Below are 55,030 nucleotides of genomic sequence, written 5' to 3'. Positions count from 1 at the left end.
TCCCACGGCCTGGTGCCGATCCGCGCCCTGGTCGAGGGCACCGGGTGGAGCCGTCGCCGGCTGGAGCTGCGCTTCCGCGAGCACCTCGGGCTTGCACCCAAGCAGGCCGCCGGCATCCTGCGGCTGCAGCGGACGCTGCGTCTGCTCACCACACCGGACGGTCACCCGGCCGGCGCCGACCTGGCCGCGCTCTGCGGCTACTACGACCAGTCACACCTGGACCGCACCTTCCGCGGCATGGTCGGCTGCTCACCACGCGAGTTCCTGGCCTCCCGGCGCTCGGCCGCCGAGCTGCCCGAGCCCACCGACCGGGTCGTCGGTCGGGTCACCAGCGCGGTGCTGAACGCCGGTTGAGCTCCGCTGCGCATTTGTACAAGACGCGCGACCGCCCCGCCCGGCACCCTCGGAAGGCCCGGCCGGTACGAGGGGACCGGCCGGTCACGGGCGCACGAGCGGGGCTCGCTCCGCACCGGCACCAGCGGCAGTGGTGCCGGCAGGGTCAGCGCTTCATGTAGACGCTGTCCATGAAGTCGATGATCTGCTGATCCGTCAGCCGGTGGCCTTTGCGGTGGCCCATCGCCAGGTCGGCCTCGCTGATCATGCCGACCAGCCGTTCGCCGTCGATCACCGGGATACGGCGGATCTGGTGCTGCTCCATCTTCTTCAGCACCGTGTCCATGCTGTCGTCGGCGCGCACGCAGTGCAGGTGCCCGGCCAGCTCCATCGCCGTCATGGTGGCCGGGTCCTTGCCCTCGGCGAGACAGCGCACCACGATGTCACGGTCGGTGATGATTCCGTGCAGCTTCTGGTCGTCGCCGCAGATCGGCAGCGCGCCCACGTTCTTGTCGCGCATCATCCGCGCGGCCTCGTCCAGCGTCTGGTGGGCGCCGATGCACTGGGCGCCGGTGTGCATGATGTCTCGGGCAGTGGTCACGGGGACTCCTTCGTCGGTACTACCCCCCGACAGCAGGTCGACACCGTGATCGCGGTGTGACCGTGCCATCACCATAGGCAACACTCCGCCCACCCGCGACCGCGAGAACCGATGCAGCAGCCCCGATACTGAAAGCGTGACGACGGAAACCACCGGAACCGTCGACGAGGCCGTGCGCGCCCGGCCCGCGACCGCGCTGCGCCCGTACGTGGGCTGGTACTCCGGCTACCGGCAGCGCGGCCTCGCCCCCGCCGTGCACCGCGGACTGCCCTCCCCGTACCTGACCTTCATCCTCACTCTGGACGAACCGCTGGTGATCGCCGGGCACCCCGATCCCGCGCAGCCGCCCGGCAGTTACCCGACCCTGCTCGGCGGACTGCACACCTCCCCCGCGCTGATCACCCACGAGGGCGCCCAGTCCGGCGTTCAGGTCGCCGTGCACCCGCTGGCCGCCCGGGCGCTGTTCGGGCTGCCCGCCGGGGAGTTGGCCGGGATCGACCTCCCCGCCGAGGAGGTGCTCGGGCGGCTCGGACCGCGACTGCGGGAGCAGGTGCAGGCCGCGGGCAGCTGGGGGGAGCGGTTCGCCGTGCTGGACCGGGCGCTGCTGCGGGCCGCCCGGCCGTCCGGGCGGGTGCCGCCGGAGGTGGGCTGGGCCTGGCGGGCGCTGCGGCGCAGCGGCGGCGCGCTGCCGGTGGCGGAGCTGGCCCGGGAGACCGGCTGGAGTGCCCGGCACCTGCAGGAGCGGTTCCGCCGGGAGACCGGGCTCACCCCCAAGGCCGCCGCCCGGGTGATCCGCTTCGACCGGGCCCGGCACCTGCTCGCCGCCGGCTCCCCGCCGCCCCGGCTGGTGGAACTGGCCGTCCGCTGCGGCTACTTCGACCAGGCACACCTGGCGCGCGAGTTCCGCGCGCTGGGCGGGACGGCGCCGAGCACCTGGCTGGCGACGGAAGGGCCGGAGGGGTCGTGTCGTCAAATTCAGTGAGATGGTGGAGGTGCCCGGCTCCAACTCGGCGGCAGGACCTAGGCCGGGTCTTAAGCCTTCAGCCTGTTACGCGATCATGGCGCCCCGCCTACCGTCCTCATCATGGATACGACAGGCACGCTCGACGAGGCGCTCCAGCGTTTGCACAGCTTCGGGCCTGAGCGGCTCGGGCGACTCACCAATCACGCGCCGATGGCCGTCGAAGCCCTCACCGCTCACGGACAGGCGAGTTCGGTGCACCGCTGGCTGGATTTGTACGCACGAAAGCTTGAGGAGTATCCGTCCCATGTCGAGCCGGTCACGGCCGCCAACTGGCGTTTCGCTCTTGGTGATCCGCGCCGCATCGCCGACTGGATCGGCTACTTCGAGCGAGAGATCACCAAACGTCCCTGGCGCGAGGTGCTCACACAGTGGTGGCCCTGTCTTCTGCCCGGCATGTACGGCGGCTCGACGCACCCGGTGATACGGGTAGGCCACGCCACGCGCACTCTTTTGGCCGGCGAGAGCACCGAACCCCGTCTGGCCGAACTCGCCCACGGACTCGGCTACTGGGCCGCCCGCCACCGCCCCGTCACGGATCCGGTCCCGCTGCCAGGCGCCGACAGTGCTGCTGCCGCTCTCGGCGCGGCAAAGCCCATCACCCCACGAGGCGGCGACTTCCCAGCCCGGCTCGGCCGCGTTACGGGTTTGCCGGTGTGGGCGGCCACGGTCACAGACCCGAGCGAGGCTTACTCCCGCCTCGCCGAGCTGGTGCAGGCGGCCACCCACCGGTATGCCACCCACGGCCACGGCGAGGCGACGATGCTGGTCCACGCGGCCACGGCTCCCAACGCCGTCCTGCGCACCCTGCCCGCCCTTCCGCAGACCCTATGGGTACCGAGCCTGCGGGCCGCCTGGACGGCTTCCGCCGCGGTAACGGCGATGTACGCGCCCGACGCCCCGGTCGCCTACACCCCGCCGGGCAAGTTCACCCCCGAAGAGGTCTTTGAGCGGGCCCAGGCACACGGCGACGAACATGTCATCAAGCTGACCGACACGGCCCTCGATATCGGCGATGAGCGGGCCCTGGCGGCGGCTCTGCGCTCCATCGAGCTGAGCGAACCGTTGGGATAGACGGCAGTCATCGGATCTCATGCCCACATCAGCAGTGATGCGAGGGTTACGGCTGCCCGGTAGGACATGGTCGTCTTGTCGTACCTGGTGGCGAGGCCGCGCCACTGCTTCAGGCGGTTGAAGCAGCGTTCGACGACGTTGCGTTGCTTGTAGAGCTGCTTATCGAAGACGGGTGGGCGGCCCCCCTTACAGCCTCGCCGTTGCCGGTTGGCGACCTGGTCAGCGCGCTCAGGGATGGTGTGGGTGATGCGACGCTGCCGGAGCCAGCTGCGGATAGCCTTCGAACTGTAGCCCTTGTCCCCAAGGAGGTGGTCGGGCCGAATGCGCGGTCGGCCCGGTCCGATCCGAGGCACTCGGATAGCGTCCATCACGGTAGTGAGTTGCGTGCAGTCATTGATGTTTCCGGCGGTGACGACGAAGGCGAGTGGACGGCCGAATCCGTCCACGACGAGGTGAATCTTGCTGGCTAGCCCGCCACGGGACCGTCCAAGGGCCTGGTCGGCTGCCCCTTTTTTCGCGCCCCGGCAGCATGCTGGTGGGCGCGGACGACGGTGGAGTCAACCGAGACGAGCCAGTCAATGGAGCCTGCCGCGTCCGCTTTTGCCTGTGCTGCCCGCAGCATCCGCTCGAACGTCCCGTCACCGGCCCAGCGTCGGAAACGGGTGTACACGGTGGCCCACGATCCGTACCGCTCGGGCACATCACGCCAGGCCACCCCCGTCCGGAACTTCCATACAATCCCGTTCAGGACTGTCCGGTCATCCAACCGCGGCCGCCCCATTGTCGGCCTGGGCAGCAGTGGCTGCACCAGCTCCCACTCGGCATCAGTCAGCTCGTGGCGACGTATCACCACACCATGATCCAGTAGCCAAGATCACTTTGACGACATCTCCGAGGGGGCGAAGTTCCGAAACGTCCAAGGCGGGACGGTCGGGGCTGCCACAGAGTGGGAGGCGTGAGCGCCCCACCGGGTGAGCGCCCCTACCGGAGGAGAGAGCCGTGGACCCCAAGAGCCCCGCCCCGCAGGTCTGGCCCACCCTGCGCGCCACCGACGCCCGGCGGCTGATCCGCTTCCTCGCGGACGCCTTCGGCTTCCAGGAGGTGGTCAGCTACGGCAAGGACGATCTCGTCTCCCACGCCGAGCTGGCCTGGCCGGAGGGCGGCGGCGTGATGCTCGGCTCCGACCACGGGACCCCCGAGGCCGGCCAGGACTGGCCCGCCCGCCCGGGCACCTTCACCGCGTACGTGGTCACCGCCGACCCGGACCGCGTGCACGCCCGTGCCGCGGCCGCCGGCGCCCGGATCACCACCGCGCTGCACGAGACCGACCACGGCTCGCGTGACTTCGCCGCCGCCGACCCGGAGGGCAACCACTGGTACTTCGGCACCTATCCGGGCGCACCGCGGCCCGCCGCCCCGCAGGGTGTTCGTGATGCAGGCCCCGGGCGGTGACGGCCACGAGCGGTAGGTCCCACGGCGGGGCAGACTGGCTGCGGGGGCCACCCGCAGGACGCTTCGGAGACGGCCCATGCCGCAGATGACGGTGGACGGGCGCACCCTCGCCCTCTCCCACCTCGACAAGGTGTACTACCCACGCACCGGCACCCTCAAGGGCGAGGTGCTGCGCTACTACGCCGCCGTGCACACCGCCCTGCTCCCCCACCTGCGAGACCGCCCGGTCTCCTTCCTGCGCTGCCCGGACGGCGTCGAGGCGGAGCTGTTCGTCGCCAAGAACCCGCCACCCGGCACCCCGGACTGGGTGCGCACCGTGGAGGTGCCCAGCAGCAGCGGCGCCCTGCGCCAGGTGGTGCTGGAGGACGGCGCGGCGCTGCTGTCGGTCGCCAACCTGGGCTGCCTGGAGCTGCACGTCCCGCAGTGGCACGCGGCCGCGCCCGGCCTGGCCGACCGGCTGGTCCTGGACCTCGACCCCGGTGAGGGCGCGGACGTGCTGACCTGCCGGGCGGTCGCGCTGCTGCTGCGCGAACGGCTGGCGGCGGACGGCCTGACGGCCTGGGTGAAGACCTCCGGCTCCAAGGGCCTGCACCTGCTGGTCCCGATCGAGCCCACCCCGAGCGCCAGGGTCTCCGCGTACGCGAAGGCACTGGCCGCCACCCTGGAGGCCGAGCACCCGGAGCTGGTGGTGCACACCATGGCCAAGGCGCGGCGCCGGGGCCGGGTGCTGGTCGACTGGTCGCAGAACAACGCCAAGAAGACCACCGCCGCGCCGTACACCCTGCGGGCCCGGCCGCTGCCGACGGTCTCCGCCCCGGTCTCCTGGGCCGAGCTGGAGCGGGCGCGCGGCGTGGACGACCTGACCTTCACCCTCGCCGCGGTCCCCGGGCGGCTGGCGGACCGGGGCGACCTGTTCGCGCCGTTGCTGGACCCGGAGGAGGCCCGGCCGCTACCCGTCGCGCCGGTGTCACCGCCGGAGCGGTCCGAACCCGCGCAGCCGCTGCCCGCGCAGTCGAAACCGTCCGAACAGCCCCGCCAGGTGCTGCACCCGCCCGTCGAGGTGATGCGCCCCGCCGCCGTCACCGCCGTCCCGCTCACCGACGCGCTGGGCGGGGGTGGGGTGCAGTACGAACTGAAGCTGGACGGCTTCCGCTGCGTCGCCTTCGCCCGCGGCGACCGCCCCGCCTTCCTCCAGTCCCGCTCCGGTCGCGACCTCGCACCGGAGTTCCCGCCGATCGCCGCCGCCGTCGCGCGACTGCCCGAGGGGCTGGTGCTGGACGCCGAACTGGTCGCCTGGCGGTCGGGCCGGTTCGCCTTCGAGGAGCTGCTGCACACCCGCCAGGCCCGGGCCGCCGCCCCGGACGTCGCCCTCGGGCTGATCGCCTTCGACCTGCTCGCCCTGCCCGGCCGCGACGTCCGCCGCCTCCCGCTAACCGACCGGCGCCGCCTGCTGCTCGCCGCCTTGGCCGACGTCCCGCCGCCGATCCAGCCGGTGATGGCCACCACCGACCGGACGGAGGCACTGGAGTGGATGACCCAGCTCGCCGACATCGGTGTGGAGGGCCTGGTCTGCAAGGCCTCCGGCTCCCCCTACCGCCCGCGCGGCGCGGGCCGCGCCTGGGTCAAGTACCGCCGCAGCGACACCGTGGACGCCACCGTCCGCGCCCTCACCGGCCCGGCCGGCCGCCCACACGCGCTGGTGGTCCGGCTCGACGACGACAGAGTCCTTTTGACCACACCCCGGCTCACCCCCGTGCAGGCCCGCGAGATCGCCCAGGCCACCACCGCGTCCCTCGGCCCGCCCTCGACCGACCCCGACCACGGCCCGGTCCACCCCCTCACCATCCCGCTGCGTGCCGAGATCACCCTCACCGGCCGCCCGCCCACCGCCACCTTCGTCCGCCTGCGCGGGGACTAGGGCCTGTGTGACGATAAGGGCACCTCATGGGCCGCTCGGGGTCTGGCTGCTCGGGGTCTGGCTGCTCGGGGCCTGGCCGCTCGGGGCCTGGCCGCTCGGGGCCTGGTCGCTCGGGGACGTCGTGGAAGCACACGAGCCGCAGGACGGCGTCCCTGAGTTGGTCTGGCTGCTCGGGGTGTGGCCGGACGGGGTCCGGTTGCTCGGGGCGTGGCCGGACGGGGTCTGGTTGCTCGGGGCCTCATCGTCCGGAGCCGGGCTAACGCTCCATCCAGCCTTTTCGCGCAAGAGCTTGGCTATTTCTGTGGTGTACCCGTCGCTGGTGCCTCGCAACACCCCAAGTTGATAGGCGTAGCTGGGATCATTGCCTGGCACCGTGGGATGCGTAGGGAATGCGCGGCTCATCTGGCCGTGCTTGAAGTCGGTATCGGCTGTCTGCTTGCCGAGATTCAAGCCAGCCTCGATGCCGGCGTCGTAGCCACCCGGCTGGGGCGGGTTTGGTTGCCTGACGTAGTAGGGCGTATTCGCTGCGGTCGGAACGGTGTCCGCCAGGGCTGTGCCGCCGCCTCCCAGAAGTATGACGGCACCTAGCAAGGTGGCGGCGCTGAGACCGCTCGCCCGCCTCATTCCTCGGGATTGCATGCCTCTGCTGATCATTTCAAATACCCGTAACAGTTGACGCTTCTATCTCCTTTTATTCCCTCTTTCATTCCCTCCCTCATGCAACAAAGCTAGCTCTACGCATCGACGCCCGCGGTGTCTCACGTCCGGTGGTGCTTCGCCGTCGCATGGGCGAATTCGGTGACCAGCGCGTCGTTGAAGACCGGCAGGTCCCCCGGCTTGCGGCTGGTCACCAGCACCCCGGGACCGTCGTGGCAGACGTGCACCTCCTCGTCCACCCAGTGGGCGCCCGCGTTCACCAGGTCGGTGCGCAGGCTGGGCCAGGAGGTGAGGGTGCGGCCGCGGACCGCGTCGGCCTCGATCAGGGTCCAGGCCGCGTGGCAGATCGCCGCGACCGGGCGGCCGGACGCGCAGCAGCCGTGCACGAAGGCGACCGCCGCCCGGTCCAGCCGGAGCCGGTCCGGGTTGGCGACGCCGCCGGGCAGGACCAGCCCGTCGTAGTCGGCCGAGTCCGCATCGGCGACGAGGGCGTCCACCCCGAAGGTGTCACCGAGGGCGCGGTGCCGGACGGCCTGGACCCGCCCCGTGGCGGTGGAGAGCAGCCGCGGGGTGCCGCCGGACTCGGCGACCGCCTGCCAGGGCGAGGTCAGTTCGTCCTGCTCGGCGCCGTACGGGGCGACCAGGAAGGCGATCGTCCGGCCGGTCAGGGTGGTGGACGGCCAGCCCATGGTTCAGCGCGGACAGGGGGCGGTCAGGTCCTCGGCGGCAGGCGGGACGGAACTGAGCCGGGCCCGCGGGCAGGCGAGGTGGACGGCGAGGTCCAGGTGGTCGATCCGGGCGACCAGCCCGGCCGGGACCAGCACCCGGGTGCCCGGCACCCAGGACGAGGCGTCGACCAGCAGATGGTCCCCGGCGTCCTGCTCGATCCGGCCGAGCGGGCCGTCGGTGGCGTGCACCTCGTACCCGACCAGGCTGAGGTCGGCGGCGGGATGGGATCCCGGGCGGTACTCCCACAGGTCAGTGCCCATCACTCAGCCGCCCGCCTCCGGCCGGTCCCACGGACGGCGTTCGCGCCGCTCCTCCCGATCCGGCCGGTCCGGGAACACGGACTCGGGCCGGCGCGTGCCGTGGCGGCGCCGCAGCAGCTCCGAGGTGGCGACCGCGGCCGCGACCGAAGCCGCCCAGACCACCCCGAGGGCGGTCAGCACGGCGGTGGTCGGGGTGCGTACACCGATGCTGAGGCAGATCGCCGTCATCACCAGCGCGGTCAGCACCACCGCGGCCGAGACACGGTGCCCGGCGCTGCGCAGCGCGCCCAGCACGCGGCTCGGCCGTTTGGCACCCATGGTGCTCAGCTTCCGGTCGAGGCGCGTGTCCTGACGCAGATCGGACTCGATCTCCTCGAGGAGCCGCCGCTCCCGTCCGCTCAACGCGGGTCCGTCCATATCGGTCACCTCCGACACTCCCGGTGACGTGCTCGCACCCGGGCGGTTGCCCGGTACGGGCTGGCGCTAACCGTTCCGGGGACCACCTGTTCCCACGCCCACGCGGCCGAAGGCCCGGGGACGGGCGAGCAGGCTGTCGTCCAGGACACGCAGCAGGGCGGCGGCGTCACGGTGGACCTCGACCGCGCCGGCCGCCCTCAGCTCGGGACCGGCGTCCCCGCCGGTCTCCAGGGCGATGCACGGCACCCCGACCCGCCGCGCCGCCAACACCTCGCGCACGCTCCCGGCGACGGCCACGGCGTGCGAGGGCGGGCCGTCCACCAGCTCCAGCGCCGCCCGTAGGGGATCGCTGCCGGGAGCGGCCACGGTCAGGGCGGGCGTTCCGGCCGGCCCGGGCCCGGTCAGCACGACCGTCCAGCCTCGGGCGGCGCACTCGCGCAGCAACTCGGCGCCACCGGGCAGCCGGGGCCGCCAGTCGGTACCGAAGAGAGCCGCCGAGATCACCGTCATGGCCACCGCTTCCGTGCTTCCGTTCCGCAGGCCACGCGCCGTGTGCGCCCTTCCAGGTTAGGCCGCCGCACGGCCGGGCGCGCTGCCTGCCGGGGAGGGGTTCGCGGGCCTGCGAAAACCGCTTGGCCAGCGGTCGGCGGGCCGGGATACTCCGGTTGTTCGCGAGCGGGGTGTCCGCGGGCAGGGGGAGGTCGCGTGGCGGTGTTCGCGTGTGCGGGGTGCGGTGCGGAGCTGACCGGGCCGGTGACGGAGGTGGCGCTGCCACCGCACGCACACCGGGAGGGCGGGCGCCGCTACCTGCCTGCGCTGATGGAGCCTGGGACGTTCGCGGTCGATCCGGAGCCGCCCGAACCGCCGTGGCGGCCGTGGCAGGAGCTCGGAGTGGACGAGGCCGCCGCCCGGGGCGTGTACGCGCCGATCGGCGGCCTGTGGTGCGGCCCCGGCGGCGCGGTGCTGCTGGCACCAGGTGACACCCGCGGCACCGTCCTGATCCCCGAGCAGTGCAACGGCTGCTGCGCAGCGGGCGGGTGGCCGAATCTGGCCTGCGAGCGGTGCGGGCGGACGGTGGGCGCCCGGATCGACGACTGCTACCACTGGCAGGCGGTCTGGCTCCACCCGGGGGCCGTCCGCCGCCTCCCCGTCCCGGGACCAGCCCGTCCGGCCGGGGACGGCTGGACGGTGGCACCGCTGCCTCCGGTCGAGCCGGACGGCTGGTGGAGCGACCGGTGGAGCGCTGCGGTCGCCGTCGCCCTGGCCGAGGTCCTGGCGGCCTCCGGCGGTCGGCCGGTGGCAGTGCCCGACGGCCTGCTCGCCGAGACCTTCGGCCGCACCCTGGACCGACTGCTCCCCGCCGACGGCCCGGCCCGCACGCTGGGCCTGGCCGGGCCCGGGCTCACCCCCGACCCGGCTCCGGACATCGCCCTGGTGCCCCGGCACCCCTGGACGGGTGCCACCTGGCAGCCCGCCGACGGCACCGTGCCCGCCGCGCTGGACGCCGAGGTGTGGGCGTACCTGGCCGTCCCGCCCCTGCGCCCCACGACCCGCCTGCCCGCGGGTGAGGAGCGCGACGACCCGCTGCCGCTGCGCCCGTACCGGCTCTTCGAGCCTGACCGGTACCTGCTGCTGCACCGGCTCGCCCGGCTGCCCGCCGTCCGGCAGCCCTGGCTGCGCGCGATCTACGATCGGCTCGGCGACGGCCGCCAGTACTAGCGCACACCGGAGGGCAGCTCATGCGGATCAACCTGACCAGCGTCTTCGTCGACGACCAGGACAAGGCCCTGCGCTTCTACACCGAGATGCTGGGCTTCGTGAAGAAGGAGAAGGTCCCGCTCGGCGAGCACCGCTGGCTGACGGTGGTCTCCCCCGAACAGCCCGAGGGCACCGAACTGCTGCTGGAGCCCGACGCCCACCCCGCCGTCAAGCCGTACAAGGCGGCCCTGGTCGCCGACGGCATCCCGGCCGCCTCCTTCGCCGTCGACAACGTGCACGCCGAGTACGAGCGCCTGCACCGGCTCGGGGTGCGGTTCACCAAGGAGCCGCTGGCGACGGGCCCGGTCACCGTCGCCGTCCTGGACGACACCTGCGGCAACCTCATCCAGCTCGCCCAGTACCACTGACGGGTCGCGCCTACAGCAGCTTCGCCGGGAACTCGGTGACGAGGCGGGCGAGTTCGGCGGGGCGCCCGGTCAGCCGCGGTCCGGGTCGGTGGCGAGGCGGGCGTGCAGGTGCTCGTTCGTGTAGGGGCCGTCGCCGTAGCGGTAGGAGGCGCGCAGGGTGCCCTCGTACGGGAAGCCGGCGCGGGTGGCGACCCGGCAGGAGGCCTGGTTGTCGACGTCGTGGTAGAGCTCGATCCGGCGGACGCCGGCCGTGCGCACGCCCCAGCGGGTGACGGCGGTGGTGGCGCGGGTGGCCAGGCCGCGGCCGCGGGCGGTGGCGAGCAGCCAGTAGCCGACCATGGCGACGCCGTCGGCCCGGTCGGTCCAGCGCAGGGCGACGTTGCCGCACAGGGTGCCGTCGGCGGTGTCGGTGATGGCGAAGGAGGCGGTGCTGCCCTCGGCCCAGCGGGTGTCGGAGCGGTCGAGGAAGGCCTCTGCGCCGGCCGGGTCGGCGGCGTCGCGCAGCGGGTTCCAGCGGACGATCTCCGGGTCGACCGCGGCGGCCGTCACGGCGGCGACGGTGCCGCCGGCCAGGTCGAGGGCCCGGCCCCACGGGCGCAGCTGGATGTCGCCCAGGTCGACGACGGCGGGGCGGAAGAGGCGCTGGTCGGTCGCGCCGGCACTGAGGGTCACCCGGCCTTCCTATCCCCTGCCCGCCCTCGCCCGCCAGCGAATATTCCGGTTCCCGGTGGGCCGGCCGGGTGCGGATCGGGCTGTGGACGAGCTGCTGACGGCCCGTGCGGCCGATGTCGAACCCGCGGTGCTGGCCGAGGTGTTCGAGGGCGACATGGTCGGGCGCGACGGCGACGTCTGGTGACCGCCCGCCGAGCCGGTCACCGGACGCCGCGCGGCGCCGGGTCAGATCCGGGCCAGGTAGCCGTTCTCCACCAGCCACAGCACGTTCAACTTGGCCGGGCCGCCGGGCAGCAGGGAGGCGTCGAGCTGGTACTGCAGACCCCAGCCGGGCTGGTTGAACCAGGGCGCTATCGGGCCGGCGTGCACCTTGAACGCCTTGACCACCTTGTAGTCGTGGTAGTTGCAGTCGGCCGCCGGGGTGCCGTCGAGGCTCTGCGGCGGGATCGCGCGGTTGGCGTAGGGCAGGCCCTCGGGGGCGAGGAAGGAGCCGTACTCGCCGCCGTAGCGGTCGATGTTCTGGTTCGGGTAGAGCGTGATGTCGAATTCGACCCGGGTGCCGTCGGGCAGGGTGACGTAGCCGTCGGCGGGCGGGTAGTTCCAGCCGCCCTTGCCGCCGTTGGCGGCCGGGGCGTAGTACTCGGCCAGGAAGTCCTGGTCGCTCGCGCCGCCGGTGCGCTGGTAGCCGAGGAGTTGGCGGCCCACCGGGCCGGCACTGGGGAGGTCCTCGGGGCCGAGGCGCGCGTCGCTCTGCTGGAAGGTGGCGGAGCACTGGTCGGGCGGGGTGGCCGTACCGGTGTCGGCGGCGGCAGCGGGGATGCTCACGGCGGTCACGGCGGCGGCCGCTGCGAGGGGCGCGACGATCAGGCGAAGGCGAAGGCGCACGGTGTCTCCGTCGAACGGGGAATCGGTCGAAAAGCAGCCACGGAGGGGCGTGGTGCTCACCCTCCGTGGCTGGATCGGCACCAGGCAATCGGGTCGCCTGATCATTCGTCAACATGCCCTGACTGACGGCTCGCTGAACTCCCGGGTTTCGGCCAAACCCCGAACCTCGGCGTCACCGCCCCGGGACGACCCGCCCGATCAGGTGGAGCAGCCGGTCCAGGGCGTCCTTGGAGTTGGGCTCGGTCAGGTTGACCATCAGCCGGAACACCACCTTCAGCAGCGCCTGGTTGCCGAGCCCGGCCGCACCGGCGGCGCCGAGCAGCTTGGGGCGGCCGAGCAGGTCGGCGGCCAGCCGGCCGACCGCGAAGTAGCCCGCGTAGGCGGAGTGCAGCGCCTGCGGGTAGGCGCGCAGGGCGAGTTCGCGGCCGCGGTCGGTGCGGCGGGCGTGGGCCTGGACGATGGTCTCGGCGGCGTAGCGGCCGGACTCCATCGCGTAGGCGATGCCCTCGCCGGTACCGGGGCTGACCGTGCCGCCCGCGTCGCCGATCAGCAGGAGGCCGTCGGCGTAGTGGGGTTGCCGGTTGAGGCCCATCGGGAGGGCGGAGCCGCGGATGGGATCGGTGACGGCGTCGGGGGTGTAGCCGTAGCCGGGCGGGAGGTCGGCGCACCAGCGGCGCAGCAGATCGCGCCAGTCGAGGTCGGTCTTCGACGTGTCGAGGACACCGAGGCCGACGTTGGCGGTGCCGTCGCCCATGCCGAACACCCAGGCGTAGCCGGGCAGGACGCGGCGGGCGGGGTCGGTGGGGTCGCGCAGGTCGAGCCAGGCCTCCAGGTAGCGGTCGTCGTGGCGCGGGGTGGTGAAGTAGGTGCGGTAGGCCACGCCCATGGCACGGTCGGTGCGCCGGTGGCGCTTCATCGCGACGGAGAGCCGGGTGGAGTTGCCGTCGGCGGCGACCACGATCGGGGCCCGGTACTCGACGGGCTTGCGGTCCTCGCCCAGCTTGGCGCTGACGCCGATGATCCGGCCGGTCCGCTCGTCCGTCAACGGGCCCGCCACGTTCGCGCGTTCGACCAGCCGGGCGCCGGCCGAGGCGGCCTTGCGGGCGAGCAGTTCGTCGAAGTCGGCGCGGCGCCGGACCAGTCCGTAGCCGGGGAAGGCGGAGAGCTCGGGCCAGTCGAACTCCAGCGAGCGCCGTCCGGAGATCAGCCGCAGGCCGCGGTTGTGCAGCCAGCCGGCCTCCTCGGAGACGTCGATGCCCATGTCGACCAGTTGCTTGACGGTGCGCGGGGTGAGGCCGTCCCCGCAGACCTTCTCGCGCGGGAAGGCGGACTTCTCCAACAGCAGGACGTCCAGGCCGGTGCGGGCGAGGTGGTAGGCGGCGGTGGAGCCGGCCGGTCCGGCGCCGACCACGATGACGTCGGCGCTGCCATTGGTCGGGCCGGCGGCGTGTCGGTCCGGTCGCACCTGCTGCTCTGGGCCAGGCATCGAAACATTCCCCCTGGGTCGGATCGGCTGCACATGACAACGGAACACACGCCGGATCACCCAACGGACCGAGCGGACCGGGTGGTTCCAGACGGACGATAGAGAACCGCGGCGCCGGCCCGCCGCCCCGACACGCGACCCCACCGCCCCGAGCGGCCGAAACCGGCCACCCGCGCGGCCTGTCGGTTCACCCGCCGACGCGGAACCCGCCGTTGACCGGCACCTCAACCACCTGCGATGCGCACGAGTTACGCACAATCGGGTGATCGGATTGTTGTAACGGACTAATCGGATCTATCGCTCCCAGCGATGCATTTCGGCCAAACCTCCCTTGCGTCGCGTTTCTGACTGCGGAACTTTTGTCCCCTCCCGCTCGTACGGCACCGGCCTCTGGTCCGGCCGCCGACCCGAGGGCTCCCTCCCACTGCGCAGGTCCGTCCCGACCTGCCGTACCCGATGGATCACGCATGCACATCCGCTCCACCGCCGCGCGCACCCTGGTGGCCGTCCCGACCGCCGCCGCCCTGATGCTGCTCGCCCCCGCCGCGCACGCCGCCGCCGGCGGCAACGGCAACGGCAAGGGCGCCCCCGGCAACAACGGCACCGTGAAGATCCACGACGCCGCCACCGGCCAGGAGGACGTGCGTAACGAGCCCAAGGTCTGCACCTTCTACCTGGACTCCTTCGGCTTCGACCCGAACCAGGACGTGCTCTGGGCGATCTTCGACATGAACGACATGTCCGAGCCGGTCGTCTACGGCGACATCCCCGTCGACGACCACGGCCACGTCCGCACCGAGGACATCAACCTGCCGGACGGCCACTACAAGCTGTTCTGGAAGGCCGTCCCGCTGGTCAACGGTGAGCTGCCGGAGCACCCGGACGTCAGCAACCCCAAGCACAAGGTCTTCAAGGTCGACTGCGGCGGCCAGACCCCGGCCCCGACCGGCAAGCCCTCGCCGACCGCCACCCCGACCAAGGCCCCGTCGGCCAGCCCGACCGCCGTGCCGAGCACCACCCCCTCGCACACCGCCACGCCGACGGCGTCGCAGACCCCGGCGCCGACCCACACCCCCGAGCCGAGCCACACCCCGGCTCCGACCCGCACCCCCGAGCCGACCCACTCGGCCACCCCGACCACCACCCCGGCGCCCGTCCCGCCCACCACCCCGGCCCCCCAGCCGTCGGCGACGACCCCGGCCGCCGGCGTCCCGACCGACGCACCGAGCGACGCGCCCAGCACCGCCCCGAGCGCCGGCCCGTCCACCGCGCCGACCGCCACCGTGCCGGTGCACCCCGGGACCGGCACCAAGGTCAGCCCGGACCAGCCGCTGGTCGTTCCCGCCAAGGTCAGCGTCCCGACCCCGATCCCGGGCGCCGCCTCGGACGGCAAGAAGCTGGCCACCACCGGTAGCGACGGCACCCTGCTGTACGCGGGCGCCGGCACCGTCCTGCTGGCCGCCGGCGCGGGCGCGGTGGTCTACACCCGCCGTCGCCGCACCTCCTCCTGAGGTACCCCGACGCCACCTCCGGGGGTCTGAGCCCTCCGGAGGCCCCAGGCCGCGTCTGAGCCGCGGTACCACCGAGCCCCTGGCCCGCCGGCAGCTGCGGGACCAGGGGCTCCCCGGTCGCGACCAGGCCTGGTCACGACCGGAGACGACGGAAGCCCCTGACCGCACGGGGGACGTGCCAGGGGCTTCCGTTCTCCACTACGGCCACAGTGGCCTCAGGGTTCACCGTTCGCACGGATTCACTTCTCGCGGATTCGCCGCTCACGGATTCACCGCCAGCACCACGAACTCCGCCAGCACCGTTCCTTCGGGCTGATCAGGAGTGACTCCGGATGAGCCGCACGCCCCGGGGTTCGGGCAGTCACCCACCGTAGTCGGCAAGGTACCTGAGCACTCTGTCGACATGCGGTCGGACCCGCTCCGGGACGCCCCCGGCGGCCGCCACCGACTTGTCGCTGGTGCGGTAGGCGGCGGCGACCAGGGCCGGCAGGTCGCGGGTGAAGCCGCGCCGCTTGAGCTGCTGGTCGAGCCAGCAGACGTAGTTGCCCATCGCGGCGATCGCGTCGCCCGGATCCAGGTACGACTTGGGGCCGGGGCGGCTGGCGGCCTTGGACCAGGCCTCGAAGACCGCGGGCGTCCACATCGCGATGCCGTACTCGCCGGTCTCCGGGCGGGCCGCGTTCGGGTCGAAGCCGCTCTCGGCCTTGAGCATCGCGGCCAGCAGGATCGGGGTGATCTCCGACTCGGGGCAGCGCCGGGCGGCGTCCTCGATCATGCCCCGGTAGACCGTCGGGACGTCCGAGCCGGCCGGGATCGCCCCGGGCAGCGGCGGCGCGGCCCGGTGGGCGGCCGACCCGACCGGCTCCGGGCCGCCGGCCAGCGCGAGCACCACGGCGGCGCAGGTCAGCAGGCCGAGGCCGGCCTGTACGGCGGGCCGACGGCGCCCGGCCGCTCGGACGGTGGCGCGGGCGACCAGGGCGGCGAGGTCAGTACGGGCGCGCTGGTCCCGGTCGGCGGCCAGGCAGGTGGCCACCACGGCCCGCCAGGGCGCGGGCAGCGCCTGGTCCGGCCGCAGCGGGGCCGCGCCGCGGGCGTACGCCTGGGCGGCCAGCGAGCGGGCCCGGGCGGTGACGCCGAGAAAAGGGTGCAGCCCGCCGGTGAGCAGCTGGTGGGCGATCACCCCGAAGGCCCAGATGTCGGCGCTGGGGCGCAGCGCGACCCCGCGCGCGCCGGTGCGCTGGGACCACCACTCGGGCGGCACGTGGTCGGGTGAGCCGAGCGGCGGGGCGTAGGCGTGGGTGCCCTCCAGTTCGGCGGTGAGGCCGAAGTCGGCGATCTTGGCGGTGCCGTCGGGCATCAGCAGGATGTTGGCCGGTTTGAGGTCCCCGTGGACCCAGCCGGCCCGGTGCATGTGGGTCAGTCCGGCGCAGACCTGGGCGAGGATGCGCTCGGCGCCGGGCACCGCCGTCCCGGGGCGAGCGGTCGCGAGGAGGTCCTGCAGGCTGCGGGCGGCGCGTTCCATCACCAGGGCCACGGCGCCGTCCAGGGCGGGGCGGTCGGGGTCGTCGACGGTGACCACGGCGAGGGTGCGGATCAGGTGGGGGTGGTTGGCGCGGCGGCTGAACCGCAGCTCGCTGTGGGCCATCTGGGCCACGGTGCGACGCTGGCCGGGGCTGGACCGGGCCGGGCCGAGGATCTTGACGGCGGCCGGGGTACCGTCCGGCCCTTCGGCCGCGTAGACGCTGCCCCAGGCGCCCGCGCCGAGGAATGCGCCGGTGCGGTAGCCGGCCAGGAGGTAGCCCTCGGGGACCTCGAAGGGCGGCCGCGCGTCCGGCGGGTGCTCCTCCGACGGCTGGGGCTCGGGCCGGGCGGCGCCCGGTCGATCGGCAGGGGTCACGGCCGGGCGACCGGGCGCCGGGGCGGGAGCAGGGCCAGGTGCTCCTCCCGGACGAGGTCGAACCTCAGTGCCAGGGCGACGAGTTCCTCGCGCTTGCCGCCGGCCGGGCCCTCCTCGTACGGCTCGCGCAGCCGCAGTTTGGTGCACACCAGGTAGTCGATGTGGTAGTTCACCGCCGAGCGGGTCAGCCCGCGGCAGGAGGGCAGGGCGCGCAGCCGGGCCAGCACGTCGGTCACGCCGGGGACCGCGGCGGTGGAGGGCGAGCGCAGCCGGGGTTCGCAGAGCGCGAGCAGGACGAGGAAGTACTTGGCGGTCGGGTCCAGGGCGAAGGGGCTGACGGTGCGCTCGCCGCCGACGCCGCTCGGGCTGCCGTCCAGGTAGGCGTGCTGCGGGGCGAAGACCTTGAAGGAGGCGGGTTCACCGAGGGCGGGCAGCAGAACCCGGGAGAGCTCGAAGGGGACGGGCGCGCCGAGGCGGCCGGGGGCCACCTTGACGTGCTCCCCCGCACCCTCCAGGTTCTCCACCACATAGGTGGCGGTGGTGCTGAAGTTGGACAGCCGCCAGTAGTCCTCGGCGGCGGCCACCTCGCCGGCGCGGCGGGAGACGCCCTGGTCGGGCAGCGGGACGGCGACCGGCCGTCCGGGTTCGCCGCGCCCGAACACCGCCGTCTCACCCGGGCCCATCCGCAGCAGTCCGGGCGCCGCGCCGGGCGCCATGTCCGGCCCCGGTCCGGGCAGTTGCACGATGACCGTGTCCACGCAGCCACCTCCGCTGGGATCGGGTCGATGGTATCCGTCCGATTCGCCGCCGTGGCAACGCGCCACCCGGACGAGTGAAGGAACACCGCCAACCCCGCTCGGTCGGCGGGGAGTTGCCCTCCGCCGTCGCGCGCGGGAGGCCCCTCCAGGCGTCAACGCCTGGGGTTCCTCGCTGGATCACGCTGAAGGCCGGCCACGGGGCGATCGTCTGCACCGCCTCCCGGCCGCCGAACAGGCCCGGCCGAACGGCGGCGCGTACACGGCCAGTAAAAGGGCGATTCAAGGACTGGTCAAAGCGGCGGCCTTGGAGTACGGGACGCGGGGCACAGGATCAACGCGATCCTCCCGGGCACCACGGGCACCGCCTTCGCCCGACCGACGGGCATCCCGGACGCGGCCTGGGCACAGTTCAAGAAGGCCTACGGGCCACTGAACGTCGAGGGGTTGGAGCGGATGGCCGGGGTGGCCGAGATCGCCCGGGCGATCCTGGCTCCGACCTGCGACGACTTCGCCTACCAGACCGGAGCCTCGGTGCCGGTGGACGGCGGGACGACGGCCGGACGGCGGATTGTCGCGCCACCTAAGAACTGATCATCCGTCAGGCCGCAGTTCGTCCGGGTGCTGAACATTCGGCGAACGATTGCAGCCAGTAGTTGAATGGTCACCATGAGTGTGACGCAACACACACACGACACGTCCATGATTTGTGCAAGACTCATCTCAAGGAGTGAGATTCCCTTAATTTCCAAGGAGGTTCGTATCATGCGCACTCGGATCGCAGCTGTGATGCTGACGGTGGCAGGGATCGCGACCCTGACGGCCGGTCCCGCCATGGCCGCCACGGCGACGTCCGAGACCGGCACCGCGGCCTGCGTCACGGTGCTCAACCGCCCCTGCATCTCGCACCAGGTCAACGGCGAGGGCATAGTCGGCATCGCCCAGGTCAGCGCCGACCCGGACCAGTTGACGATGGTCCAGGTCGAGGTCCGCACCCAGCAGGCCTGGGGCAGCCCGTGGGAGCCGGTCGCCAGCGCCACCACCGTGCGGCTCGGCTCGGCCCAGGCCGTCACCCCGCGCGTGACCGCCACCGCCCCGCGCATCATCTGCGCCACCGCCGGTCCGGCGCTGGACGCGAGCAAGCAGGTCACCACCTGCACCAACCCGTTCTGACCGGTGGCCGCCGGGACGCGCCACCCGTTCCGCACGACGAGGCGGCATCCGTAGGCCGGGCACCGGGAGCCGGGGCGTTCGCGCCCCGGCTCGCACCCGCCCCGTCGCCCCCACCAGGCGCGACGCCCACGGGTCCGCCCCAGCCCCGGGTGGACCTGGGGCCCCGTTCACGGCAAACTGGTCTAGACCTCGTAGGTCTAGACCTCAGACGCGCCTCAGAACGGTGGACCCAGTATGGAAATCGTGATCGTCCCTGACGCCTCAGCGGCCGGCGAACTCATCGCCGCGGCGATCACCGATCTGCTGACCGGCAAGCCCGACGCCCTGCTCGGTGTCGCGACCGGCTCGACCCCGCTGCCGATCTACCAGGCCCTCGCCGCGCGGGTCCGGGACGGCCGTCTGGACGCCTCCCGGGCGCGCATCTGCCAGCTGGACGAGTACGTCGGCCTGCCCGCCGGCCACCCGGAGTCCTACCGCTCGGTCGTGCTGCGCGAGGTCGTGGAGCCGCTCGGCCTGACCGCGGACTCCTTCCTGGGCCCGGACGGCAACGCGGCCGACATCGCCGCGGCCGCCACCGCCTACGACCGCGCGCTGGCCGAGGCCGGCGGCGTGGACCTCCAGTTGCTCGGCATCGGCACCGACGGCCACATCGGGTTCAACGAGCCCTGCTCCTCGCTCGCCTCCCGGACCCGGATCAAGACCCTGACCCGGCAGACCCGCGTGGACAACGCCCGCTTCTTCAACAGCATCGACGAGGTCCCGCACCACGTCATCACCCAAGGCATCGGCACCATCCTGGAGGCCCGCCACCTGGTGCTGCTCGCCACCGGCGAGGCCAAGGCCGAGGCCGTCGCGCTGGCCGTCGAGGGCCCGCTCGCCGCCGCCGTCCCCGCCTCGGCGCTGCAGTTGCACCCGCACGCCACCGTGGTGGTGGACGAGGCCGCCGCCTCCCGGCTCAAGCTGGCCGACTACTTCCGCGACACCTACGCGGCCAAGCCGGCCTGGCAGAAGCTCTGACCCTCGCGGCGTCGCGGCCGGGGCGCCGACCTCCGTGGTCCGCGCCCCGGCCGTTCGGCCCTCAGCCGTTCGGGCTGCTACCGCTTGCGGAGCCAGTCCGCGAAGGCCGCCAGCGCCGGGCCCGGGTCGCTGCGGCCGACGCCGATCCGGAAGCGGTCGACCGGGGTGGGGGTGAGCTCGGAGCGGAACATGCTCGCGGGCATCAGCAGCACGCCCGCCTGCTCGACCAGCGCGGTGCAGAAGTCCTCCACCCCGTCCACGCCGAGGTAGCGCGGGTAGGCGACGCAGCCGCCGTCCGGGGCGCGCCAGTCGAAGAGCTCGGGGAACTCGGCGAAGAAGGCGTCGAACTGCGGCAGGTTCTCCGCGATGATGCCCCGGTTGCGGGCCAGGATCCGGTCCCGGGCGGTGATCGCGATCCGGGCCAGCACCTCGCTGGGCGCCGAGTTGCAGATCGTGGTGTAGTGCTTGGCCCGCTCCAGCCGGGTGCGCAGCTCCCGGTCCCGGCAGGCGATCCAGCCGATCCGCAGCCCGGGTAGGCCGAGCGACTTGGAGGTCACGTTGAGCGAGAGCGCGGTCGCCGAGAGGTCGGCGGCCTGCGGCAGGATGCGGGCCGGGTCGCGCTCCAGGCCGCGGTAGACCTCGTCCGAGAACAGCCGGATGCCTCGCTGCTCGCACAGCTCGACGAGGCGGGTGAAGTCGGCGGCGTCGATCACCTTGCCGGTCGGGTTGTTGGGGAAGTTGACCGACAGCAGCTTGGTGTTGGGGCGCAGCGCCGCCTCGACCGCGTCCAGGTCGAGCGCCCAGTCCCGGTGCTCGTCCAGCGCCACGCCGGTGACCTCGCAGAGCGAGAGCGGGATGGTCTCGGCGGACTGGTAGTTGGGGGTCAGCACCACGGCGTGGTCGCCCGGTTCGAGCAGCACCTGCATGGCGAGGTTGATGCCCTCCTGGGCGCCGCCGAAGCAGATCACGTCGTCCGCCTCGACCCGCTCGTACATCCCCGCGACGGCCCGACGCAGGCCCGGGTCGCCGAAGGTCTCGGTGTAGCCGAGCGCGAGGGTGTCCCAGGCCTCGCGGTCCTCGGGGCCGGCCAGGGCGAGCAGCTCGGCCATCGTCATGGTCTGGGCGTCGGAGGCGGTGAGGTGGTGGCGGGCGGTGAACTCCCAGCGCGAGAAGTAGGTTTCGAGCCGGAAGTCGGGCAGCTGGGTCATCGCTCTCAGTCCTTCTTGAGGCGGGCCCCGGGGCCCGCGGGGTGCTTGAGTTCGGCGAGCAGGGCGTAGGCGGTGGAGCGGGAGATCCGCAGCGCGGTGGCGACGGCGGGGACGGCTCGGCGGACGGCGAACACCCCGGCCTCGTCCAGCTCGCGCAGCACGGTGAGCCGGTCCTCACGGGTGAAGCGCTCCAGCGGGCGGCCCTGGGCGCGGACGTAGCCGCCGATCACGTCGTTCATCCGCTCGGTCCAGTCGCGCTCGAACAACGGCTCGGGGCGGGCCGCGGTCGGAGCGGCGAAGTTCGCCAGCAGGGCTGCGGCCTGCTCCAGCGGGCCGCGGTCTAGGTTGACGCAGAGCACTGCCGAGGGGCGTCCGGCCTGGTCGCGCAGCACGGCGCTGACCGAAGAGAGCCGTCGGCCGTCCGGCAGCAGCTTCTCGTACGGGCCGTAGACGTCGGGCGCCGAGGGGTCCAGTTGGTCGAGTTCGCCGAGTAGCGAGGGGTCGCCGGGGGCGCGGGTGGTCATCGGGTTCCAGATGGCCAGCACCCGGTCGGTGGCGGTGTCGTGCAGCACCACCTCGGCGTAGGGGCCGAGCAGCAGGGCCACCGCGCGGCAGACCGGCGACCAGGCCCGGACGCGCGGGTCGGGGTTTTCGGCAGGCATGTATGGACTGTACGTCCATCTCGGACACTTCGTCCAGGCCTCGTACGACATTCGACCCGAACGCGGAGTCGGCGGCTGCCCGCGGAGCCCGCCGGGGAACGTGACCAGGGTCTCGATCAGGATCGTGCAGAAAATTGGAGTTGGAGAGTCGTATTCGGTAGCGTTTCGAACGTGAGGCTGACCAAGAGCACCGACATCGCCCTGCGCATCGCCATGCGGCTGGCCGTACTCGGCGAGGGCGAGAATCCGACCACCCGGGAGGTGGCCGAGTCGGTCGGCGTGCCGTACACCCACGCGGCAAAGGTGGTCAGCAGGCTGCAGCACCTCGGGGTGGTGGAGGCCCGGCGCGGGCGCGGCGGCGGGTTGATGCTCACCTTCGCCGGGCGGACCGGCTCGCTCGGACTGCTGCTGCGCGAGCTGGAGGGCGTCGGGGACGTGGTCGGCTGCGAGGACGACCCGCCCTGCCCGCTGCGGGCGGCCTGCCGACTGCGCGGGGCACTGCGGAACGCGCAGGAGGCCTTCTTCGCCGCGCTCGATCCGCTCAGCATCGACGATCTGGTGACCTCCCCCACCGGCCCGGTGCTACTCAGCCTCACCGCGCGACCCGCCGACTGACCCCACCCCCCCGGGGGTCAGTCGGCACCCACAGCCTTTAATGCGAATCTGAGATACCAGTTAGGAGCTCCTCTGATGCTGTCCGTGAAGTCCGCCGAGGTCGTCGAGGCCACCCTGCCCGTCGTGGGCGCCGCGATCGGTGACATCACCCCGCGCTTCTACGACCGGCTGTTCGCCGCGCACCCGGAGCTGCTGCGCGACCTGTTCAACCGGGGCAACCAGGCCAACGGCACCCAGCGCCAGGCACTGGCCGGCTCGATAGCCGCCTTCGCCTCCGCGCTGATCGCCAACCCCGACCAGCGGCCGGACGCGATGCTCGCGCGGATCGCGCACAAGCACGTCTCGGTCGGCATCAACAACGAGCAGTACAAGGTCGTCCACGAACACCTGTTCGCCGCCATCGTCGAGGTGCTCGGCGAGGCCGTCACCCCCGAGGTCGCCGCCGCCTGGGACGAGGTGTACTGGCTGATGGCCAACGCGCTGATCGCCGTCGAGGACCGGCTGCGCGACGAGGCAGCCGCCGGCGGGGACCCGGCCGACCTGTGGCGCCCGTACACCGTGGTCACCCGCTACCAGGAGACCGACACCGTCACCAGCTACCTGGTCCGCCCGGCCGACGGCCGGCCCGTCCCGGCCTCCCGCCCCGGCCAGTACGTCTCGGTCCGCACCGAACTGGCCGACGGCGCCCACCAGATCCGCCAGTACAGCCTGTCCGGCGGCGCCGACGGCGCGCTGCGCTTCAGCGTCAAGCGCGAGCCCGGCGGCGAGGTCTCCGGCCACCTGCACGACCACCTGAAGACCGGCGACACCGTCGAACTGGCACCCCCGATGGGCGACATCTTCCTGGCCGATGGCGACGGCCCGGTGCTGCTCGCCTCCGCGGGGATCGGCAACACCCCGATGATCGCGATGCTCGACCACCTCGCCTCGACCGGCTCCGCCCGGCAGGTCGTCTCGGTGCACGGCGACCGCGACCAGCTCAGCCACGCCTTCCGCGCCGACCTGGAGCAGCTGACCGCCAAGCTGCCGAACGCCGCCGCCCACGTCTTCTACGAGCAGCCGCTCGGCGAGTGGCCGGCCGAGCGCACCGGGCTGGTCGACCTCTCCACCGTGGAGATCCCGGCCGGCACCACCGCCTACCTGTGCGGCCCGCTGCCCTTCCTGCGCGCCGTCCGCGGCCAGTTGCTCGCGGCGGGCGTCCCGGCGGCGGACATCCACTACGAGGTGTTCGGGCCGGACCTCTGGCTCGGCGCCTGAGATTCTTCGTCAGGTTCTTCGCCGGGTCCTTCGTCAGCACCGGTCCGCCCGATACGATCTCGGGCGGACCGGTGCCGCTTCGACCGAAGGAGCCAGGGTTGCGGGTCGCGCTGTTCGCCACCTGCGTCAACGACGCGCTCTTCCCCGCCACGGCGGTCGCCACCGTACGACTGCTGGAGCGCCTCGGGGTGACGGTGGACTTCCCCGCCGGGCAGACCTGTTGCGGGCAGCCGCAGTACAACACCGGCTACCGGCGGGCCTGTGAGCCGCTGGTGCGGCGCACCGCCCGGGCCTTCGCCGGGTACGACCACGTAGTGACGCCCTCGGGCTCCTGCGTGGCGATGGTCCGGGACAACTACCCCCGGATCGGCGCTCAGGCTGCCGCCGAGGGCCGAGGCAGCGAACTCACCGATGCCGCCGTCGACTTGGCACCCCGGGTGGTCGAGCTCACCGAGTTCCTCACCGATGTGCTCGGGGTCGAGGACGTCGGCGCCCACTTCCCGTACACCGTCACCTACCACCCCTCCTGCCACGGCCTGCGGATGCTCGGCCTGGGCGAGCGGCCGCTGCGACTGCTACGCGCCGTCAAGGGCCTGGAGCTGGTGGAGCTGCCCGGCGCGGAGGAGTGCTGCGGCTTCGGCGGGACGTTCGCGGTCAAGAACGCGGCGGTCTCGGCGGCGATGGCCGAGGACAAGCTCGCCAACGCCCTCGACACCGGCGCCCGAGTGCTGTGCGGCGCCGACAACTCCTGCCTGCTGCACCTCGGCGGCACGCTGCGCCGCCGGGGCGAGGCGCTGCGTCCGCTGCACCTCGCGGAGATCCTGGCCAGCACCGAGGAGCACCCCTGGAGGCCCGCGTGACCGGCACTTTCCTCGGCATGCCCGCCTTCCCGCAGGCCGCCGCCCGGGCGGTACGGGACGGGCAGCTGCGCGCCAATCTGCGGCACGCGACCCACACCATCCGCGACAAGCGCGCCCGGGCCGTCGCCGAGCTCGCCGACTGGGCCGAGCTGCGCGCCGCCGGGAAGGCGATCAAGGACCACACGCTGCGCCATCTCGACCGCTACCTGGTGCAGTTGGAGGAAACCGTCACGGCGGCGGGCGGCACCGTGCACTGGGCGGGCGACGCCGAGGAGGCCAACCGGATCGTCGCCGAGCTCATCCGCGCTACCGGTCAGACCGAGGTGGTCAAGGTCAAGTCGATGGCCACCCAGGAGATCGGGCTCAACGAGGCGCTGGCCGCCGAGGGGATCACCGCCTACGAGACCGATCTCGCCGAACTGATCGTCCAGTTGGGCGATGACCGGCCCTCGCACATCCTGGTCCCGGCGATCCACCGCAACCGGGCCGAGATCCGGGAGATCTTCGCCGAGCGGATGGCCGCCTGGGGCCGCCCGGCGCCCGAGGGGTTGACCGACAGCCCCGCCGAACTCGCCGAGGCCGCCCGGCTGCACCTGCGGGAGAAGTTCCTGCGCGCCCAAGTGGCCGTCTCGGGCGCCAACTTCATGGTTGCCGAGACCGGCACCCTGGTCGTGGTGGAGTCCGAGGGCAACGGCCGGATGTGTCTCACCCTCCCCCGTACCCTGATCTCGGTGGTCGGCATCGAGAAGGTCGTGCCGACCTGGCGGGACCTGGAGGTCTTCCTCCAGCTGCTCCCCCGCTCCTCCACCGCCGAGCGGATGAACCCGTACACCTCGCTCTGGACGGGGACGACCCGGGACGACGGCCCGTCCGAGTTCCACCTGGTGCTGCTGGACAACGGGCGCACCGCCGCGCTGGCCGACCAGGTCGGGCGGCAGGCGCTGCGCTGCATCCGCTGCTCGGCCTGCCTCAACGTCTGCCCGGTGTACGAGCGGGCCGGCGGGCACGCCTACGGATCGGTCTACCCAGGCCCGATCGGCGCCATCCTGACACCCCAACTGCGCGGCACGGCAAGCCCGGTGGACGCCTCGCTGCCGTACGCCTCCTCGCTCTGCGGAGCCTGCTACGAGGTGTGCCCGGTGGCGATCGACATCCCCGAGGTGCTGGTGCACCTGCGCGAGCGGGTCGCCGCACAGGGCGGGCACCCGATGGAGCGGGCGGCGGTGGCCGCCGCCGGGTACGTGCTGGACCACCCGGCGGCGCTGGCTGCCGCCGAACGGCTGGCCGGGCGCACCCGGGCGCTGCACCCGCGCCGACTGCCCGGTCCCGGGCGGGCCTGGACCGACACCCGGGACCTGCCGCAGGTGCCGGCCGAACCGTTCCGTGACTGGTGGCGGAGGAACCGCGCATGAATTCAAGGGAGTTGATCCTCGGCCGAATCCGGGCCGCGCTCGGGAGCGCCGGGGAGGTGGCGGAACAGCCGCTACCCCGCGAGTACGCCAGCGCGCACGTGGCGCCCGACGATCCGGCGGCGCTGCTCGACCTGCTGCACCACAACCTGGCCGACTACCGGGCGCGGGTGCACCGCTGCTCCGCCGCCGAACTGCCGAGCCGCATCGCCGGGTTGCTCACCGCGCGCGGCAGCCGCACGGTCGCCGTGCCGGCCGGGCTGCCGGACGAGTGGCTGGCGGCGGCCACCGGGGTCGAGCTGCTGCCGGACGACGGCGGCCTCACCGCCGCCCGGCTGGACGCGATGGACAGCGTGGTCACCGGCTGCGCGCTGGCGATCGCCGAGACCGGGACGATCGTGCTGGACGCCGGCCCGGGTCAGGGCCGGCGGCTGCTCTCGCTCGTCCCGGACCACCACATCTGCGTGGTCCGGGCGCCCGAGCAGGTGGTCGCCTCGGTGCCGCTCGCGCTGCTCCGGCTCGACCCGGCGCGCCCGCAGACCTGGATCTCCGGGCCGTCGGCGACCAGCGACATCGAGCTGGACCGGGTCGAGGGGGTGCACGGGCCGCGCACCCTGGAGGTGCTGCTGACCTCGCCGGACGTCACTGCGGCCTGAGCTCCAGAGTGCAGCACTTCGCTCCGCCGCCGCCTTTGAGCAACTCCGAGACATCCACCGGGATCGGCTCGTAGCCGGCCTCGGCGAGCCGGCCCGCCAGGTTCTTGGCCGCCTCCGGCAGCAGCACCCGACGGCCGTCCGAGACCGCGTTCAGCCCGAACACCTCGGCGTCCGCGCGGTCGGCGAGGATCGCGTCCGGGTAGAGGGAGCGCAGCACCGAACGGCTGTGGGCGTCGAAGGCCTCCGGGTAGTACATGACGTGGTCGTCGGCGAGCACGGCCAGCGCGGTGTCCAGGTGGTAGAACCGGGGGTCGACCAGGGTCAGGCTGACCACCGGCACGCCGAACAGCTCCCCCGCCTCGGCGTGCGCGGCCCGCGAGGTGCGAAAGCCCGTCCCGGCGAGCACCCGGCGGCCGACCACCAGGTGGTCGCCCTCGCCCTCGTTGACGTGCCCGGCCCGGTGCACCGCGCGGTAGCCGCGCGAGCGGAACCAGGTCTGGTAGGCCCCGGACTCGGCGGCCCGCTCCGGGTAGCGGAAGGTCGCCACCAGGGCCCGGCCGTCCAGCACGGTGGCGCCGTTGGCGGCGTACACCATGTCGGGCAGCCCGGGCACCGGGTCGATCAGCTCGACGGTGTGGCCGAGGCGGCGGTACGTCCAGTAGAGCCGCTCCCACTGACGAACGGCCAGCTCGGTGTCGGTGGGCTGCGCCGGGTCCATCCACGGGTTGATCGCGTAGTCCACCGTGAAGTACGTCGGCCGGCACATCAGGTAGCGCCGCGGCCGCGCCGTACGGGCCGGGGTGTACGTGGGCATTGCTCAACCGTCCTCGGATCGCCGGAAGTTGGGGTGACACCTCGTCGGGGGCGCACCTCCTTCCAGAGGCGGCTGCCCCGTCACCCCCGTTCGCACACCCGCACGGGCGCCCCCGCCGGGTGCAACCCCCCGCGCACCCGGCGCGAGCCCCGGCGCACGGGCCCTGGCGTCCGGGCCCTGGCGTCCGCCGGCTACCAGCGCACCGAGGCGAAGTCCACCGGCTCCGTGCGCAGCGCCCGGGCGCGCACGGCGAGGGCGCGCAGCCGGCGGTCCGCCTCCTCGGCGGGCATCCGGCGCTTGTCGCCGTGGCCGGGCAGCAGCCACTCGAAGCGCAGCGCGCCCAGGCTGCGGTCCAGCGAGGCGGACTGCTCCTCGATCGAGTACCAGGTCACCGCCTCCTGCACCTCGATGTCCTCGTTGGTGCGGGACCAGTACAGGCTGTCGCCGCTGAAGCAGTAGCGCTCGTCGGCGACGTACAGCACGCTGCCGAGGGTGTGGCCGGGGAAGGGGTGGGCGACCAGGCCCGGGGAGATCTCCACCGGCTCGGTGCCGCGCAGCACCCGGTCGGCGTCGGGCGCGGAGTCGAGGTCGCCCTCGTGGATCCAGAGCCGGGCGCCCAACCGGTCGGCGTAGGCGCGGCCGTGCGCGGCGTGGTCGCGGTGGGTGAGCAGGATGTCGGTGACCGGGCCGAGCGCGTCGTAGCGGGCGGCGAGGCCCTCGCTGTAGCGGGGCGTGTCGATCATCACCCAGCCGCTCGGACGGCGGCAGAGGTAGGAGTTGGCGCCCGCATTGCGGCGGGAGTTGTGGCCGAGCAGCAGCACCCCGTCGTCCAGGGCTAGCGGGAAGGGGTCGGTGACCGGGTCGAGCCGGCCGCCGTCGGGGCGGATCGAGCGGGTCGGGCAGGCATGGGCGGCGGCGAGCAGTTGCTGTCGCTCGGCCTCGTCGCGCGGCTGGCGCAGCAGTACGGACGTCCGGGCGCGCTCGATGATCAGGTCGGGTGCGAGCTGCCGGGCGACGTCGCAGTTGGTGCAGCGGTCGTCGATGGCCCAGTTCTCGTCGACGGTCGGGTTCTCGGACGGATTCATGGCTGACATCCCTCTGGAAGGACGGCGGCCGGGCGGCCGCACACTTCGAGCATCGTCCGTTCGGTCCCACAACGGGAAGAGGGCAAGGATCTTGTGCTTTTCGGACTGCGCCACTCTGCGGAGTCGCGAGGGGCACGTGGCCCATCTCACGTGCCGCCGAGGTCACCTACGGTGGCGTAGGTCACTTGATTCGGTGAACTATCTCTTTCATGCCGAACCTCCAGGAGACCCTTGACCTCAGTTCGTATGCCGCCCTCGGCGACAGCTTCACCGAGGGCCTGAACGACCCCGGTGCGGGCGGCGCCTTCGCCGGCTGGGCCGACCGCCTGGCCGGGCTGCTCGCCGACGGGCGGCCGCCGGGCGGGTTCCGCTACGCGAACCTGGCGGTGCGCGGGCGGCTGCTGGACCAGATCGCAGCCGAGCAGGTGCCGCAGGTCCGCCGGCTCCAGCCCGACCTGGTCACCTTCTGCGCCGGCGGCAACGACATCCTGCGGCCCGGCAGCGACCCCGACGAGGTGGCCGAGCGCTTCGAGGCCGCCGTCGCCCAACTCGCCGAATCCGCCGGGACGGTGCTGATCTGCACCGGCTTCGACACCAAGGACGTGCCGCTGCTCAAGCACCTGCGCGGCAAGATCGCCACCTACAACGGGCACATGCGGGCGGTCGCCGACCGCTACGGCTGCAAGGTGGCCGACCTGTGGTCGCTGCGCGCCGTGCAGGACCGCCGCGCCTGGAGCGAGGACCGGCTGCACCTCTCCCCCGAGGGCCACCAGCGGGTCGCCCTGCTGGCCGCCCGCTCGCTGGGCCTGGACACCGCGCAGGACCCGGAGGCCCCGTGGCCGGCCGCGCCCGTGCTGTCCCCGGCGGACCAGCGGCGGGAGAACCTCCAGTGGGCCCGCGAGTACCTGATCCCGTGGGTCGGCCGGCGTCTGCGCGGCGAGTCCTCGGGCGACCACGTCGAGCCCAAGCGGCCTGATCTGCTTCCGCTCTGACCAAACGTCAGCAAGTCCGCCGGACGCTGCGGTGCGCGTCGCCGACAGCGCCCGGTGGAGCAGGCGGCGCAGGCCGCGCCGACGAGGTACCAGGCGAGGTCCGGCGGGTTGAAGGTCGACCCGGGCACCAGGTGGACCGGCCCGCTGCGCCCGCCCCGGCGTCCAGCAGCCCGGCCGCCTGGAACAGCTCCCCGCCAGCTCACGGCTGCTGCCACCAGTGCCGCCCGGGCCGACGCCCCGCTGTTCAGGAACCACCGCGCCCCGCCGGACGTCACTACCCCCCGATGGGACCGATCCGTGCAGGTCACGGGCATCTGCAGAGCATCAACGGGCATGAGCCGAACGGAACGTACGGGCGGGGAGCAGTGGCAGTGGGCGAAGACACCAAGGCGCGACGGCAGTTCACGGTGAACGGGTTCGCGGCCGGACCGGACGGCCGGGCCCAGCGGGCACGGGAGCGCGGGAAGGCGCTGCGCGAACGGGTTCCCCGGGAGCGGCACGCGGAGTTCGCGGCCGCAGCCGACCGGCCGACGGCGGTGGAGGCGATCGAGGCGTCCAACGCCGGCCGGATTCCGGGGCTGGTGCCGATCCGGGTGGGCCGGATGGCCGCCACGCCGTTCGCGTTCCTGCGCGGATCGGCCGGGCTGATGGCCGCCGACCTTGCGGGCACGCCGGTGACCGGGGTGGGCGCGCAGCTGTGCGGGGACGCGCACGCGGCGAACTTCGGGCTGTACGGCGACGCGCGCGGCCAACTCGTGATGGACATCAACGACTTCGACGAGACCGTGCCCGGCCCGTGGGAGTGGGACCTCAAGCGCCTGGCCACCAGCCTGGTGCTGGCCGGCCGGGAGACCGGGGCGAGCGAGACCACCGCCCGGGCGGCCGCCCAGCACGTGGCCGGCGCCTACCGCCGGACCATGCGCACGCTCGCCAAGCTGCCCGCACTGGACGCCTGGAACGCCGTGGCGGACGAGCAGTTGGTGTCCTTCGCCGAGGCGCACGACCTCGCCGACGTGCTGCAGAAGGTCGGCGCGAAGGCGCTCGGCAACACCAGCGCGCGCTTCGCCGCCCGCAGCACCACCCGTACCGCGGACGGCGGTTGGCGGTTCACAGCCGCTCCCCCGGTGCTCACCGAGGTGACCGACGGGACCGCCAGCGCGGTGGCCGAGGCGCTCGGCCCGTACGTGGCGACGGTGCCCGCCGAGGTGCGCACCCTGCTGTCCCGGTACCGGGTGCAGGACGTGGCCTTCCGGGTCGTGGGCACCGGCAGTGTCGGCACCCGCTCGTACGTGGTGCTGCTCACCGACCACCGGGACCAGCCGCTGGTGCTGCAGGTGAAGGAGGCCCGGCCGTCCGCACTGCTGCCGTACCTCGGGCACGAACAGCGGGTGGAGCACGAGGGCAAGCGCGTCGTGCTCGGCCAGAAGCACATGCAGGTGGTCAGCGACACCCTGCTCGGCTGGACGACCGTCGAAGGACTCCCGTACCAGGTACGGCAGTTCCGCAACCGCAAGGGCAGCGTCGACCCGGCCGCGCTGCTGCCGGGCCAGCTGGACGACTACGCGCGGATCACCGGCGCGCTGCTCGCCCGGGCACACGCCCACACCGCCGACCCGGGCCTGCTGGCCGGGTACTGCGGCAAGGGCGAGGCGCTGGACGAGGCGGTCGCTGCCTTCGCCGTCGCCTACGCGGACCGCACCGAGGCCGACCACGCCGACCTGGTCGTGGCGGTGCGCGGCGGGCGGCTGCCCGCTGAGCGGGGCGTCTGAGAGATCCGGTTCAGGAGCCGAACAAGGCGTCTGAGAGATCCGGTTCAGGAAGCGAGGAACGGCGCGACCACCGCCACGAACTCGCGCGGCCGGGCACTGTGCACCAGGTGCCCGGCCGCGATCGTGACCAGTCGGCAGTCCGGGATCAGCCGGGCCAGTTCGGCGATCCGCTCCTGCGGGACGTGGCTGTCCCCCGCGCCCGCGACCACCAGGGTGCGGGCGGTGATCCGGGCCAGCCCTTCCCGCCAGGCCGGGTCCGGGGTGTCGATCTGTGCCTTGACCGCCCGGACCATCGCCCAGTCGAAGTGCACCGGTTCGTCCTCCGCCCCCTCCGACGGAACGCTCGCCGGGCGCGGGTGGAGCGCGGGGATCTCCTCCAGGACCAGCCGGTCGATCCGCTCCGGCACGGCCTGGGCGAGCAGATAGGCGACCGCGCCGCCCATCGAGTGACCGACCAGGTCGATCCGGGCCAGGCCGAGGGCGTCGAGGAAGGCGAGCACGTCGTCGCGCATCGCCTCCAGGCCGTAGGCGGCGGTGCGGCCGCTGTCGCCGTGGCCGCGCAGGTCGAGCGCGTACACGTGGTGCCCGGGGGCGAGCTCGGGCAGCACCACGTCCCAGTCGGCGGCGCGCTCGCCGAGGGCGTGCAGCAGCACCAGCGGCGGGCCGTCGGGCTGGCCGCTCTCCCGGTAGGCGAGCATGACCTCGGGTAGTTGTACCGTCCGTACCTTCGTCATGCCCGCCACCGTACGTGCCGACGGGCGGTCAGCGGACCGGTGTTCGCCCTCGGCTCATCGCGACCGGCTCGTTCTCGCGGTGCTCCCGCTCACCCACCCGGCCGGCGAACACCGCGGCCAGTACGGCGAGTCCGGCCACCGCGGCGCACACCACACTCGCGGCCAGGTAGGCGGAGCGGTGGCCGCCGCCACCGGCGGTCGCCCGCAGGTAGACGCCGGACAGCGCCGAGACCGCGACGGCGGCGGCGATCCGCTGGGTCATCTGCAGGATCGCCCCGCTCACCCCGGCCGCCTCGGCGGGCGCGTGACGCAGCACGAACGCCTGGTTGGTGGAGCCCATCAGGCCGACCGAGGCGCCACTGAGCAGTTGCAGCAGCGCGAGAAGCCAGGGCAGCACGGCGACCGGGGCCCAGTGGGCGACCAGTCCGCTGCCGAGCATGGCCAGGGCGGAGCCGATCATCCCGATGGTGATGGTGCGTCGGCCGAAGCGCTGCACCACCCGCCATGCGAGCGCGGAGGCGGTGGCCATGGCCAGCGCGGAGGGCAGTGCGACCAGGGCGGCACCCAGCGGGGACAGCCCCAGGCCGTCCTGGAGGAACATGGTGAGGACCAGCGAGGCGGCCAGCGAGGAGCCGAACTGGGCCATCGCGGTGGCCGTTCCGAGCGCGTACGGCGCGGAGCGGGTGAGCGCCGGGTGGATCAGCGGGTGCCCGCCGCCGCGCGCGTAGCGGCGCTGCCACCAGGCGAGCGTGCCGAGCAGCAGCAGGGCGGCGGCCGTGAAGCCGAGCCAGCCGGCCCAGCCGGGCGGCTGGACGAAGGGCAGCATCAGGGCGACGGTGAGCGCGCCGACCAGCAGCAGGCCGACCAGGTCGAGGTCGGCGTGCCGGGCGCTGGGGCGGGGTCTGGGAAGGTGGCGCGCGGCCAGGGCGACGGTGGCCAGGCCGAACGGGACGTTCAGCAGGAAGGTCAGCCGCCAGCCGAGTTCGGAGCCGGCCGCCGCCAGCACCATGCCGCCGATCGGCGGGCCGAGGGCGAAGGCGAGACTGCCGGTGACGGCGTACATGCCGAGGGCCCGGGCGCGCAGTTGGCCGTCGAAGACGTCCTGGAGGGTGCCGATCATCTGGGAGTTGACGAGCCCGGCGCCGGCGCCCTGGAGCAACCGGGCCGCGATCAGCACCCCGGGTTCGGTGGCGGTCGCGGAGACCAGGCTGACCAGGGTGAACAGGGCGAGCCCGGTGACGAAGAACCACTTGCGGCCCTTGACGTCGCCGAGCCGCCCGCCGGGGATCAGCGCGAGGCCGAAGGCGAGCGAGTACCCGGCGACGATCCACTGCAGATGGGCGGGCTGGGCGTGCAGGGTCTCGCGCAGGGCGGGGATGGAGGTGTTGAGGACCGACTGGTCGAGCAGCGTGGTGAAGCCGCCCGCGACGCAGACCAGCAGGACGCGGCGCCCGGCGGCGTCGAAGCGCTCCTTGGGCGCCTCGGCCTCCGGGCCGTCGGCTATCGGGCTGTTGTCAGCGGCTCTCACGGCTCCACCACCACGAGCGCGTAGCGGGCCTCGCCGGGGCCGAGGCTGCGGAAGCGGCTGGTGCCGGAGCCGTAGCGCAGACAGTCCCCGGGGCCGAGCAGCTGCGCCTCGCCGTCCAGGGTCAGCTCCAACTCTCCATCGAACACCCAGAGATGGTGCTCCAGGCTGGGGAGACAGGGGCGGTCGTAGGCGATGTCCGCGCCGACCGGAAGCCGGCCCTCGATGATCTCCCCGCGCAGCGAGCCGTGCGGCGGCGAGACCGAGCGGCGGACGAAGCCGGTCGTCTCGTCGCGCCAGACCTGCTGCTCCCCGGCCCGCACCAGCCGGGCCGGTTCGGACTCCACCTCGGCGAGCAGCCGGGACATGGTCCGCCCGTAGACGGCGCAGAGCCGGCCGAGCAGCGCGGCGGTCGGGCTGACCTCGGCCCGCTCCACCCGCGACAGTGTGGACCGACTGACGTCCGCCTGGCGCGCCAACTCCTCCAGGGTCCAGCCCCGTTCGACCCGCAGCTCGGCGAGCCGTTGTGCCAGCCGCTCGTCGGCGGCCGTGTCGATTCCCATATTCGCGATGCTATCCCGGATATGGGATCACCTTCTCGGGATTTGCGGAGGCCCGGTAACGGTCTGACGGCAGCTCGGCTCTGATCGCCTCCGGCCCATCCGCCTCCGCAGGTCGGTGATCATATGATGACCGACAACAAAGTGGCCGGTCAGCGGCCTATCGGGCGAGGGGGACGACGATCGTGTTCGGCATCATCAGACCATGCAGGCACCGGCTGTCCGAACGGCTCCAGACCTCCTGGATGGCGCATCTGTGCGGGCTCTGCCTCGCCCTGCGCGACGACCACGGGCAGCTCGCCCGGACCGCCACCAACTACGACGGGCTGATCATCTCCGTCCTGGTAGAGGCCCAGGCCGCCCGGGAGGACTCCTCCTGGCGCCGCACCGCCGGCCCCTGCCCGCTACGCGGCATGCGGACCGCCTCCGTCGCCAAGGGCGAGGGCGCCCGGCTCGCCGCCGCCGTCTCGCTCGCGCTCGCCTCGGTGAAGATCCGCGACCACGTAGAGGACCGGGACGGCCTGTTCGCCCGCCGCCCGGTGGCCGCCGGGGCCCGCGCGGTGACCCGGCGCTGGGACCGGCAGAGCGCGGGCAGCGCCTCGACCGTCGGCTTCGACACCGCCGTACTGCTCGACGCCGCCTCCCGGCAGGGCGAGTTGGAGCGCACGCTGCTGCCCGGCAGCTCGGTCCTGCTGGTCACCGAGCCCACCGAGACCGCCACCTCGGCCGCGTTCGCGCACACCGCCGTGATCGCCGGTCGCCCCGGCAACGCCGCCCCGCTCGCCGAGGCCGGACGGCTGTTCGGCCGGCTCGCCCACCTCCTCGACGCCGCCGAGGACCAGGCCGCCGACGCCGCCACGGGCGCCTGGAACCCGCTCACCGCCACCGGCACCGACCACGCCGAGGCCGAACGGCTCTGCCGCGACGCCGCCCACGGCATCCGGCTCGCACTACGCGAGGTCGAGCTGAGCGACCGGGCCCTGGTGCACGTGCTGCTCGCGCACGAGACCGAGCGTGCCGTCGACCGGGTCTTCGGCCCGGACGCCCACGGGGCGAGCTGCCGCCGCGGCGCCCACGGCGAGCACCCCCAGGACGCGCCGCCGCGCCAGGTGCCACCCGGCTACCCGGGTGGGCCGTACCCCGGCCAGGACCCGAACCAGGTGCCGATCCCCCCGTGGGTTCCGCAGGGCCCCGGCTTCACCCCGCCTGGCGGGAAGCCGCCCCACCCGCGCAACCTGCTCGCCGGGTGCGCGGTCTGGGCCCTGATGGCCTGCTCCTGCCAGCTGCTCTGCTGCGAGCACAACGACCCGTTCAGCCGCGAACGCCGCAAGGGCTTCTGCGAGCGGCACGACTGCTGCGACTGCGGGTGCGACTGCTGCGACTGCGGGTGCGACTGCTGCAACGACTGCGGTTGCGACGGCTGCGACTGCGGCTGCGACTGCTGACTTCCCGTCAGCCCTCCTCTCCGACAGGCTCCGCCTGATCGGGCGCCACCGGCCCGGAGTGCCCCCGCAGCACCCCGGGCCGGTCCACGTCCTCGCACTGCTCGGTTCTTCGCCAGAGCGGCAACACCACCACGGGACGCGACTCGACGGCCTCAGGCGTCACGCCCCGCCGCCTCCCGGTCCGCCGCCAGCGAGCCCTCCAACCCGGCCAGCAACCGCCGGAACCGCTCGGCGTCCTGCTCCGTCATCCGCCCCTCGGGCGCCGCTCCCGACCACTCGGCCGTCCTGTCGTCCATGTGCACGACGCTAGGCGGCGGGGATCAACGGGCGATAAACGTGGGGCACGTGGGACTGATGAGGCGGCAGGGCCCAGCGGACACCGAAGACGGTTGCGGGGGCACGACCAGCTCGTTCGGGGCGCGCTACTTCATCGGGCGGGGGACCCTGCCCCACACCGGTGCCCGGAGCGCCCGACTCCTCCACCGCCGACGAGTGGCGCAAGTCGGTCGACCGGGTCGAGTGTCTGCGCCGGATCGCCGTCTTCGGCAACCACGCCCTGCACGGCCCGCTAGGTCCGGGCGGCCAGGGCGGCGTCCAGGAGCAGCCCGGCGGCCTCCTTCGCGTCGGCGGCGGCGCCCGGGTCGCCGTGGATCGCCGCGGTGGTGATGGCGCCCTCGGCGAGCAGGGTGAGGTGGACGGCGGTAGCGGGCGGGGCGCCGACGGCCTCGACCAGGCCGGCCAGGTAGCCGGCGAACTCCTCCTTGTGGTGCCGGGCCGCCGCCGCGACAGCGGGGGTGGTGGCGCCCAGCTCGCCGAAGGAGTTCACGAAGGCGCAGCCGCGGAAGTCCGGTTCGGCGAACCACTGGCCGAGCCAGTCGAAGACCGAGAGCAGCTGCTCCCGGGGCGTGCCGCCGGTCCGGGCGACATGAACGGCGAGGCTCGCCCGCCATCGCCCGTCGCGGCGCTGCAGGTAGGCCTCGACCAGGTCGTTCTTGGACGGGAAGTGCTGGTAGACGCGGCGCATCGTCATCCCGGAGGCGGCCCGGACGGCGTCCATGCCGACCGCTTGGACGCCCTGTCCGTAGAACAGCTCCTCGGCCGCGTCGAGGATGCGGGTCCGCGGGTCTTCCTGTTTCATCTGCCGTGCCCTTTGCGCGAGAACGATTGTTCTCCTAGGGTAGCCAGTAAAGTGAGAACGATCGTTCTCACCGACGGAGTGCCCTTCCCCGAGGAGCCGGGCCGATGACCGAACAACGCCCTCCCCTGCCCCCGTTCACCGAGGAGAGTGCCCGCCGAAAGGTGCGGGCCGCCGAGGACGCCTGGAACACCCGTGACCCGCAGCGGGTCGCGCTCGCCTACACCCCCGACAGCCGCTGGCGAAACCGCGCCGAGTTCCTGACCGGCCGCGAGGCGATCACCGACTTCCTCACCCGCAAGTGGCAGCGCGAACTCGACTACCGCCTCGTCAAGGAGTTGTGGGCGCACGACGGCGACCGGATCGCCGTCCGCTTCGCCTACGAGTGGCACGGCGACAGCGGCCGGTGGCACCGCTCGTACGGCAACGAGAACTGGGAGTTCGACGAGCACGGCCTGATGGCCCGTCGGCTCGCCTCGATCAACGACCTGCCGATCACCGCCGCCGAGCGACTCTTCCACTGGCCCCTGGGCCGTCGGCCGGACGACCACCCGGGGCTGACCGAGCTCGGGCTCTGAGCGGTCCTGGCCGTCGGGCCACACTGTTCCACGGCTGTGACACGGAGGGCATCGGGCGCTGACCCGGGACTGGGAATCTCCTTGTCGAAAGCGAACAGCAACGCCCGAGGGGGGCCCTGGAATGTCCGTGCGCAACAGATTCGGCTCTGCCGCCGCGATCGCCCTGATGACCACCGTCGGAGCCGTCCTGGTCTCCGCGTGCGGCCCCGACAACAGCGACCCCGGCTCCACCGCCGCCCCCAGCGCGCCCGGTGCGGCGGCCCCGGGGACGGCGGCGCCGGGCGGCGGGTCGCATTCCGGCAGCCCCGCGCCGGGCGGCAAGGAGATCAACGGCACCTCCGCCGCCAATCACCTGACGATCAGCACGGGCACCAGGACCGTCGCGATGAACGGCACCAGCGTCGACTTCGGCACGGTGGTCCGCGACCTCGCGTGGTCCGCCGACGGCAAGAAGGTCGTCTTCGTCAACGGTGACGGCGACCTGATGACCGCCAATGCGGACGGCAGCGGCAAGGTGCCACTCGCCAAGGCGCCCAGCGGCGAGACCTGGTCCCACCCGACCTGGCAGCACGCCTCGAAGGGGCCGGGCGGGGACTCCGTGCCCGACGAGACAGAGCACTTCAACAACATCGTGTTCGCGTCCAGCAAGGGCGGCGTGCTGCAGCTGGAGAGCATCCCCGCCAAGGGCGGTACCCCCCAGGTGCTCACCCCGCGCAGCTCCGAGGGCGGCACCGACAACGGCATCCCGCAGCCGCCGACGACCGGCAACACCTGGCCCAACGCGGGCGGCCAGCACGCCGAGATCGCGTACGCCAACACCCCGGGGAACGAGGTGTACATCTACGACGACTACATCCGCCCGAACACCCACGACATCGGCAAGGGATCGCAGCCGGCGCTGTCCCCGGACGGCGGACACGTCGTCTTCGTCCGCTCGGTGAACGGCCACGACCACCTGTTCACCCGCTCCACCGACTACGAGCAGAAGAGCGAGAAGGACCTCACCCCCTCGGCCACCACGGACTACACCGAGCCCGCGTGGTCCCCCGACGGCAAGACCCTCGCTGCCCGCACCCCGGACGGCGTGAGCACCCTGCCGGCCGACGGCTCGGCGGCGCCGACCCAGGTCTCCACCATCAAGGGCCTGCCCTCCTACCGGCCCTGAGCCTCGGCCGCACGGGCCAACTCGGCGCGCAGCTCGGCGAGGTGCTCGTCGGCCGACTCGTGCGGCAGGAACTCGACCACGTCGAGGAAGCGGAACAGCACCCGGGTCTCGGTGACCGCGTACTCGTAGTCACCGAACCCGACCACCGCGCCCGTCCCGCCGCGCGCCGCACCGCGGACGGCAGCCGAGGTCAACCCGTCCGCGGTGGACCCGGCCGTCGCCCTCCGGCGGGCGTTGGGCCGGGCCAGGTACGGGCAGACCATCGACGCGTACAGCATGCAGGAGCGGTGGCCCGGGCCCTCCATGGTCGGCGCGAGGTTGCGGTACGGCCGCCCCGCAGCGATCGCCGAGGCGATCGCTGCGCTCTCCGCCGGGCCGACCACCCGCCACACCGGCCCGCGCGCCATCAGCTCGCCGCACACCGAACACCGGCGCTCCAGCGCGCAGTCGGCGCTGCGCCCGTAGTCCGTCAGGGCGAACTGCGGCTGCCCGTCCTGCCACGGCGTGATCGCCGGCACCGGATATCCGCGTCCGTCCTTGGGGCGCGCCCCCACCTCGTCCGGCATCGGCACTAGTTCGAATCGCACGCCCCCATCGATACCAGGCGGACGCCTCGCCGGTCGACCCGTACACGTACTACCTCTACGTCGCCTCCTGGGCCAGCATCACCTTCCGCAGCAGGTCGGACAGCGTCCGCCGCTCCTCCTCGGTCAGCACGCCCAGCAGGCGGCGCTCCTCGCGGCCGACCACGTCGAGGGCCTCGTGCCAGGCGGCGCGGCCGGCCTCGGTCAGCACGATGTCGACCTTCCGGCGGTCCTCCGTCGAGGGGGTGCGGACGATGAAGCCGCGGCGCTCCAGGGTCTCCAGCCGGCCGGTGATCGAGGCGGGGGCGAGGTTGAGGTCGGCGCGCAGGTCGGAGGGGGCGGCGTGGCCGCCCCGGCCGGCCAGCACGTGGAGGGTGTCGAACTCGTGCTTGTGCAGGCCGAAGTCGGCGACGCCCTGTTCGCGGACCCGGCCGAGGTGGTGGGTGAGCCGGGACATCCGGGTGACGGAGGCCTCGATGTCCGGGTCGAGGTCGGAGAGCACCGGCAGCCAGCGTTCGACGTGGCCGTCCGACCAGTCGCGGGGCTGGGTCGGCTGCTGGGGAGGGTGCTCGGCCATGGGAGGAGTCTACAAACAGCCGAATATATCGATGCCGAAATATTCGTTGCCAAAATTTCGATACCGAAATACAGTGCCGCGCATGCCCCAACACCCCCTGCGCCTGCGCGACTTCCGCCTGCTCTTCCTCGGCCGGACGGTCTCCACCCTCGGCGACGCCGTCGTCCCCGCCGCCCTGGCCATCGCGATCACCCGCGCCACCGGCTCTTCCGCGGCGCTCGCCCTCGTGCTGGGCTGCGCGATGGTGCCGCGACTGCTCCTGCTGCCCGTCGGCGGAGTGGTCGGCGACCGCGTCAACCCGCGTCTGGTCGCCCTCACCACCGACCTGCTGCGCGCCGCCACCCAGCTGCTGGTCGGCCTGGAGCTCCTCGGACACCGCCCCAGCCTCAGCCACATCGCGCTCGCCTCGGCGGCTGGCGGCATCGCCTCCGCCTTCGCCATGCCGACCACCTCGCCACTGGTCAGGGCCGCCGTCCCGGCCGAACACCGACTGCGCGCCAACGCCCTGCTCGGCTCCGCCACCAGCGCCGCCCGGCTCGGCGGCCCGGCGCTCGCGGGCGTACTGGTGTACACCGCCGGGCCCGGCTGGGCCTTCGTCCTGGACGGCGTCTCCTTCCTGCTGAGCGCCGCCCTGCTCACCCGGATCGCCGTCGCCCACACCCCCGCCGGGTCACGCTCGCTGCGGCGGGACCTCGCCGAGGGCTGGAGCGAGGTGCGCTCCCGGGACTGGTACTGGACCAGCCTGATCGCCCACGGGGTGTGGAACGGCGCGAGTGCCGTCGCCCTCACCCTCGGCCCGCTGATCGCCGCCTCCCGCCTGGGCGGGGACGGCGTCTGGGTGGCGATCACCCAGGCCGGGGCGGTCGGCCTGCTGCTGGGCTCGCTGCTCGCCGGGCGGGTCCGGCCCCGGCGCCCGGTGCTGGTCGGCAACCTCGCCCTCGCCCTGTACGGACTGCCGCTGCTGGCGCTCGCCGTCCCGGCGCCCACACCGCTGACGGTGGCCGCGTACGGGGTGGCGATGGCCGGGCTGGGCTTCCTCAACCCGGTCTGGGAGACGGTGGTCCAGCAGGACTTCCCGGCCGGGGTGCTGGCCCGGGTCACCTCCTACGACTGGCTGCTCTCACTGGCCGCCGCGCCGCTCGGGTACGTGCTGGCGCCACTGGCCGCCGACGCCTGGGGCAGCCGGGTGCCGCTGCTGGCCGCCGCGGCGCTGGTGACCGCGGTGTGCGCGGGCACGGCGGCGGTGCCGGGGGTGCGCCGACTCGGCACCGAACGGAAGGCGCCCGGACCGGTCGCCGCCGAGCGGCCACCGGTCCGGGTGAACTCCTGAACCACTGTCGACGGAAGGTCAGTTCCAGATGCCGGCGATGTCCGTGGCGTTCGCCGCGTTGCCCGCGTGGCCGCTCGCCCCGGAGAGGTCCTCCAGGGTGCGCAGCACGTTGTAGTGGTTGTAGGTGGTGGCGGAGCTGCTGCCGGGGATGACGTGGGCGCCGTAGACCACGGTCGGGATCCGGTTGCCGGACAGGCTGTTGTCCTCGTCGAAGGTGACGATCAGCAGGCTGTTGTGGGTCTGCGCCCAGGTGGCGTACGCGCCCAGGTTGTTCTTGATCCAGGTGTCGCCGGTGCTGACCGAGCAGTCGTGCATGTCGCTGCACAGGTTCGGCACGACGAAGGAGACGTTCGGCAGGGTGGTGTAGTCGGTCGGGAACTGGGTGAAGGTCATGGCGGTGTTCAGCGGGACGTTGCCGAAGCCGAACCAGGGGTTGTGCTTCTGCGCGTACTTGCCGCTGCTGCAGACCGTGCTGCCCTGGCTGGGCAGGGACTCGTTGTAGCTGGCCCAGGTCTTCCCGGCGGCGGCCACCTCGGAGGCCAGGTTCGGCGCGTGGAAGCCACCGACCGTCACGCAGCTGTCGTCGACCCGGCCCTGGGTGGAGCCGGAGAACAGGGCGTAGTAGTTCGGCTCGCTGGGGTGGGTGATGGCGTAGGACCGGGTGAGGTTGGCGCCGCCCGCCTTCAGAGTGTTGTTGATGTAGGGCGCGCTGCTGCTGCCGATGATCTGGCTGTAGGCGTGGTTCTCCATCACCACGACGATGATGTGGTCGGGCGTGGGCAGCCCGGCCGCCTGCGCGGTGGTGGCGGTGGCCGCCCAGAGCCCGGCGGAGGCCGCGACCAGGGCGACGGCCGAGCCGATCGCGGTCGCGGTGCGGCGGGAGCGGCGGCGGGGGGTGTCGGGGGTGTCGTTCAGGAGCTTCGCGGACGAAGTCATGACTAATCCTCGGGTCGAGAACAGCTCGGCGGAGGTGACGGACTGTCGGGCGCTCGCGAACGGCCTAGTACGGGGTGCCGTTGGCGAAGTCGGTGTCGAAGGTCGTCTCGATGGTGTTGAGCACGCCGGAGTCGGAGATGATCAGGCCCAGCTCGCGGTTGCTGTTCAGCGAGTTGTCGGAGAAGTTCTCCGAGCCGGCGAACACCTTGGCCGAGGGGGTGCCGTAGTCGGCCACGATGGCCTTGGCGTGGATGTACAGGCCGGTGGTCGAGGAGTAGGTGGCGACCTTGGCGCCGGCCGTGGTGACCTGGTCGAAGTAGGAGCCGTAAGAGCTCGGGTTCATGCCGACGACCCGTACGGTGACGCCGCGGTTGGCGGCGGCGGTGATCGCGTCCACCAGCGCCGGGTCGCCGAACTCCAGCTCCTGGACGTCGAGGGAGGTCTGCGCGCCGTTGATCAGCGCCAGCAGGCGGTCCTGCGAGTCGGTGGGCGACCAGACCAGGTTGTCGCCGTCCGAGGGGGTGATCGAGGTCTTGGCGTAGTCCGCGGCGAAGACCTGTTCGATCGCGGCGACGTCGTTGGCGTCACTGTCGAAGACGCCGTAGTCGCGGCTGCTGGAGTAGTAGGTCGCGTCCAGGTTCCCGGTCAGGATCAGGGACTTGGTGGCGTCGACGGTGACGGTCTTCTGGTGGGTGTAGACGAACGCCGAGGAGGAGTACGTCACGCCCACGCCGGCCGCGCTCAGCGCGCTGTAGGCGGCACCGTTGACCGAGGTGTGCCGAGCGTCCAGGATCACCCGGACCCGCACACCGGCCCGCTGACGCGCGATCAGGGCGTTGACGGCCGCGGTGTCGCGCAGCTCGTACATGGTCACGTCGACGGACGTGGTGGCCGAGCCGATGAAGGTGTCGACCACACTGTGGTCCTGGTCGGGGAAGACGATCGCCGAGTACGTCCCGGCGTCGGGGGCGTCGGCCCGGGCGGTGCCGGTGGCGGATATCAGACCGGCGCCGGCGAGGAGCAACGCACCCGCACGGCGCGCGAAGGTGGCCAGGGGCATGGGGGACTCCATGGTCGGTGAGGGGGGAGGTCGGTGCATCGGGGCACCCGGAACGGACGCGGCGAACGCGGCGAACGAAGCGCCCGATCAGCATGCGGGCGCGGCAGTCAACGCGGGTAGACGACAGCAGGTAAAACCTTGCCCCCAGGCCGGAAAACGAATGGCACACATGACAAATCGTGCTGAAAACGGACAATGCGGGCAGCGCGGTTCACGTTGCGACCGGCCGTCGGGACCGGTGATAGTGATTTTCGAGCGGCGCGATCGGACGCCGCGTCAGCTCACGAGAGAGCCGGAGAACATGGCGAAGACCAGCCTGCTGCGTCCCCTCGCGGTGGCCGCGGCCGCTGCCGTCCTGGCGGCGACCGGAACCGTGCCCGCCCTGGCCGCCGACGGCGACGGCGCCGCGCTGCCCGCCCCGGACACCGCCGGGGTGCTCAGCGCACTTCAGGCCACCATGCGTGCGGGCGCCCCCGGCGCCTTCGCGGTCATCCGGGATCACGACGAGGACGAGCGGACCCGCTCGCTGACCGTCGGCGAGGCGAATCTCGACGGGACCCCGATGAACTCCTCGTGGAGGTTCCGGGTCGGCAGCAACAGCAAGATGTTCGCGGCCGTTCTCGTGATGCAGCTGGCGGAGGAGGGCCGGATCGACCTCGACAAGCCGCTGCGCGACTACCTGCCGGCCGGCACCCTGCCGGAGGGCTGGACCATGACGGGCCGCCAGGTGATGGAGCACCGCGCGGGTGTCTACGACCACACCAACGACCTGCTGGAGCAGGCCGGCGAGGAGACCACCAGCGCCTTCGAGGCCCGCATCCGCACCAAGGTCTACCCGCCGGCCGACCTGGTGGCGATGTCGGTGAAGCACGGCCAGCAGTACACCCCGGGCAGCCGCTACTCCTACTCCAACACCGACTTCGTGCTGATGGGCATGGCGGTCGAGCACCTCACCGGCCGCCCCTACGCGGACGTGCTGCGCGACCGGATCATCGAGCCGCTGGGCCTGGACAAGACCTCCTTCGTGGTCCCCGACCAGCGGATCGAGGGCGCCCACGTCACCGGCTACCTCACCAACGACGACCGCACCAAGCCGCTGCTGGACTCGACCGAGCAGACCGGCTCCTGGGTGTGGAGCGCGGGGGCGGTCATCTCCTCCGCCGGCGACCTCGACCGCTTCCTCACCGCACTGATGGCGGGCAGCAACGGCGGCCTGATCTCGGACGCCTCGCTGAAGCAGATGGAGGCCGTGCTGCCGACGCCGACCGCCAAGATCAGCTACGGGCTCGGGCTGCGCCGGATCTCGCTCTCCTGCGGGGACGTCTACGGGCACGGCGGCATCGTCCAGGGCTACCAGAGCCAGTCCTTCACCACGCCAGACGGGCAGCGCAGCGTGGTCGTGTTCGCCAACGCCTCCAACAACGGCGCAGTCACCCAGGGGCTGATGAACGCGCTGGAGCCGGCCTTCTGCGGGAAGAAGCCGGCGGCCGCGCCGCGGACGAACTTCGCACCGCAGGACGGGGACGACCAGGGTGTTCCAGTGGTGGAGGACACCCGGATCTGACGCCTCCGCCGCCCGGCCGGGACTCGCCACAGCTCGCTACGGCTTGCTGCGGCCCGCTAGGGTGAGACCCGGCCGGAGCGGCTGCCGTCCGCGCTCAGGTCGGTGAGCGCCTCCGTGAGGATCTCCCGGGCCTCGTCCGCCCGGCCCTGCTCGATCAGGGCGGTGCCCAGCTCGGTCAGGGTCTTGGTCATGCTGTCCGGGCACCCGGTCGCCTCGTAGTGGCCGAGCGCCTGCCGGTAGGCCTTCTCGGCAGCCGGCCAGCGCTTCAACGCCGCGCGGTCCTGGCCGAGTTCGTGCGCCGTCACGGCCGCCAGCAGGTGCATCAGGGGCGAGGACCAGCGTTCCACCAGCTCCAGCGCGCCCGCCAGCGCGCGCCGGCGCAACTCCACCGCCTGCTCGGCCCGGCCGAGGTTGCGCAGGCAGGTCGCGGCGCCGCGCAGGGTCACCAGCCGACCGATCGCCGCGGCCCGGTTGTCCACGGCGGCGAAGGCGTCCGCCGCCCGCTGGTAGCTCTCGCTCGCCTCGTGGTGCTTTTGCAACTGCCGCAGGCCGGCGGCGAGGTAGGTGAGCGCCCAGCCCTGCTGCTCGTAATCGGCCAGGCTGCGGGCCAACTCCATCGCCTCGCCCGCGAGTTCGATACCGCGCTGGTAGCGGTGCAGACAGGTGACGTACGTCCAGGCCAGGTAGTTCAGATGCACCGCCTCGGCCCGGCGGTCGCCGCTCGCCCGCGCGGCGTCCACCGAGAGCTGGAACACCTCGCCCCAGAGGTCCCAGCTCAGCAGCCGGTCGGAGAACCAGTGCATGGCCTCGGCGGTGTCGATCACCTCCCGGTGGCGGCCGGTCCGCTGCGCCTCGTAGAGGGCCGCCAGCCACTCCGGGTGCTCCTCCTCCAGCCAGCGGGCGGCCTCGGTGAGCGGCACCTCGGTCGGGTCGTCAGCCGCTGCGCCGATCGCGTGGTCCGGGTCGAACCGCAGCCCGTGTGCCGCCGCCCGGCGCAACAGCCGACGACCGGCCTCGGTACGGGCGTCGGCGACCTCCTCGGCCGTCTCGTCTGCAGCCAGCCGCTCCCCCGCGTACAGCCGTACCAGGTCGTGCAGGCGGTAGCGCTCCGAGGTGGCCGGCTGCACGAGTCCGGCGTCGACCAGCTCCTCCAGGAGGAGTTCGGTGCGCACCGGCGGCAGGCCCGCGTAGGCGGCGAGGACGGCGGCCGTGAAGTCCGGCCCGGCGGTCAACGCGCAGCGGCGGAGCACGAGTCGGGACTCGGCGGAAAGCTTGCGGTAGGACAGCTCGAAGGCCGGGCGGACCGCCAGGTCACCGGCCGTCAGCAGGTCCAACCGGCTCTCCTCGGAGGCGAGTTGACGCACCAGGTGGACCACCTGCTGCTGCGGTCGGGAGACCAGGCGCTGACCGGCTATCCGCAGCGCGAGCGGCAGGTAGCCGCAGAGCCGGGCCAGGTCGGCGGCCGCGTCGGGCGCGGCCTCGATCCGCTCGCGCCCGGCGATCCGGGCCAGCAGGCCGACCGCCTCGGTCGGGGAGAGCACGCCCAGCCGCAGCCGGTGCACCGACTCCAGGCCGGGCAGGGCGGCCCGGCTGGTCACGATGGTCACGGCCGGTCCGGAGCCGGGCAGCAGCGGGCGCACCTGGCTCTCGTCGGCGGCGTTGTCCAGCACCAGCACGAGCCGGCGGTCGCGCACCAGGGCGCGGTAGAGGCCGGCCCGCTCCTCCGTCCCGGCGGGCACGGCGGCGTCGGCGACGCCGAGGGCGCGCAGCACCTGGCCGAGGGCCTCGCGGGCGGAGAGCGGGGTGGGGACCGTGCCGCCGAGGTCGAGGGAGAGTTGGCCGTCCGGAAAGTGCGGGGCGAGGGCGTGGGCGGCGTGCAGGGCGAAGGCGGTCTTGCCGAGGCCGGGCTGTCCGCTGACCAGCACCACCCGGGGGTGGGCGGGCTGTTCGTCGTCGGCGAAGGCGGCGAGGGCGGCAAGAGCCTCCTCCCGGGCGGTGAAGTCGGCGATGTCGCGCGGGAGGGCGAGGGCGGTGAGGGACTCCGTCGGTGCTCCCGGCTCGGCGGGCCGGGCGGCGGGCGCCTGGTCCGGGGCCTGCGCCGGTGTCTGCGCCGGTGCCGGGTTCGCTGCCCGGGCCGCTGGCTGCCGGGTGCCGCGGGGACGGCCGGACTGCGCCGCCCGTTCGAGGGCGGCCGCCTGCGCCTCGTCCAGCCGCAGGGCTGCGGCCAGTGCCTGGACGGTGCGCCGCTGCGGTCCGCGGGTACGGCCGCGCTCCATGTCCCCGAGGGCGCGCAGGCTGACCCCGGCTCCGGCGGCCAGCTCCTCCTGGGTCAGGCCCGCCTCGACCCGGTACCCGGCCAGCAGGCGGCAGAACCCGCCGCCGCCCGTCCCCGCGCTGCCCCCAGAGGTCATGCCCCGCCCGTCCCCGATCGCGCCGCGAATTCCCGCAGTTCTGCCGGACGTCGCGCCGGACAGACTTCCCTCGGGCAGAAGTATGCCCCGAACGGGCATCCGCCCGGCGATCTTTCCCCTGACCTGCGGTGGCGCATCCGGTTCCGCCAGTGGCGGCGGCGGGCTGGCACGCGCTGGAACTGCCGATAGTTCCGCCTGCGGCGGGAGGCGATCGCGCCCTCAGCGCTCGCCTGCCGATCGCTCCCGCTCCCGGCGTCTGGCCTCCTCGCCTTCGGCTCTGCGGCCGAGTTCGAACAGCAGGTCGGCGAGCAGGCCGTGGGAGCGCGCCTCCACGGCGGCGTCGCCGACGGTCCGGGCGAGTGCGACGGCCAGTCGGGCGCAGGACAGGGCGGCGTCCCGACGGCCGAGGGCGTGCAGGGCGCGGGCCCGGCTGTGGGTGGCGAGTACGGCCTCCGCACCGCCGGTACGGGCGGTGGCGGTGCGGACCGCCTCGTCGGCGTGGGCGAGCGCCCGCTCGGGGGTACCGGCCAGCACCAGGGCATCGGCGAGGTCGGTGAGCGAGCGGACCAGCAGGTGGTCGGCGGCCGGGGTGCGGGCGGCGGCCACCAGGTCGGTGAGGATGGGCACCGCCCGGTCGTGCCGCCCGGCCCGCAGCAGCGCGGCGGCCACCCGGCTGCGGCAGTGGTGACGCAGCACCGCGTCCCCGGCCCGGTCGGCGGCCGCGACGGCCCGCTCCAGGTGCTCGACGGCGGTGCGGTGGGCCGCGCGGTCGATGTGCAGAACGGCGAGGTCGGTACCGAGCCGGGCGACGGCCGCCTCGTCCCGCCCGGTGTGGGCGGCTCGCAGTCCGGCCTCCGCGACGGCCCGCCAGTGGGTCCGGTCGTGGCCGGTGGTCTCGTACAACAGGCCGATCCGGTGCGCGAGTTGCCAGGCGGCGACGGTACGTCCGTACTGCTCGGCGCAGACCACGACGGCCCGCAGCGCGCTCTCCTCGCGCCGGAACCAGGACGCCGCCCGGGCGCCGCCGCCGGGCGCCGAGCCCTCGGCCGCCCAGCCGGCGGTGAGCTCCAGGTAGTGGGCGATCAGCCGGTCGAGGGCGACGAACCGTTCCTCGCAGCCGAGTTCGGCGGCCTGCCGGGCGGCGTAGCGGCGGACCAGCTCCCGGCGGGCGAAGCGGCCGGGGCTGACCTCCTCCAGAAGGTGGACGGTGTCGAGGGCTGCCAGCAGGGTGCGGGTGGCGCCCCGCGGGAGGTCGGCGAGGGCGGCGGCGGTGGCGGTGTCGAGGACGGCGCCGGGGTGCAGGCCGAGCAGGGTGAACAGCCGGGCTGCGGCGGGCTGCAGCGTCCGGTAGGTCCGGTCCAGGGCGGCGGTGATGCCGGTCGGGCTGCGGCCGGTTCCGGTGCCCGCCAGGGCGTCCAGGCCGGTCTGCTCGTCGGCGAGTTCGGCGGCGAGGTCCTCCGCGGACCAGTCCGGGCGGGCGGCCAGCCGGGCGGCGGCCAGGCGCAGCGCGAGCGGCAAGTGGTCGCAGCCCTCGGCGAGTTCGGCGACGGCCTCCGGGTCGGCGACGGGGCGGTCCGGGAACTCGGGGCCGAAGGTGCGGGCGAGCAGGGCGTGGGAGTCCTCGGCGGTCAGCGGGCCGAGCGGGATCGGCAGGGCGTCCTCATGGACCAGCAGCTCGCGCAGGCGGCCGCGGCTGGTGACCACGGCGACCGGACCGGCGCCGTCCGACGGGAAGGAGGGGCGGTCGGGCAGCAGCGGGGCGAGCTGGCGGTACGAGGCGGCGTCGTCCAGCAGGATCACCATCCTGCGGTCGGCCAGGAGTTCGCGGTAGCGGGCGGCGCGATCCTCCGGTTCGGCGGGGAGGGCGTCCGGGGCGAGCCCGAGGTCAGTGAGGAACCCGCCCAGGACGTCAGCGGGTTGCCGCGGCCCCTCCGGGTCGAAACCGCGCAGGTCCGCGTACAGCACGCCGTCCGGGAAGCGCTGGGCCGCCCAGTGCCGGACCAGGGCGGTCTTGCCGACTCCGGCCGGGCCGGTGACCAGGATCGGGCGGCCGGTCCGCGCGGCGAGGGACAGGGTCTCGTGCAGTCGGGCGAGTTCGGCGGCGCGGCCGACGAAACGGCGGTCGGGCGGGGTCTGTCTCTGGGGGCCAGGGACGGTCTTCAAACTCCCGTCGTCCGCCCCGACGGCGGGCGGAGCGGCGTTGGGGTGCGGGCATCGCGAGGCGGAGGAGGGAGCCACTGCGGAGCACTGGCGACCGACGACAACGCAGCGAGGTGCGCTTGTGCCCTGGGGGTACCTCCCGGCCGAAGGCTGGGGGAGCGTCGCCCCGCAGGCGGGAGTTTGAAAACAGGCCCTGAACCGGGCAGCCGTGCGGTCGTGCCACTCCCGGGCCTCGGCGCCGCGACCGGCCTGCTCCAGGCACTGGATCAGCCGGGCGGCCAGTGTCCGCCGGGTCGGGTGTGCCTCGGCCGCCTCCGCCAGTTCGGCGGTCAACTCGCCGCCGCGACCGGCCCGCAGCAGTGCCTCGGCCAGCCGGTCCAGGGCGCACAGCCGCAGGTCGGTCAGGTACGGGAGGGTGCGCTCGCGCAGCAGCTCTGATCCGCAGTCGGCCAGCGCCGGGCCGCGCCACAGGTCGAGGGCCGTCCGCAGCAGCGACACCGCGGGGTCGTCCGGCTCGACCCGGGCGGCGGGCTCGGGCAGCAGCACCCCCGCCCGGTCGCAGAGCGAGCCGAAGCGCACCAGGTCCACCCGGTCCGCGTCCCCTTCCAGGACGTACCCGCCCCCTCGGGTGCCGAGTGCGAGCCGGGGGTCGTCCAACAGCTGCCGCAGCGCCGCCACGTGCCCCTGCAGCGCCGCCCTGGCGGTGGGCGGGGCGACGCCGTCCCAGACCAGCTCGATCAGCTGCTCGGCGCTCACCGGCTGGTTCAGCCGTACGGCCAGCGCGCTCAGCAGCGCCCGCCGCTTCGGGGCCGAGGGCGTGACCTCCGTGCCGTCCGCGCGCCGAACCGTCATCGGCCCGAGCAGCCCGATGTCCATGGTCCCCTCCCCGGCTCCGGCCTGCCCCTTTCGCCCCGGGGCTTGCCCACCCATCGTAGGAAGCTACGACGAACCGGAACTGATTGGTTCAGCTGCTTTCTCCCAGGATGCCTCGGTCTTCAGGCCGGGGGAAGCAGCGGAGTGACTACCCGACGGCAAGTCAGGACCGACATCGCCGCGGCCGCCGATGCCTGCACGGAGGCAACCATCGCGCGCCCCTCCGGGCTCTGTACCGGTGGAGGCCCTGTCGGCGGTGAGCGTTCGAGTGCGTTCAGGACATGCGTACGCACTACACTGCGCCACCCCGAGGGCCGGCTTCGGGATATGTCGGGTGCGGCATGGTGGATGGTGGGGGTACTGGTGCGGATTCGGCTCCTCGGGCCGGTGGAGCTGCGGGTCGGGGCGGACGGCTTCGCCACGCTGGCGGGGCCGCAGCGGCGTGCGATCCTGGCGTTGCTGGCACTGCGGCTGGGACGGTTGGTCACCGTGGACCAGTTCTGCGAGCTGCTGTGGGGGGACCGCCCGCCGGCCAGCTCACGGGCGGCGGTGCAGGGGCATGTCGCCGCGCTGCGCAAGGTGCTCGCCGACACGCCGTTCGAGCTGCACACCCGGGCATCCGGCTACCTGCTGACCGGGCCGGCCGTCGAGGTGGACGCGCTGCACTTCGAGGCGCTGAGCGGGCAGGCCGAGGAACGGGCGGGCCGCGGCGACGACACCGAGGCGATCGCGCTGCTGGAGGAGGCCCTGCGGCTGTGGCGCGGCGAGGCCCTGACCGACCTGCCCGACACGCCGCTGCGCGCCGCCGCGGTGGACCACCTGAAGCAGTCCAGCACCGCCGCCCTGCTCCGCTGGGCCGGACTGCGGCTGCACCAGGGCACCGGTGCGGCGGCGGTGGCGGTGCTGGAGCAGAACGTCCGGCGGGACGGGCTGCGCGAGGAGCTGGTGGCGCTGCTGATGCGCTGTCTGCACCAGGCCGGACGGCCGGCGGACGCACTGAACGCCTACCACCAGGCCCGTCTGCGGCTGGACCGCGAACTGGGCATCCACCCCGGGCCCGCACTGCAGGCGGCGCTGGCAGAGGTGCTGGCGGACGACCGGCCGCCGGCCGCCGCCCAGCCAGTGGTGCGGGTCCCGCAGCAACTCCCCCGGCAGCGCGTCGCGCTGGTCGGACGGGCGGCCGAGCTGGCCTGGCTGGACCGCGCCTGCGCCGCCGACCGGTCCTCCGACGGCCCGGCGCTGGTGGTCGGCCCGGCCGGGGTCGGCAAGAGCGCGCTGGTCACCGCCTGGGCCCACCGGGCAGCCGCCCGCTTCCCCGACGGCCGGCTCTACGCCGACCTGCGCGGCCTCGACCCGGCCGGACCCGCCGAACCCGAGGCCGTCCTCGGCCACTTCCTGCGCGCCCTCGGCGTGCCCGACGGCGACGTCCCCGGCGACCTGGCCGACCGGGCCGCGCTCTTCCGCGAACGGACCCGGGACCGGCGTCTGCTGGTGCTCCTGGACGACGCCGCCGACGCCGACCAGCTCACCGACCTGCTGCCCGAGGGGCCTGACTGCGCCGCCGTGGTCACCAGCCGCGGCTCACTGGAGGAACTGGTCGCCACCGACGCCGCCGCCCTGCTGCGCCTGACCGCACTGCCCGAGGACGACGCCCTGCGGCTGCTGGAACAGCTGCTGGCCCCCGAACGGCTGCGCGCCGAGCCGGCGGAGGCCGCGCGGCTCGCCCGCCTCTGCGAGCACCTGCCGCTCGCCCTGCGGCTCGCCGCCGCCCGGCTGGCCACCCACCCGACCTGGTCGGTCGCGGAGTTGGCGGACGAACTGGCCGACGAGGACACCCGGTTGGCCGGCCTGGACATCGACGACAGCACCGGCATCCGGCCGCAGCTGACACTGACGCTTCGCCAACTGACCGATGAGGCACTGGAACTCCTCACCCTGCTCGCCGCCCACCCCGGTCGGGAGGTGGACACCCTCGCGAGTGCCGCGTTGCTCGGCACCGACACCGCCACCGCCCACCGGGCGCTCGGGGAACTGGCCTCCCACCACCTGCTCACCGGCACCGCCCCCGGCCGCTACCACCGCACCGACCTGGTCCGGCTGTTCAGCGTCGAGCTGTTCGCCGCCCGGCCCGAGGAACGCCGGCAGCAGGCCCGTGAGCGCCTGCTGGACTACTACCAGGCCGCCCTTGAGCACTGCGGCAGCTACCTCGACCCCGGGCAGGAGGACACCGACGGCCCCGCCCGCCCGCGGTACGCCGTGCCGTCCGCCGCCGGCATCCGCGCCGCGCTCGACTGGTTCCGCGCGGAGGAGCCCGCGATCCGGGTGCTCGTCGACGGCGCCGCCGTCGCCGCCCCCGACCGCGCCTGGCGGCTCGCGCTGACCACCGGATCGCTCTACTACGGTGCCAGCCGCTTCACCGACTGGCTGGCCCGCGCCGACGTCGGCCTGGCCGCGGCCGAGCGGTGCGGCGACCCCGTCGCGGCAGCCTTCCTGCACAACTGCCGGGCGCAGGCGCTCGTCGCGCTCGAACGCCGCCGGGAGTCCGCCGAGGCGGCGCGCAGGGCGGTGGCCGCCGCCGAGTCCGGTTCGGCCGAGGGGCCCGCGGCCGCCTCGGCACACGTCCGGGCGCTCGCCACCCTCGGGCTGGTCACCGCGATGCTGGGCGACTCCGCCGAGGCCAGGCGGCTGGCCGCCGACGCGACGGCGCTCGCCGTCGAGTCCGGGAACCGCAAGCGCCTGGTCGACGCCCTGGTCCACCAGGGCTGGGTGAGTCTGGCCGCCGGCGATCCGGAGGCCGCCCAGCGCAGGTCCCGGGAGGCTAGGGAGCTGCTGCCGCCCCTGCCGGTCACCCAGGTCCACCTGTGGTCGCTGCTGACCGAGGCCCAGGCCCTGTCACCGGCCGTCCGGGACACCGCCGCCGACCTCGCCTGGCACCGGTTGCTCGCCGCCTGCGAGGAGGCGGGCCTGCTCTATCTGCACGCCGTCGCCGAACAGTCCTACGCCACCCATCTGCTGGCGCGCGGCCGCGGTCCGCAGGTCCGGGAGCGGCTGCGCTCGGCGCTCGACCGTTTCCGCCGCCTCGAACACGTCGCGGGCTTCAACAGCGAGTTCACCGCCGCCCTGGAGTCCTCGCTCAGCCTGCGCGGCGACCGGCTGGAGTTCACGGCCTGACCGGCGCGCGGTCCTCGGGCTCCCCCGGCCCGCGGACCGCCCGTCGCGACGTCACCGGCTGACCGGCGCGTACCCGTGCTCCGCCGCGAGCACCGGCCGCAGCGCCCGGACCGCGTAGAAGTTCCGGGACTTGACCGTCCCCGGCGGCACCCCCAGCTTGGCCGAGGCCTCCTGCACCGAGCGGTCCTTCAGGTGCAGCTCGACCAGCACCTCCCGGTGGTGCTTCTGCACCCGCCGCAGCGCCAGGGCGATGTCCCGGGCGACCACCACCTGCTCGTACGGGTCCTCCGCCACCGGATGGTCCTCCAGGGGCTCCCCGATCGCCTCGGGTGCGCGGGAGGCAGCCATCCGGTAGTGGTCGATCGCGATCCGCCGGGCAACGGTGAACAGCCAGGCCCGGCTGCCCTCGGGGCCGTTCCTCATCGCCTCCGGGTGCTGCCAGGCCCGCAGCAGGGTCTCCTGCAGGATGTCCTCGGCCTTGCCGCGGTCGCCCCTGGTGGTCCGGAGCAGGGAGCGCAGGATGTAGCCGCCGTGCAGCCGGTGGATCTCGGCGAGGAACTCCGGGTCGAGGGTCGGGCGGGCCGTACCCGGCTCGGGTGTCGCCGGCGCAGCGGCCGGTGCGTCTGCTGTGTCTGCGATGGCCGGTGTGGCTGCGAACGGCTGGGGGCCGGGGGCGGGCTGGGCAACGGAGGGCTTCGACACGCGCTACCTCTCAGGTCGGGCAAGGGCACGGCTGGGAGCCCGCCATCGGTTCTCGGCGGCTCCTCACAGCAGGCTGCCGGGCGCGGCCAAGAACCCGCCAACGATCCGCCAACGTCCCTGTCCGGCCGCCGTCCGACCGCCGGCTTCAGCCCCGGTTGAGCTCCCGGACCAGGTCCTGCACGCCGTCCTCGCCCCGGTACTCGATCAGCACCGCGACCCAGTGCGCCAGCCGTCGGCGTTCGGCCGCCGACCAGCGCGGCGCCGACGGGTGCTCGTCCACCACCAGCGCCGCCGCCAGCTCCAGCAGCTCGGGCGCGGGCTCCGGCCCCGGCCGACCCGCCGGCAGCGCGTACAGGGCCAGCCGCCGGGCGACGGCGGTCACCTCGGCCACCGGCCCCTCCGGTACGGCCAGCGCGGGCGTCCCCGGCAGGCTCGGCGCATCCTCGCGCACTAGGGCCGCGATGAACGCGCGCGCCTCCGACCGGTCCGCTTCCATCCCCGTTCCTCCCCGTCCCGTCCCGTTCAACGGCCTCTGCTCCGACAGCGGTTCAGCCGTTCCCGGCCTGGCACCAGGGGGCTTCCGTGCCGCGACTCTAACCAACGGACCCGCAAGCCGACGGCCGGTCGGGGCAGGTGCCCCCGACCGGTCGTCGGCGCTTGACAAGAGCTACTTCTTCGCCTGCCCCGGCGGGGTCTGGTCCGGGTGGTGGTGGGTGGAGCCGACGTGCAGCTCCTCGTCCGGCTTCCCGGCGAGCTTGGGCAGCACGTGGGTGCCGAACGGGTCGGCGACCGTGATCGCGGATGCATGAAGAACGGGCGCGGGTCGTTGCTGAGCACGTACCCGAAGGTGATCTTCTCCTGCATCGGCAGGACGTAGCCCGCCCAGCCGGTGTTCACCGGGGGTTCTGGCGGGCTCCTGACAATGCTTCCCGGCCGCGCGGATCTTCCGGCCCTCCGCCGCACGGCCGGAATACCGGTCAGGGCAATTTCCGGCGCCTGGTGCGCCGCTCACCGGAGGCGCTCCGGACTGGTGTGGGCGCTCAGCCGGGCCCGGACGGCGTCGGCGTCGCGGTGCTGCAGGTCCTCGAGGATGACGAGGCCCTGGAGCCACGAGGCTAGGAGCGTGTCTCAGTAACAGGCAACCCACCTGCGTCTCGTGATCATTCGTGCGGGATGATCCCGGTGTGCATGGCGAGGATGGGCTGTTCG

At 73.4% G+C, this 55,030-nt stretch carries 51 protein-coding genes and 2 pseudogenes (1 of these 53 cut by a window edge); 25 read left to right on the top strand and 28 right to left on the bottom strand.

Going from position 1 to position 55,030, the window contains the following annotated elements; all coding sequences use genetic code 11:
- Positions 1-354, top strand: the 3' portion of a protein-coding gene (locus tag ACWC9T_RS09685; protein ID WP_449820502.1) for a helix-turn-helix domain-containing protein. 537 nt of this gene lie to the left of the window's left edge; only the last 354 of its 891 coding nucleotides appear in the window; its start codon lies off the left edge, out of view; its stop codon occupies positions 352-354.
- 145 nt (positions 355-499) lie between these two features.
- Here the strand turns inward: ACWC9T_RS09685 and ACWC9T_RS09680 are convergent, their stop codons facing one another.
- Positions 500-934, bottom strand: coding sequence for a CBS domain-containing protein (locus ACWC9T_RS09680; RefSeq protein ID WP_449820501.1), 435 nt, complete (start codon positions 932-934; stop codon positions 500-502).
- Positions 935-1,070: 136 nt separating this feature from the next.
- On the opposite strand from ACWC9T_RS09680, the gene ACWC9T_RS09675 reads away from it, so the two are divergent.
- Entirely contained in the window at positions 1,071-1,916 is an 846-nt protein-coding gene (locus tag ACWC9T_RS09675; protein WP_449820500.1) for a helix-turn-helix domain-containing protein, read from the top strand.
- Positions 1,917-2,018: 102 nt separating this feature from the next.
- The gene (locus ACWC9T_RS09670; protein WP_449820499.1) at positions 2,019-3,029 is read left to right on the top strand and encodes a questin oxidase family protein; all 1,011 of its coding nucleotides are present in this window, start codon (positions 2,019-2,021) and stop codon (positions 3,027-3,029) included.
- Between the two features lie 17 nt (positions 3,030-3,046).
- Here ACWC9T_RS09670 and ACWC9T_RS09665 read toward each other — a convergent pair.
- Positions 3,047-3,876 (bottom strand): annotated as a pseudogene (locus tag ACWC9T_RS09665) (IS5 family transposase).
- Positions 3,877-4,028: 152 nt separating this feature from the next.
- Between ACWC9T_RS09665 and ACWC9T_RS09660 the strand changes: the two are divergent.
- The 3 genes and pseudogenes from ACWC9T_RS09660 (at position 4,029) to ACWC9T_RS09650 (ending at position 6,399) form a co-directional block, all read left to right on the top strand.
- Positions 4,029-4,481 carry a VOC family protein gene (locus ACWC9T_RS09660; RefSeq protein WP_449820498.1) on the top strand — a complete coding sequence of 151 codons (453 nt, stop codon included), beginning with the start codon at positions 4,029-4,031 and terminating at the stop codon, positions 4,479-4,481.
- Between the two features lie 76 nt (positions 4,482-4,557).
- A pseudogene (gene ligD, locus ACWC9T_RS09655) lies at positions 4,558-5,436 on the top strand (non-homologous end-joining DNA ligase); the annotation flags it as partial.
- A gap of 108 nt (positions 5,437-5,544) precedes the next feature.
- Positions 5,545-6,399, top strand: coding sequence for an ATP-dependent DNA ligase (locus ACWC9T_RS09650; RefSeq protein ID WP_449820565.1), 855 nt, complete (start codon positions 5,545-5,547; stop codon positions 6,397-6,399).
- A gap of 758 nt (positions 6,400-7,157) precedes the next feature.
- Here the strand turns inward: ACWC9T_RS09650 and ACWC9T_RS09645 are convergent.
- The 4 genes from ACWC9T_RS09645 to ACWC9T_RS09630 form a co-directional block, all read right to left on the bottom strand.
- Complete coding sequence (locus ACWC9T_RS09645) at positions 7,158-7,745, bottom strand: type 1 glutamine amidotransferase domain-containing protein (RefSeq protein ID WP_449820497.1); 588 nt, start codon at positions 7,743-7,745, stop codon at positions 7,158-7,160.
- A 3-nt stretch (positions 7,746-7,748) separates the two neighbouring features.
- A complete protein-coding gene (locus tag ACWC9T_RS09640; RefSeq protein ID WP_449820496.1) occupies positions 7,749-8,045 on the bottom strand; it encodes a PRC-barrel domain containing protein in 297 nt (98 codons plus the stop codon).
- A gap of 3 nt (positions 8,046-8,048) precedes the next feature.
- Positions 8,049-8,462 (bottom strand): hypothetical protein, encoded by a 414-nt coding sequence (locus ACWC9T_RS09635; protein ID WP_449820495.1) that lies wholly within the window; start codon positions 8,460-8,462, stop codon positions 8,049-8,051.
- 66 nt (positions 8,463-8,528) lie between these two features.
- Positions 8,529-8,972, bottom strand: a complete 444-nt coding sequence (locus ACWC9T_RS09630; RefSeq protein WP_449820494.1) for an HAD family hydrolase — start codon at positions 8,970-8,972, stop codon at positions 8,529-8,531.
- A gap of 195 nt (positions 8,973-9,167) precedes the next feature.
- Here ACWC9T_RS09630 and ACWC9T_RS09625 point away from each other — a divergent pair, with 195 nt between their 5' ends.
- Complete coding sequence (locus tag ACWC9T_RS09625; protein WP_449820493.1) at positions 9,168-10,181, top strand: hypothetical protein; 1,014 nt, start codon at positions 9,168-9,170, stop codon at positions 10,179-10,181.
- 20 nt (positions 10,182-10,201) lie between these two features.
- Entirely contained in the window at positions 10,202-10,588 is a 387-nt protein-coding gene (locus ACWC9T_RS09620; protein WP_449820492.1) for a VOC family protein, read from the top strand.
- Between the two features lie 69 nt (positions 10,589-10,657).
- On the opposite strand, the gene ACWC9T_RS09615 is transcribed toward ACWC9T_RS09620, so the two are convergent.
- The 3 genes from ACWC9T_RS09615 to ACWC9T_RS09605 form a co-directional block, all read right to left on the bottom strand.
- Positions 10,658-11,260, bottom strand: coding sequence for a GNAT family N-acetyltransferase (locus ACWC9T_RS09615; protein WP_449820491.1), 603 nt, complete (start codon positions 11,258-11,260; stop codon positions 10,658-10,660).
- 225 nt (positions 11,261-11,485) lie between these two features.
- Positions 11,486-12,145 carry a TNT domain-containing protein gene (locus ACWC9T_RS09610; RefSeq protein ID WP_449820490.1) on the bottom strand — a complete coding sequence of 220 codons (660 nt, stop codon included), beginning with the start codon at positions 12,143-12,145 and terminating at the stop codon, positions 11,486-11,488.
- Positions 12,146-12,317: 172 nt separating this feature from the next.
- The gene (locus ACWC9T_RS09605; RefSeq protein WP_449820489.1) at positions 12,318-13,631 is read right to left on the bottom strand and encodes a geranylgeranyl reductase family protein; all 1,314 of its coding nucleotides are present in this window, start codon (positions 13,629-13,631) and stop codon (positions 12,318-12,320) included.
- Between the two features lie 467 nt (positions 13,632-14,098).
- Between ACWC9T_RS09605 and ACWC9T_RS09600 the strand changes: the two genes are divergently transcribed.
- Entirely contained in the window at positions 14,099-15,142 is a 1,044-nt protein-coding gene (locus ACWC9T_RS09600; protein ID WP_449820488.1) for an LPXTG cell wall anchor domain-containing protein, read from the top strand.
- Between the two features lie 361 nt (positions 15,143-15,503).
- Here the strand turns inward: ACWC9T_RS09600 and ACWC9T_RS09595 are convergent, their stop codons facing one another.
- Together ACWC9T_RS09595 and ACWC9T_RS09590 are read right to left on the bottom strand one after the other, a co-directional pair.
- Positions 15,504-17,039, bottom strand: coding sequence for a serine/threonine-protein kinase (locus tag ACWC9T_RS09595; protein ID WP_449820487.1), 1,536 nt, complete (start codon positions 17,037-17,039; stop codon positions 15,504-15,506).
- Positions 17,036-17,797, bottom strand: a complete 762-nt coding sequence (locus tag ACWC9T_RS09590) for a serine/threonine protein kinase (protein ID WP_449820486.1) — start codon at positions 17,795-17,797, stop codon at positions 17,036-17,038. Before ACWC9T_RS09590 ends, ACWC9T_RS09595 begins: the two co-directional genes overlap by 4 nt.
- Positions 17,798-18,241: 444 nt before the next feature.
- On the opposite strand from ACWC9T_RS09590, the gene ACWC9T_RS09585 reads away from it, so the two are divergent.
- The 3 genes from ACWC9T_RS09585 to nagB all read left to right on the top strand — a co-directional run bounded on the left by ACWC9T_RS09585 (position 18,242) and on the right by nagB (position 19,984).
- Positions 18,242-18,388 carry a hypothetical protein gene (locus ACWC9T_RS09585; RefSeq protein ID WP_449820485.1) on the top strand — a complete coding sequence of 49 codons (147 nt, stop codon included), beginning with the start codon at positions 18,242-18,244 and terminating at the stop codon, positions 18,386-18,388.
- Positions 18,389-18,559: 171 nt separating this feature from the next.
- A complete protein-coding gene (locus tag ACWC9T_RS09580; protein WP_449820484.1) occupies positions 18,560-18,967 on the top strand; it encodes a hypothetical protein in 408 nt (135 codons plus the stop codon).
- Positions 18,968-19,201: 234 nt separating this feature from the next.
- On the top strand, positions 19,202-19,984 hold the full coding sequence (gene nagB, locus ACWC9T_RS09575; RefSeq protein WP_449820483.1) for a glucosamine-6-phosphate deaminase: 783 nt from the start codon (positions 19,202-19,204) through the stop codon (positions 19,982-19,984).
- 77 nt (positions 19,985-20,061) lie between these two features.
- Here the strand turns inward: nagB and ACWC9T_RS09570 are convergent, their stop codons facing one another.
- Both ACWC9T_RS09570 and ACWC9T_RS09565 read right to left on the bottom strand, forming a co-directional pair.
- Complete coding sequence (locus ACWC9T_RS09570; protein ID WP_449820482.1) at positions 20,062-21,192, bottom strand: aminotransferase class I/II-fold pyridoxal phosphate-dependent enzyme; 1,131 nt, start codon at positions 21,190-21,192, stop codon at positions 20,062-20,064.
- A 5-nt stretch (positions 21,193-21,197) separates the two neighbouring features.
- The gene (locus tag ACWC9T_RS09565) at positions 21,198-21,854 is read right to left on the bottom strand and encodes a helix-turn-helix transcriptional regulator (RefSeq protein WP_449820481.1); all 657 of its coding nucleotides are present in this window, start codon (positions 21,852-21,854) and stop codon (positions 21,198-21,200) included.
- 171 nt (positions 21,855-22,025) lie between these two features.
- Between ACWC9T_RS09565 and ACWC9T_RS09560 the strand changes: the two genes are divergently transcribed.
- From ACWC9T_RS09560 to ACWC9T_RS09540, 5 genes are all read left to right on the top strand, one after another.
- The gene (locus ACWC9T_RS09560; protein WP_449820480.1) at positions 22,026-22,469 is read left to right on the top strand and encodes an RrF2 family transcriptional regulator; all 444 of its coding nucleotides are present in this window, start codon (positions 22,026-22,028) and stop codon (positions 22,467-22,469) included.
- A gap of 75 nt (positions 22,470-22,544) precedes the next feature.
- The gene (locus tag ACWC9T_RS09555) at positions 22,545-23,726 is read left to right on the top strand and encodes a globin domain-containing protein (protein ID WP_449820479.1); all 1,182 of its coding nucleotides are present in this window, start codon (positions 22,545-22,547) and stop codon (positions 23,724-23,726) included.
- 98 nt (positions 23,727-23,824) lie between these two features.
- Entirely contained in the window at positions 23,825-24,586 is a 762-nt protein-coding gene (locus ACWC9T_RS09550; protein ID WP_449820478.1) for a (Fe-S)-binding protein, read from the top strand.
- Positions 24,583-25,998: a LutB/LldF family L-lactate oxidation iron-sulfur protein gene (locus ACWC9T_RS09545; protein ID WP_449820477.1), complete on the top strand. Its 1,416-nt coding sequence runs from the start codon at positions 24,583-24,585 to the stop codon at positions 25,996-25,998. The genes ACWC9T_RS09550 and ACWC9T_RS09545 overlap by 4 nt, the downstream gene beginning before the upstream one ends.
- On the top strand, positions 25,995-26,651 hold the full coding sequence (locus ACWC9T_RS09540) for a LutC/YkgG family protein (protein ID WP_449820476.1): 657 nt from the start codon (positions 25,995-25,997) through the stop codon (positions 26,649-26,651). Before ACWC9T_RS09545 ends, ACWC9T_RS09540 begins: the two co-directional genes overlap by 4 nt.
- Here ACWC9T_RS09540 and ddaH read toward each other — a convergent pair.
- Both ddaH and ACWC9T_RS09530 read right to left on the bottom strand, forming a co-directional pair.
- On the bottom strand, positions 26,638-27,465 hold the full coding sequence (gene ddaH / locus ACWC9T_RS09535; protein WP_449820475.1) for a dimethylargininase: 828 nt from the start codon (positions 27,463-27,465) through the stop codon (positions 26,638-26,640). The two genes, ACWC9T_RS09540 and ddaH, sit on opposite strands and share 14 nt — an antisense overlap.
- 191 nt (positions 27,466-27,656) lie before the next feature.
- A complete protein-coding gene (locus ACWC9T_RS09530; protein ID WP_449820474.1) occupies positions 27,657-28,550 on the bottom strand; it encodes an MBL fold metallo-hydrolase in 894 nt (297 codons plus the stop codon).
- 209 nt (positions 28,551-28,759) lie between these two features.
- Between ACWC9T_RS09530 and ACWC9T_RS09525 the strand changes: the two genes are divergently transcribed.
- The gene (locus ACWC9T_RS09525) at positions 28,760-29,542 is read left to right on the top strand and encodes an SGNH/GDSL hydrolase family protein (protein WP_396251670.1); all 783 of its coding nucleotides are present in this window, start codon (positions 28,760-28,762) and stop codon (positions 29,540-29,542) included.
- Positions 29,543-29,826: 284 nt separating this feature from the next.
- The gene (locus ACWC9T_RS09520) at positions 29,827-31,311 is read left to right on the top strand and encodes a DUF2252 domain-containing protein (RefSeq protein WP_449820473.1); all 1,485 of its coding nucleotides are present in this window, start codon (positions 29,827-29,829) and stop codon (positions 31,309-31,311) included.
- A 44-nt stretch (positions 31,312-31,355) separates the two neighbouring features.
- Here the strand turns inward: ACWC9T_RS09520 and ACWC9T_RS09515 are convergent, their stop codons facing one another.
- Genes ACWC9T_RS09515 through ACWC9T_RS09505 form a run of 3 tightly spaced genes read right to left on the bottom strand, consistent with a single transcriptional unit; the run spans position 31,356 to position 34,133 of the window.
- On the bottom strand, positions 31,356-32,045 hold the full coding sequence (locus ACWC9T_RS09515) for an alpha/beta fold hydrolase (RefSeq protein WP_449820472.1): 690 nt from the start codon (positions 32,043-32,045) through the stop codon (positions 31,356-31,358).
- A 28-nt stretch (positions 32,046-32,073) separates the two neighbouring features.
- Positions 32,074-33,573, bottom strand: a complete 1,500-nt coding sequence (locus ACWC9T_RS09510; protein ID WP_449820471.1) for an MFS transporter — start codon at positions 33,571-33,573, stop codon at positions 32,074-32,076.
- Complete coding sequence (locus ACWC9T_RS09505) at positions 33,570-34,133, bottom strand: helix-turn-helix domain-containing protein (protein WP_449820470.1); 564 nt, start codon at positions 34,131-34,133, stop codon at positions 33,570-33,572. The genes ACWC9T_RS09510 and ACWC9T_RS09505 overlap by 4 nt, the downstream gene beginning before the upstream one ends.
- Before the next feature lie 182 nt (positions 34,134-34,315).
- Here ACWC9T_RS09505 and ACWC9T_RS09500 point away from each other — a divergent pair, with 182 nt between their 5' ends.
- Complete coding sequence (locus ACWC9T_RS09500) at positions 34,316-35,575, top strand: DUF5685 family protein (RefSeq protein ID WP_449820469.1); 1,260 nt, start codon at positions 34,316-34,318, stop codon at positions 35,573-35,575.
- A 152-nt stretch (positions 35,576-35,727) separates the two neighbouring features.
- Here ACWC9T_RS09500 and ACWC9T_RS09495 read toward each other — a convergent pair whose 3' ends face one another.
- The gene (locus ACWC9T_RS09495) at positions 35,728-35,871 is read right to left on the bottom strand and encodes a hypothetical protein (RefSeq protein ID WP_449820468.1); all 144 of its coding nucleotides are present in this window, start codon (positions 35,869-35,871) and stop codon (positions 35,728-35,730) included.
- Positions 35,872-36,143: 272 nt separating this feature from the next.
- Complete coding sequence (locus tag ACWC9T_RS09490) at positions 36,144-36,713, bottom strand: TetR/AcrR family transcriptional regulator (protein WP_449820467.1); 570 nt, start codon at positions 36,711-36,713, stop codon at positions 36,144-36,146.
- 104 nt (positions 36,714-36,817) lie between these two features.
- Between ACWC9T_RS09490 and ACWC9T_RS09485 the strand changes: the two genes are divergently transcribed.
- Complete coding sequence (locus tag ACWC9T_RS09485) at positions 36,818-37,288, top strand: nuclear transport factor 2 family protein (protein WP_449820466.1); 471 nt, start codon at positions 36,818-36,820, stop codon at positions 37,286-37,288.
- A 127-nt stretch (positions 37,289-37,415) separates the two neighbouring features.
- The gene (locus ACWC9T_RS09480; protein WP_449820465.1) at positions 37,416-38,453 is read left to right on the top strand and encodes a TolB family protein; all 1,038 of its coding nucleotides are present in this window, start codon (positions 37,416-37,418) and stop codon (positions 38,451-38,453) included.
- Here the strand turns inward: ACWC9T_RS09480 and ACWC9T_RS09475 are convergent.
- Together ACWC9T_RS09475 and ACWC9T_RS09470 are read right to left on the bottom strand one after the other, a co-directional pair.
- The gene (locus ACWC9T_RS09475; protein WP_449820464.1) at positions 38,441-39,040 is read right to left on the bottom strand and encodes a hypothetical protein; all 600 of its coding nucleotides are present in this window, start codon (positions 39,038-39,040) and stop codon (positions 38,441-38,443) included. The two genes, ACWC9T_RS09480 and ACWC9T_RS09475, sit on opposite strands and share 13 nt — an antisense overlap.
- Before the next feature lie 55 nt (positions 39,041-39,095).
- Entirely contained in the window at positions 39,096-39,614 is a 519-nt protein-coding gene (locus tag ACWC9T_RS09470; protein ID WP_449820463.1) for a MarR family winged helix-turn-helix transcriptional regulator, read from the bottom strand.
- Between the two features lie 82 nt (positions 39,615-39,696).
- Between ACWC9T_RS09470 and ACWC9T_RS09465 the strand changes: the two genes are divergently transcribed.
- Positions 39,697-40,944: an MFS transporter gene (locus ACWC9T_RS09465; RefSeq protein WP_449820462.1), complete on the top strand. Its 1,248-nt coding sequence runs from the start codon at positions 39,697-39,699 to the stop codon at positions 40,942-40,944.
- Positions 40,945-40,962: 18 nt separating this feature from the next.
- Here the strand turns inward: ACWC9T_RS09465 and ACWC9T_RS09460 are convergent, their stop codons facing one another.
- Positions 40,963-41,880 (bottom strand): alkaline phosphatase family protein, encoded by a 918-nt coding sequence (locus tag ACWC9T_RS09460; protein WP_449820461.1) that lies wholly within the window; start codon positions 41,878-41,880, stop codon positions 40,963-40,965.
- 64 nt (positions 41,881-41,944) lie between these two features.
- The gene (locus ACWC9T_RS09455) at positions 41,945-42,940 is read right to left on the bottom strand and encodes a phospholipase D-like domain-containing protein (protein WP_449820460.1); all 996 of its coding nucleotides are present in this window, start codon (positions 42,938-42,940) and stop codon (positions 41,945-41,947) included.
- Positions 42,941-43,241: 301 nt separating this feature from the next.
- Here ACWC9T_RS09455 and ACWC9T_RS09450 point away from each other — a divergent pair, with 301 nt between their 5' ends.
- A complete protein-coding gene (locus ACWC9T_RS09450) occupies positions 43,242-44,504 on the top strand; it encodes a serine hydrolase domain-containing protein (RefSeq protein WP_449820459.1) in 1,263 nt (420 codons plus the stop codon).
- A gap of 56 nt (positions 44,505-44,560) precedes the next feature.
- On the opposite strand, the gene ACWC9T_RS09445 is transcribed toward ACWC9T_RS09450, so the two are convergent.
- Positions 44,561-46,915 carry an ATP-binding protein gene (locus ACWC9T_RS09445; protein ID WP_449820458.1) on the bottom strand — a complete coding sequence of 785 codons (2,355 nt, stop codon included), beginning with the start codon at positions 46,913-46,915 and terminating at the stop codon, positions 44,561-44,563.
- Between the two features lie 219 nt (positions 46,916-47,134).
- Entirely contained in the window at positions 47,135-49,951 is a 2,817-nt protein-coding gene (locus ACWC9T_RS09440) for a BTAD domain-containing putative transcriptional regulator (RefSeq protein WP_449820457.1), read from the bottom strand.
- A gap of 360 nt (positions 49,952-50,311) precedes the next feature.
- On the opposite strand from ACWC9T_RS09440, the gene ACWC9T_RS09435 reads away from it, so the two are divergent.
- A complete protein-coding gene (locus ACWC9T_RS09435) occupies positions 50,312-53,119 on the top strand; it encodes a BTAD domain-containing putative transcriptional regulator (RefSeq protein ID WP_449820456.1) in 2,808 nt (935 codons plus the stop codon).
- A gap of 51 nt (positions 53,120-53,170) precedes the next feature.
- On the opposite strand, the gene ACWC9T_RS09430 is transcribed toward ACWC9T_RS09435, so the two are convergent.
- Positions 53,171-53,821 carry a sigma-70 family RNA polymerase sigma factor gene (locus ACWC9T_RS09430; protein ID WP_449820455.1) on the bottom strand — a complete coding sequence of 217 codons (651 nt, stop codon included), beginning with the start codon at positions 53,819-53,821 and terminating at the stop codon, positions 53,171-53,173.
- Between the two features lie 145 nt (positions 53,822-53,966).
- On the bottom strand, positions 53,967-54,317 hold the full coding sequence (locus ACWC9T_RS09425; protein ID WP_449820454.1) for a hypothetical protein: 351 nt from the start codon (positions 54,315-54,317) through the stop codon (positions 53,967-53,969).
- Positions 54,318-55,030: the final 713 nt, after the last annotated feature.

Source organism: Kitasatospora sp. NPDC001159, from assembly GCF_053598235.1.
The sequence above is the reverse complement of the archived record's forward strand: the minus strand, read 5'-3'. Positions and strand labels throughout refer to the sequence as shown.

What these genes read in the sequence shown, in the direction of transcription:
- ACWC9T_RS09670 (WP_449820499.1), top strand. Translation starts at nt 2,019, where the DNA reads ATGGATACGACAGGCACGCTCGACGAGGCGCTCCAGCGTTTGCACAGC.
- ACWC9T_RS09650 (WP_449820565.1), top strand. Translation starts at nt 5,545, where the DNA reads ATGCGCCCCGCCGCCGTCACCGCCGTCCCGCTCACCGACGCGCTGGGC.
- ACWC9T_RS09645 (WP_449820497.1), bottom strand. Translation starts at nt 7,745, where the DNA reads ATGGGCTGGCCGTCCACCACCCTGACCGGCCGGACGATCGCCTTCCTG.
- ACWC9T_RS09640 (WP_449820496.1), bottom strand. Translation starts at nt 8,045, where the DNA reads ATGGGCACTGACCTGTGGGAGTACCGCCCGGGATCCCATCCCGCCGCC.
- ACWC9T_RS09635 (WP_449820495.1), bottom strand. Translation starts at nt 8,462, where the DNA reads ATGGACGGACCCGCGTTGAGCGGACGGGAGCGGCGGCTCCTCGAGGAG.
- ACWC9T_RS09630 (WP_449820494.1), bottom strand. Translation starts at nt 8,972, where the DNA reads ATGACGGTGATCTCGGCGGCTCTCTTCGGTACCGACTGGCGGCCCCGG.
- ACWC9T_RS09620 (WP_449820492.1), top strand. Translation starts at nt 10,202, where the DNA reads ATGCGGATCAACCTGACCAGCGTCTTCGTCGACGACCAGGACAAGGCC.
- ACWC9T_RS09605 (WP_449820489.1), bottom strand. Translation starts at nt 13,631, where the DNA reads ATGCCTGGCCCAGAGCAGCAGGTGCGACCGGACCGACACGCCGCCGGC.
- ACWC9T_RS09600 (WP_449820488.1), top strand. Translation starts at nt 14,099, where the DNA reads ATGCACATCCGCTCCACCGCCGCGCGCACCCTGGTGGCCGTCCCGACC.
- ACWC9T_RS09580 (WP_449820484.1), top strand. Translation starts at nt 18,560, where the DNA reads ATGCGCACTCGGATCGCAGCTGTGATGCTGACGGTGGCAGGGATCGCG.
- nagB (WP_449820483.1), top strand. Translation starts at nt 19,202, where the DNA reads ATGGAAATCGTGATCGTCCCTGACGCCTCAGCGGCCGGCGAACTCATC.
- ACWC9T_RS09570 (WP_449820482.1), bottom strand. Translation starts at nt 21,192, where the DNA reads ATGACCCAGCTGCCCGACTTCCGGCTCGAAACCTACTTCTCGCGCTGG.
- ACWC9T_RS09565 (WP_449820481.1), bottom strand. Translation starts at nt 21,854, where the DNA reads ATGCCTGCCGAAAACCCCGACCCGCGCGTCCGGGCCTGGTCGCCGGTC.
- ACWC9T_RS09555 (WP_449820479.1), top strand. Translation starts at nt 22,545, where the DNA reads ATGCTGTCCGTGAAGTCCGCCGAGGTCGTCGAGGCCACCCTGCCCGTC.
- ACWC9T_RS09540 (WP_449820476.1), top strand. Translation starts at nt 25,995, where the DNA reads ATGAATTCAAGGGAGTTGATCCTCGGCCGAATCCGGGCCGCGCTCGGG.
- ddaH (WP_449820475.1), bottom strand. Translation starts at nt 27,465, where the DNA reads ATGCCCACGTACACCCCGGCCCGTACGGCGCGGCCGCGGCGCTACCTG.
- ACWC9T_RS09530 (WP_449820474.1), bottom strand. Translation starts at nt 28,550, where the DNA reads ATGAATCCGTCCGAGAACCCGACCGTCGACGAGAACTGGGCCATCGAC.
- ACWC9T_RS09525 (WP_396251670.1), top strand. Translation starts at nt 28,760, where the DNA reads ATGCCGAACCTCCAGGAGACCCTTGACCTCAGTTCGTATGCCGCCCTC.
- ACWC9T_RS09520 (WP_449820473.1), top strand. Translation starts at nt 29,827, where the DNA reads ATGGGACCGATCCGTGCAGGTCACGGGCATCTGCAGAGCATCAACGGG.
- ACWC9T_RS09515 (WP_449820472.1), bottom strand. Translation starts at nt 32,045, where the DNA reads ATGACGAAGGTACGGACGGTACAACTACCCGAGGTCATGCTCGCCTAC.
- ACWC9T_RS09505 (WP_449820470.1), bottom strand. Translation starts at nt 34,133, where the DNA reads ATGGGAATCGACACGGCCGCCGACGAGCGGCTGGCACAACGGCTCGCC.
- ACWC9T_RS09495 (WP_449820468.1), bottom strand. Translation starts at nt 35,871, where the DNA reads ATGGACGACAGGACGGCCGAGTGGTCGGGAGCGGCGCCCGAGGGGCGG.
- ACWC9T_RS09490 (WP_449820467.1), bottom strand. Translation starts at nt 36,713, where the DNA reads ATGAAACAGGAAGACCCGCGGACCCGCATCCTCGACGCGGCCGAGGAG.
- ACWC9T_RS09485 (WP_449820466.1), top strand. Translation starts at nt 36,818, where the DNA reads ATGACCGAACAACGCCCTCCCCTGCCCCCGTTCACCGAGGAGAGTGCC.
- ACWC9T_RS09470 (WP_449820463.1), bottom strand. Translation starts at nt 39,614, where the DNA reads ATGGCCGAGCACCCTCCCCAGCAGCCGACCCAGCCCCGCGACTGGTCG.
- ACWC9T_RS09465 (WP_449820462.1), top strand. Translation starts at nt 39,697, where the DNA reads ATGCCCCAACACCCCCTGCGCCTGCGCGACTTCCGCCTGCTCTTCCTC.
- ACWC9T_RS09460 (WP_449820461.1), bottom strand. Translation starts at nt 41,880, where the DNA reads ATGACTTCGTCCGCGAAGCTCCTGAACGACACCCCCGACACCCCCCGC.
- ACWC9T_RS09455 (WP_449820460.1), bottom strand. Translation starts at nt 42,940, where the DNA reads ATGCCCCTGGCCACCTTCGCGCGCCGTGCGGGTGCGTTGCTCCTCGCC.
- ACWC9T_RS09450 (WP_449820459.1), top strand. Translation starts at nt 43,242, where the DNA reads ATGGCGAAGACCAGCCTGCTGCGTCCCCTCGCGGTGGCCGCGGCCGCT.
- ACWC9T_RS09445 (WP_449820458.1), bottom strand. Translation starts at nt 46,915, where the DNA reads ATGACCTCTGGGGGCAGCGCGGGGACGGGCGGCGGCGGGTTCTGCCGC.
- ACWC9T_RS09440 (WP_449820457.1), bottom strand. Translation starts at nt 49,951, where the DNA reads ATGGACATCGGGCTGCTCGGGCCGATGACGGTTCGGCGCGCGGACGGC.
- ACWC9T_RS09425 (WP_449820454.1), bottom strand. Translation starts at nt 54,317, where the DNA reads ATGGAAGCGGACCGGTCGGAGGCGCGCGCGTTCATCGCGGCCCTAGTG.